The organism is Methylobacterium sp. Leaf361, assembly GCF_001424445.1.
In the GTDB taxonomy this organism is placed as follows: domain Bacteria; phylum Pseudomonadota; class Alphaproteobacteria; order Rhizobiales; family Beijerinckiaceae; genus Methylobacterium.
Genome location: NZ_LMPY01000045.1, coordinates 222,007 through 276,249, shown reverse-complemented (window position 1 = coordinate 276,249; position 54,243 = coordinate 222,007). Strand labels below are relative to the sequence as shown.

Here is a 54,243-nt window from a genome sequence, read left to right as displayed (position 1 = left end):
TGCGGCGACGAGGGCCGGAACCGCCCGGCACGGCGATCCGGGCGCACCATCCTCCACCCCCCAGTGATGGCAGGCGCCGGTTCGACGGCGGGGCGGCCCGGCCCTCGTCCCGGCCCGAACGCTACCGCGCCCCGATTTGTCTGACAAGTGGCACGCGACGGCCAGGCCGCCGCGAAGGGCCGATCCCGGAAGCGTCGGCGCGCACCGCGCCGCGCCTTGCGGGGGAACGGCGGAACCGCTACGGCATTGAGGCCGTGTGGCAGTCGGGGTGTGGCGCAGTCTGGTAGCGCACCTGGTTTGGGACCAGGGGGTCGTAGGTTCGAATCCTATCGCCCCGACCATTCGATCAGGAGCTTGTCGAGTCAGATGCCGAGCGCCCGCATCTTCCGTCCGTCTCGGGACGCCACGCAGTCGGGCCTCGCCCGGACCAAGCAGTGGATCCTGGAGTTCGACCGGACCAGCCCGCGCGAGATCGATCCGCTGATGGGGTGGAACGGGTCCTCGGACATGCTCCAGCAGGTGCGCCTGGAATTCGACACCGAGGAGGAGGCCGTGGCCTACGCGAAGCGCGAGGGGATCGCCTACCGCGTCGAGCAGCCGGCCAAGCCCGTCCAGCGCAAGGGCCTGTCCTACTCGGACAATTTCAAGTTCAACCGCACGGCGCCCTGGACCCATTGAGGCCGTCGCCGCCGCGTCAGGCCTCGCGGCGCGCCTTCCACGCCGGGTAGGGCGAATCGCCCGTCGGACGCAGCTGGGTGACGCGCATCGGCTGCGCGTCGAGGGGCTGGCAGAGCTCGGCGTAGATCGACGCACTGCCGGCGCCGTAGGTCTCGGCCTCCTCGGCCGAGAAGGCGAAGTAGCCCTCCTTGAAGCCGGCCAGGCGCATCGCGGCGTGGCACATCGGACACGGGCGGCCGCTCGCGTACATCACGCAGTCGCCGAGGTCGCGGCGGCCGAGGAGGCGGCTGGCCTCGCGCAGCGCCACCATCTCGGCATGGGCGCTGGGGTCGTTGGTCGCGTGCACGGTGTTGGCCGCGCGGACCAGCACGGTCCCCTCCCGCACGATGACCGCGCCGTAGGGCGCACCGCCCGCCTCGACATTGGCGGCGGCGAGGGCCACCGCCTCGCCGATATGGTCCTCGTGCGTCGACATGGATGGGCTCGACATGGACGGGCTCGGCATGGCTGAGCTTTCCTCCGCTGGCGCGCCAACGCCGCGCGCGGCCGGAAGTTCAGCGCTCCGCGCTCAGAACGCGTAGCGCACCGTGCAGTAGGGCATCGTCTCGGCGAGCAGGGCCTTGAAGCGGGCGAGCCAGCGGCCCTTCCAGCCGGCCCGGTAGCGCAGGTTGGTGCCCCCGCCCTCCGAGACCTTCGCCTCCTGGATGTCCGGCCGCCAGAGCAGGTCCTCGGCCTTCGGGTGCCAGCCGAGATTGACCGCGTGCAGATCCGCGTTGTGGGTCAGCATGATGATCTCGCACTTGAGCTGCGCCTTGGCGGCGTCGGACAGCGTCGCGTCGATCTCGGCGAACAGCGCCCGCCAGTCGGCCTCCCAGCCCTCGTAGAGGATCACGGGCGAGAAATTGGCGTGGACCTCGTAGCCGGCGGCCACGAACTCGTCGATGGCGGCGATCCGCTCGGCGATCGGGGCGGTGCGCACGTCCACGATCCGGGCGATCCGCGCCGGCATGAGCGAGAAGCGGACGCGCGTCTTGCCCTGCGGATCGTAGGCGAGGAGGTCGCGGTTGACGGCCTTGGTGGCGAAGGAGGCCTTGGCGTTGGGCAGGGTGCGGAACAGCGCGACCAGGGCGCGCACGCCGTCGCTGACCGCCGCGTCGACCGAGAGGTCGCCGTTCTCGCCGATATCGTAGACCCAGTGCTCCGGATCGATCGGGTCCGGCTCCGGCAGGCGCCCCTGGCGGCCGGCGTGGCGGGCGATCGCCGCGCAGGCCTGCTCGAGGTTCACGAACAGCGAGATCGGGTTGGAGAAGCCCTTGCGGCGCGGCACGTAGCAGTAGGCGCAGGCCATGGCGCAGCCGTTGGAGGTCGAGGGCGCGATGAAGTGGGCGCTGCGGCCGTTGGGGCGCATCGCCAGCCCTTTCTTCACGCCGAGGACCAGCGTCGAGCGCTTGATCCGCACCCAATCCTCCACCGAGCCGGCGTTGCCGTGGAGTTCCGGGATGTTCCAGTGCGACGGCACGACGATGCGCGCGGCGTCGGGAAAACGCGCCAGGATGTCCCGGCCCAGCGGGAAGTCGCCGACAGTGGGCTCGTGATAGATCGTCTGGATATCGAGCAGGTCGCGGGTCAGGGCCATGGACGATCCGGGGCCCGGAAGCGGCCCGCGACCCGATATGGTGCGCGGCGACGCGGCCGGAATGCCTTGCGACCCGGAGTCTCTCCTCGAGCGGCGCGCGAAAAGCTCGGGATCGGGCGCGGCGCGCGTTGATCGTTCAACGATATCTTACGATTCGGTGCCATGAGTCCCTCATCTTCGAGTGGACGTGCGATGATCGTTCGGGACCAGGAGAGATCCGAGCCGGGCTCACCCGGCTCCGGTGAATCTCTCGACCCTGCAGATCCGAGGTGGGGCGCGCTGATCCGGCGGGATCAGCTGGAGGCCATGCGCGGGAGCGTGCTGGCGGCCATCCCGGTCAACATGCTGCTCGGCGTGGCGAGCATGCTCGTCGCCTACAGGAGCGGGCACGGCACCGTGGGGGCCATCTGGTTCGCGGCGTCGACCAGCGTCAACCTCCTGCGAATCGCCCTCTGCCGGATCCCCTGCCTCGGCCTGGCGCTGACCGCCGACATGACGCCGAACCTCGCCGCGGCCGCCGCGCGCTCCGTCGACCGGCACCTGCGCGTCTTCACGGTCGCGGCGTTCCTCTCCGGACTGGTCTGGGCCTGTCAGCCTCTCTTGTGCGACGGCTACACGACCGCCGAGACCCTGTTCTACCTGACCATCACCTGCGGCGTGACCGCGGGGGCGGTGACGCACGGGATCGCGTACGCGCGCATCCCCCTCGCCTTCATCGCCCTGCCGCTGCTGTCCGTCGTGGCCTGCCTCGCCTATGCCGGCGACTTCGACCGGAACTGCCTCGCGGCCTGCGTGCTGCTCTACTTCCTCGCCCTGACGCACACGGCGTTCCGCAGCGAGTCCGTGTTTCGCGAGGCGAGCCGGCTCAAGAACGAGGCTCACGCCCTCGCTCGGTCCCGTGCCGAGGCCCATGCCAGCGCCAGCGCCCTCGTGGACGAGATGCGGTGGCGCGCCACGCACGACGATCTCACCGGCCTGCTGAACCGCGCGGGCTTCCTCCAGGCGACGGAGAACCGGCTCCGCACCGGGACCCTCAGCCTGCTGATGCTCGACCTCGACGGGTTCAAGTTCGTCAACGACGTCTACGGCCACAAGGCGGGCGATCGGGTGCTCGTCGAGGTGGCGCGCCGGCTGAAGGACGCGCTGCCGGAGAACGGTCTCGCGGCCCGGCTGGGCGGCGACGAGTTCGCGGTGCTGTACGATCCCGTGACGTCGGGCGTGCCCGACGACGTCATGGCGGCGAACCTCATCGCCGCGGTGTCCCAGCCGTTCGACGGCTTCGACGCGGGCCGCCTCGGTGTCAGCATCGGCGTCCACGCGAGCGCGGAGCCGAGCTTCACCGAGATGCTGAGCTGCGCCGACGAGGCGCTCTACGCCGCGAAGGCCGCCGGGCGGAACCGCTACCGGGTGTTCGATTCGGGCCTGCGCGAGGGGCTGCAGATGCGGCGGGACCTGGAGCGCGACCTGTCGCAGGCCCTGGTCGAGAACGCCCCGAAGGTCTGGTTCCAGCCGATCTACGCGGCCGATGGCCGGACCCTGGTCGGGCTGGAGGCCCTGATCCGCTGGGAGCATCCGCGGCTCGGCTGGATCGCGCCCCCGGACCTGATCGCCGCCGCCGCGATGGCCGGCCTGACCGAATCGCTGCTCCGCTACATCCTCGAGCAGGTCTGCGCGATGCTGGAGATCCTGCATCGCCGCGGCCTGAGCGGCGTGCGCGTGGCGATGAACGTCTCACCCCGGGAGATGGCGCAGGTCCCCGTGGACGAGATCGTCATCGGGCGCCTGAACCTCCTCGGCCTGCCGCCCACCATGCTGGAGATCGAGATCACCGAGGAGACGGCCCTCGACATCGGCGCGGTGCAGGGCAAGCTGCAGGCGCTGTCCCGCGCCGGCATCCGGGTTGCCCTGGACGATTTCGGCATCGGCTACTCGTCGCTCTCCTCGCTGCGCCAGCTCAAGGCGGACCGGATCAAGATCGACCGGAGCTTCGTGACCGGCCTCGGGGCGAGCGACGACAAGCGCGGGCTCGTCCTCGCCGTCCTCGGCCTCGGCCGGCTGCTCGGGCTCGACGTGGTGGCGGAAGGCGTCGAGTCGGCCGAGGACCTGAACATCCTGCAGGCGATGGGCTGCCCGTTCCTGCAGGGCTACCATCTCGGCCGCCCGATGCCGGTGGAAGATCTGGAAGCCACCCTGCTCAGCACGCGCATCGCCGCGGCCTGAGCCGGTGCCGGCGCGCGCGGCTCAGAACCGCCCGGCATCCGCCGGATCGCGGCGCATCAGCCGGCGCGCCGCCGCGTGCCACAGGCGGTCCGGAATCCCGTAGAGCCACACGAGCGCCGCGCACCCGGCGATCGCCAGCAGGAACAGCCAAGCCAGCGCCTCGAGGATGGGCCCCGGCGGCGTTCCGGACTCGGTCCGGTCGTACCAGAGCGGGTCCGTGTCCCAGGGCGGATCGTCGTTGTCCACGGCAGAACCCTCCACCGCGGGTCCGAATGCGGCCCGGGGCGCTCGCGCGGCGGTGACCGGTGAATCGGTCCGCGTCACTCCTCTGCCGGCCCGGTCCGCACACGCCTGACCGGGTCCAGCGCGGTCACGCTACAGGCCCCGCCGCGCGCCCTTCGAATACCCATTTCGGACTACGGCCTTCGACCGGCCGCGCTTTTCCACATCCAACTTTCTCCGCAATTTATTGCTTAGTTTGCGGGCTATGGCATTCTGACCGTCTAAAAGACTGCGTGACCTGCCATGAGATCTGCCAAACGCCTGTGGCGCGAGCGCTGGGCGCTGTGTTCGATGCTGGCCCTATCGGCCGCCTGCGGGCTGCCGGCGCGGGCGGCGGACATGCGCATCGAGGCCGCCAAGATCACCGGCGGTGATCTCTGGATCATCGGTTACGCCGACGATCCGGGGGTGGAGATCACGCTCGACGGCCAGTTCCCCCACCGGACCGACAGCCGCGGCTATTTCGAGTTTCGCGTCGTCTATCATCCGGCCACCTGCATCGCGACGCTGCGGACGCCGAAACAGACCCGCAGCATCGTGGTCGGCGAGTGCGGCCAGCAGGGGCCGCAGGCGCCCGGGCTCGCCGGCCCGCGCGGCGAGACGGGTCCGCGGGGCGAGGCCGGGCCTCCCGGCGAGCGGGGCGCGATGGGACCGCCCGGGCCGCCCGGACCCCAGGGGCCAGCCGGCGCGGAGGGCGTCGCCGGACCGCCGGGCCCGCCGGGCGAGCGCGGCCCCATCGGCATGGCCGGCGCACCGGGGCTGATGGGTGCCATGGGCCCGCCCGGCCCGCCCGGGCCGCCCGGCGGCACCCGCGGGCAGCCGGCTTCCCCGAGCGCCGCGCCGAAACCGAACCCGTCGGCCGCGCTGGCAGGGCCGGCGCCGAAACCGCGGCCGCCGGCGCGGGCGCGCCGCGCACCCGAGCCGGAATCCGCGCCCGAGGGACCGCTGGATCTGGAGCCCGACGCCGGCGGCGGCGGGATGGACCGCTACTAGGCGCGGACCGGTGTCGACCGCAGGGCCAGCCGCGGAACGGGCCACCCTGCCCGGCCGGGGGCGACGCGTCGGCTCCCAAGTCTCGCGTGGCTGCACGCCGGCAATAGTCTTTGGAAGAGCGTATTTATGCGACTTAACAACTCAATTCGCTCGTGTGCCGCGCTGTCCGCGCCGGGTGTGTCACCTTAATGCCCCAACGCCGCACATTCCGCCGCCAGACCCGCACCGAGGCGAGCCAAAGCGCCCGGTTTGCGCTAAGCGTGACGGTGGGGCGGGCTTGATCGGAGACGAGCGAAACGCCGTACCTTGGCCGTTTTCGTCTCGGACTTCCGGACCGAAAGAGACCGCAAGGGCTTGTTCATCGTGACACGACGTCCACCAGCGAGTTGCCCGACGTTCCGCCTGGCCGGGATGGTGTCCGGACTCGCGATGCTGGCTGCCATGCCGGCATCGGCCGAGACTCTGGAGAGCGCTCTCGCGAAGGCCTATCAGGGCAATCCGAGCCTGAACGCCAGCCGTGCGGGCGTGCGCGCTATCGACGAGAACGTGGCGATCGCGCAGTCGGGCTACCGGCCGACCGTCAACGTCAACGCCGCGATCGGCGTCCAGTACCTTCAGACGCGCTCGTCCAGCACGGTCGCGACGGCGGCCACCGGCGGCACGGCCGCGACCACCGCCGGATCGGCCCTCGGGACGACGGGCGGCGGCCTGGGCGGAACGGCGGGCGCCGGGACGACCGGGACCGGAACGACCACGGGGATCGGGTCCACGGGGATCGGGACCGCGGGCGGTACCACCGGCATCGGAACCTCAGGTGCCGGGGCGGCGGGATCCGCGACCGGCGGCGAGGGCCTGTCCGGCGGCGCGACCTCCGACATCGCGAGCCAGGTCATCACCTCCCGGCGGACGACGCGCACCACCTACCTGCCGAGCTCCGCCAGCCTCAACGTCACGCAGACGATCTTCAACGGCTTCCAGACCGACAACACGGTCCGGCGCGCGGAGTCGCAGGTCTACAGCCAGCGCGAGAGCCTGCGCTTCACCGAGCTGTCGGTTCTGTACAGCGCCGTCCAGGCGTACATGAACGTGCTCAGCAACACGGCAACGCTGGAGCTGAACCGGAACAACGTCGAGGTTCTGGAAGAGCAGCTCCGCCAGACCCGGGACCGCTTCAACGTCGGCGAGGTGACCCGGACCGACGTCGCGCAGGCAGAGGCCCGACTGGCCGGCGCGCGATCGCAGGTCGCCCAGGCCGAATCGACCCTCCGCACGAGCATCGGCGTCTACCGGCAGAACATCGGCGTCGAGCCGCGCCAGCTCGCGCCGGGTCGGCCGCTGGACCGGTTCGTGCCGCGCAGCCTCGATCAGGCGATCGCCGTCGGCCTGCGCGAGCACCCGCAGGTCGTCTCGGCCATCCACAACGTCGACGCGAGCGAGGCCCAGGTGAAAGTCCTGGAAGGCCAGCTCGCCCCGCAGCTCAGCCTGCAGGGCTCGCTCAGCCAGCTCTACGACCAGAACGGACCGAACCAGAGCTTCTTCGTCGGCTTCGTCGGCGGACGGCTCTCGATCCCGATCTACGAGGGCGGCCAGACCTACGCGCAGATCCGGCAGGCCAAGGAGTCGGTCGGCCAGGCCCGCATCCAGGTCGACCAGATCCGCGATCAGGTCCGCGCCCAGATCGTCGATTTCTGGGGCCGGCTCGAGGCCGCCAAGGCGCAGGTCATCGCCGCCCAGGCCCAGGTCCAGGCCAACGAGGTGGCGCTGAACGGCGTGCGCGAGGAAGCGCGCGTCGGCCAGCGCACGACCCTCGACGTGCTCAACGCGCAGCAGGAACTGCTGAACTCCCGGGTGAACCTCATCGTCGCCCAGCGTGACCGGGTCATCTTCTCCTACGGGGTGGTCCAGGCGATCGGACAGTTGACCGCGCGCTTCACGGCGCTCCCGGTCGAATACTACAGCGCCAAGGTTCACTACGATCAGGTCAAGGATCTCTGGTTCGGCCTGCGTACCCCGGACGGCCGCTGACGGCTTTTCCACGGGGAGTGTGTTGTGGGCGCGCTTGCCGTCACGAAACAGCATGGAATACTGATTGAACATCGATCCATTCGGGTCGCTTTCCAGTCTCCCATGCCCGAGTGCGCCTGCCGATGAGTGCAGCAAGCCCCAAGATCCCGGACCCGAAATTCCAGGACAAGGCTGCCGATAAGGCGCACGAGCCTTCGATGGAAGAGATCCTCGCGTCGATCCGGAGGATCATCGCCGACGATCAGGCCGCCAAGCCGGCCGAGGTCGCGGCGCCCGCTCCGGAGCCCGACGACGTGCTCGACCTCGCGGAGGTCGCCGAGCCGGTGATGCGCCCGCGCGTCGTCGAGCCGGAGCCGGAACCCGAGCCGGCCCCGGACCTGCTCGACTTCGACGCGATCGACTTCGAGGACCCGGTGACCGCCGCGCCCGAACCGGAGCCCGAGCCCGAGCCGGCCCCGGAGCCGCCGCCCCCACCGCCTCCGCCCCCGCAGCCCGTGCTCCAGGCCGCCCGCGCGCCCGAGCCGGAGCCCGAGGCCCTGGTCTCTCCGGCCACGGATGCCAGCGTCAGCGGCGCGTTCAACCTGCTGGCCCACACCGTGCTGACGCAGAACGCCCGGACCCTGGAGGATCTCGTCAAGGAGATGCTCCGGCCGATGCTGAAATCCTGGCTCGACGACAACCTCCCGGCCGTGGTCGAGCGACTCGTGCGCGCCGAGATCGAGCGGGTGTCGCGCGGCCGCTGAGCCGGCGGCCTGGGTACGGCGGCCGCGGGCCGCCGTCCGCGTGTTGACGGGAGCGGCGTGACGGTCGAAAGCGGGGCCACCCCCGTTTGGACAAGCGCCGGCCCGTACCCGCGATGATGGACAAGACCTTCGAGCCCACCTCCGTCGAGGCGCGGATCTCCGCCGCCTGGGCCGAGGCGGACGCCTTCCGTGCCGGCCGGCCCGAGCGCGCCGGGGCCCCGCCGTACTGCATCGTGATCCCGCCGCCGAACGTGACGGGCTCCCTGCACATGGGCCACGCCCTCAACAACACGCTGCAGGACATCCTCTGCCGCTTCGAGCGCATGCGCGGCAAGGACGTGCTCTGGCAGCCGGGGACGGACCATGCCGGCATCGCCACCCAGATGGTGGTCGAGCGGCGGATGATGGAGCGTCAGGAGCCCGGCCGCCGCGAGATCGGCCGCGCGGCCTTCGTCGAGAAGGTCTGGGCCTGGAAGGCGGAATCCGGCGGCGCGATCGTCAACCAGCTGAAGCGGCTCGGCGCCTCCTGCGACTGGTCCCGCGAGCGTTTCACCATGGACGAGGGGCTGAGCCGGGCCGTGCTCAAGACCTTCGTCGACCTGCACCGGCAGGGCCTGATCTATCGCGACAAGCGGCTGGTGAACTGGGACCCGAAATTTCAGACGGCGATCTCGGACTTGGAGGTCCAGCAGGTCGAGACCAGGGGCCATCTCTGGCACTTCGACTACCCGGTGGTGGACGAGGCCGGCAACGAGACCGGCGCCGTCATCACGGTGGCCACCACCCGCCCCGAGACGATGCTGGGCGACACCGGCATCGCGGTCCATCCCGAGGACGCGCGCTACACCGCGCTCGTCGGCCAGCGCGTGCGCCTGCCGCTGGTCGGGCGGCTGATCCCGATCGTGGCCGACACCTACTCGGATCCCGAGAAGGGCACGGGCGCGGTCAAGATCACGCCCGCCCACGACTTCAACGACTTCGACGTCGGCCGCCGCCACGGACTCGGCCTGATCAACGTCCTCGATCCCGAGGGCCGGATGCTGCTCGACGGCAACGCCGAGTTCCTCGACGGCGTCGCGCCCGAGCCGGAGGCCCTGGCGCTCCACGGCCTCGACCGGGCGCAGGCCCGCAAGGAGGTGGTGGCGCTGATGGAGGCGCGCGGTCGGCTGCGCGCGATCGAGCCGAACACCTACGCGGTCCCGCACGGCGACCGCTCGGGCGTGGTCATCGAGCCCTACCTGACCGACCAGTGGTACGTGAACGTCAAGCCGCTCGCGGAGCGCGCCCTCCAGGCGGTGCGCGACGGGCAGACCAAGTTCGTGCCCGAGAACTACGAGAAGATCTTCTTCCAGTGGCTCACCAACATCGAGCCGTGGTGCATCTCGCGCCAGCTCTGGTGGGGCCACCAGATCCCGGTCTGGTACGACGACGCCGGCGGCATCTTCGTCGCCGAGAGCGAGGCCGAGGCGCAGGCGGCGGCCGACGCGCAGCACGGCCGGCCGGTCGCGCTCACCCGCGACGCGGACGTCCTCGACACGTGGTTCTCCTCGGCGCTCTGGCCGTTCTCGACGCTGGGCTGGCCGGACACGACCCCGGAACTCGCGCGCTTCTACCCGACCAACACCCTGGTGACCGGCAAGGACATCCTGTTCTTCTGGGTCGCCCGGATGATGATGATGGGCCTGCACCTCACCGACCGGGCGCCCTTCGACACGGTCTACCTGCACACGCTGGTGCGGGACGCGTCGGGCGCGAAGATGTCGAAGTCGAAGGGGAACGTCGTCGATCCGCTGGAACTGATCGATCAGGTCGGCGCCGACGTCCTGCGCTTCACCCTCTGCGCGCTGGCCGTCCAGGGCCGCGACATCAAGCTGTCCACCGACCGGGTCCAGGGCTACCGCAACTTCGCGACCAAGCTCTGGAACGCCGCCCGCTTCGCCGAGCTGAACGGCTGCCGCCTCGACCCGGCCTTCGACCCGCGCTCCGCCACCGGCGCGATCAACCGCTGGGCGCTCACCGAGGCGGCCCGCGCGGTCGACGAGGTCGCGGGCGCCCTCGAGGCCTTCCGCTTCAACGACGCGGCGGCGGTGGCCTACCGCTTCGTCTGGAACATCTTCTGCGACTGGTATCTCGAGCTCGCCAAGCCGGTGCTCCAGGGCGAGGGCGTCGATCCGGCGATCCGGGCCGAGACGCAGGCGAGCGTGGCGTTCCTGATCGATCAGGTCGCCAAGCTGCTGCACCCGTTCATGCCGTTCCTCACGGAGGAGCTGTGGGCGATCAAGGGCGCCGACCTGCCGGAGCGCGGCCTGCTGACCCTGGCCGCCTGGCCGGACCTCGGCGGCCTCGCCGACGCGGCCGCGGAGGCCGAGGTCGGGTTCGTGGTCGATCTCGTCAGCCAGATCCGCTCGGCGCGGTCCGAGACCAATGTCCCAGCCGGCGCGCAGATCCCGCTGGTGATGGTCGGCGCCGCCCCGGAGGTGAGAGCGCGGGTTGAGGCGTGGCGCGACACGCTCCTGCGCCTCGCCCGACTGTCGGAGATCACCTTCGCGGAGACGCCGCCGAGGAACTCGGTCCAGCTCCTGGTGCGCGGCAGCGTCGCCGCGCTACCGCTGGAAGGCGTGGTCGACCTCGCGGCCGAGGTCGCACGCCTGAAGAAGGAGCAGGGCAAGGCGCAGGGCGAGATCAAGAAGATCGACGCCAAGCTCGGCAACGCCGACTTCGTGGCCCGGGCGCCCGAGGAGATCATCGAGGAGAACCGGGAGCGCCGCGAGAGCGAGTCGGCGCGGCTGGCGAAGATCGAGGAAGCTCTGGTCCGGCTCAGCGGCGACTGAGCGCCCGTCCGGGACGCACCCCGAACCGTCAGGCCGCGTCCCGGACGGTCCTCGGCGCCCTGCGCCGGCGCGTCAGCGGCGGGTGCCGAGCGTGCCGGTGAACGCCCGCGGCCCGCCCCAACTGGCGGCGGACGCGTCGTTCGGGGTCCAGAAGCCGTCCTGCGACGCGCCTCGCGGATGCAGGGAATAGTCCGGTGGAACGTAGCCGCCCGACTGGTTCCAGTAGCCGGGCCGGAAGTTGGCCGCCGATTTCGCAACGCGCTCATCTCCGGGGCGGCGCGTATCGACGCTGTACGTTCTCTCGGAAACGCTTCGCAGCGCGCGACTTGCGACGACGGGCTTCGCGTCGAAGTAATCACGGTAATCCGCGTACGACTCGACCGCCAGCGCGCCGACAGTCGACCCGAAGAACATGGCGGCCGCCAACAGCACCTTCATTGCCAATTCCTCTGCCTACACATTCAAATCTGGCGGCACCGAGATTGCGCCGGCCCGCCGAACTGAGCGGTATTTAAGATCGACTCCCGGAAACGGCGGTGCCGGACAGCACGAGCCTGGATCCGGCTTAACCCGCGCCGGGTCGTCGGACCTCCGGTCTCGGTCACGCGCCGCGATCGCGCTGGGGCTCCGCGCGCGCTCGGCTACCTGTCCAAACGGTAATTTGATCGCCACGCCCGGGTCAGGCGCCGCCCCTTAGACAGATCCCATCGACGGCCGCGACCGCCGGCGTCGTCCCGATCAGTCCCGAGAGGTTGAGACCCCCCATGACCGAGACCCGTCCCACTGGCCGCACCTCGCGCCGCGCCCTCGCCTCCGTGGCGGCCGCAGCGCTGATCGCCGGCGGTGCCATCGGCAGCGGCTATCTGCCGGCTGCGACCCCGGCCTACGCGCAGGCTCTGCCCAAGTCGCCGATCGAGGCGCCCGAGCACCCGCCGGGCTCGTTCGCCGGCATCGTCAACAAGGTGAAGCCGGGCGTGGTCTCGGTGAAGGTGAAGCTCGACGACTCGGCGAGCAGCGACGACGACGATGGCCCGAGCCAGGGGCGCAACCTCCAGAACGTGCCGCCGCAGCTGCGCGAGTTCTTCAAGCGATTCGGCCAGAACGGTCCCGGCGGCATGCAGCCCCAGCATCAGGGCCCGCGCGGCGCGGTGGGATCCGGCTTCATCATCTCGGCCGACGGCTACGTGGTCACCAACAACCACGTGGTCGACCATGCCAAGACCGTGCAGGTGACGCTGGACGACGGGCGCACTCTCGACGCCAAGGTCATCGGCAAGGATTCCAAGACGGACGTCGCCCTGCTGAAGATCACCGAGGGCTCGAACTTCCCGTACGTTCAGTTCGGCAAGTCGGCCCCCCAGGTCGGCGACTGGGTGGTGGCGATCGGCAACCCGTTCGGCCTCGGCGGCACCGTGACCGCCGGCATCGTCTCGGCCCGCGGCCGCGATATCGGCGCCGGCCCGTACGACGACTTCCTGCAAATCGACGCCCCGATCAACAAGGGCAACTCGGGCGGCCCGACCTTCAACGTCAACGGCGAGGTGGTCGGCATGAACACCGCCATCGCGTCCCCGTCGGGCGGCAGCGTCGGCCTCGCCTTCGCGATCCCCGCCGAGACCGTTCAGGCGGTGGTCGACCAGCTCCGGACCGACGGCAAGGTCGCCCGCGGCTACCTGGGCGTCCAGATCCAGCCCGTGACGCAGGACATCGCCGAGGGTCTGGGCCTCGACAAGGCCAAGGGCGCCCTGGTCGACCACGCCGAGAACGGTACCCCGGCGGCCAAGGCCGGCCTGAAGGCGGGCGACGTGATCGAGAAGGTCAACGGCGACACGGTGGACAGCGCCCGCGAGCTGTCGCGCAAGATCGCCGGTCTGAAGCCGGGCGCCAAGGTCGAGCTGAGCTACCTGCGCGGCGGCAAGACCGACACCGCCACGGTGACGCTGGGCACGATGCCGACCGACGGCACCAAGATGGCGAGCCGCGACGACGATTCGGGCAACGGCCAGCCGCGGCTCGGCCTGCAGCTCGCCCCGGCCGGCGATGTCGGCCTGTCGGATCAGGGCGTCGCGGTGGTCCAGGTCGATCCCGACGGCCCGGCGGCCGCCAAGGGTATCGAGGCGGGCGACGTGATCCTCGACGTCGGCGGCCAGAGCGTGGCCCGTCCGTCGGACGTGGCGACGCAGATCCGGGCGGCCGAGTCGAGCGGGCGCAAGGCCGTGCTGATGCGGGTGAAGAGCGGCAAGGGCCAGACCCGGTTCGTGGCGGTCTCGCTCAACAAGAAGGCCGGCTGAGGCCGGATTCTCCCGGCGCGGGGTCCGCCCCGCGCCGTCTCGTGGTGACCTCCGACTCGCGCCGGCCGTACAGGCCGGCGCTTTTTCGTGGCTCGCCTGACCGCGTTCGCGGGTCTCAGCGACCCGGGACCGGTATGCCCAGTCCCGGCCCGAGCCGCGTCCGGCACCGTCCCAGCGCCGCGAAGGCGGCGTTCGAGTCCCGGGCGAGGCGCATGAGGTCTCCCAGGCGTGCCCGGCCGCGCGCGAAGGCGAAGAACACCGCGGCGATGTCGGGCTCGCCGTCCGGCGTGAGGGCCGAGGCCGCGAAGGCCGGCAAGGCCTGATCGGCCGGATCGCAGATCACGCGGACGGCCGCGAAGGGCAGGCCGTGCCGGCCCGCGAAGGACGCGGCCACGTGCGATTCCATGTCGACGGCCGCGGCGCCGGTGGTGGTCCGCAGGTCCGTCTTGCCGTCGACCGCGAGCACCGCCGTGTCGACGCCCGCCAGATCCGCCGGGATCACCCGCGGCCCGACGCCGGACAGGAGGTTGAGCAGCGTGGCCGACAGGTCGAGATCGGCGGCGCGCCGCCCCTCCTCGCTCACCACGCCGGTGCCGACCACGACGTCGCCGGGCCGGAGCGAGGGATCGAGGCCGCCCGCGATGCCGAAGCTGACAACCGCCCGGCAGCCGGGCTGGCCGCGGGCCTCTAGGAGTTGGCGGAGCCGCTGGGGATTGCCGCCGGCACCCACGGCCTCGACCCCCTCCCCCGCCGCCATGCGGCGCTCGCGGGCGAGGCCGGTGACGGCCAGGACGGGTGCGGCGGGATCGATCATGGCGCGCTCGTGGACGAGTCCGGCGAGGTCCGCAAGAAGGCGCGAGCGCCGAGGCGGTGTCCGGGCCGGATCCGGCGCGGGGGGCGGTTCGTCCGGTCCCGCGGGATCGCTGTCTGAGGAGGCCACGTGTCTCGTACCGGGGCTCGCGGATCGGCTGTCGGGACGGTCGAGCGCGCTGCGATCCGGCGGAGCGGAGCCGGCCCGCCGGGCCGGCCCCAGGACGTCGGCGGACGTCACATGCCGAACTGGACGCGCCGGCTGTTGCCACGCTTGAGGTTGCGGAAGCGAGCCATCGCCCAGAGCGGGAAGAACTTCGGGTAACCATGGTACCGCAGGTAGAAGACCCGCGGGAAGCCCGTGGCGGTGTAGCGCTCCTCCTTCCAGAACCCGTCCGCGCCCTGCGTGCGGGTCAGGAAGTTGATGCCCCGGGTCACGGCCGGGTCGTCGACCGCGCCGGCCGCCATCAGGGCGAGGAGCGCCCAGGCGGTCTGCGAGGCGGTGGACGAGCCGGGCTCGAAGGCCGGGTCGATCTTGTACGAGGAGGCGTCCTCGCCCCAGCCGCCATCCGGGTTCTGGATCCGGATCAGCCAGGACACGGCCTTCTGGATGCGCGGATCGGCGGAGTCGACCCCGGCGGCGTTGAGGGCGCAGAGCACCGACCACGTGCCGTAGATGAAGTTCATGCCCCAGCGGCCGTACCACGAGCCGTCCTCCTCCTGATCATTCAGGAGGTAGTTCACGCCGCGGTCGAGGGCGCGGGAGGTCTCCCGGGTCTCGCCGAGCTGGGACAGCATCCCGACCACGCGCGCGGTCACGTCCGCGGTCGGCGGGTCGAGCAGCGCGCCGTGATCCGAGAACGGGATGTGGTTGAGATACATGTGGTTGTTGTCGGCGTCGAACGCCGCCCAGCCACCGTCCTCGGATTGCAGCCCCTCGACCCATTCCCGGGCGCGGGCGATCGACGCCTTGTAGTCCGGCATGCCGGCGACGAGGCCGTGCTGGTGCATGGCCCGGTCCATCGCCATCACCACAACGGCGGTGTCGTCGAGGTCGGGATAATGCGCGTTGGCGTACTGGAAGGCCCAGCCGCCCGGCCGGACCTTTGGCTTGCGCGCCGCCCAGTCGCCGACGATGTCGAGCACCTGCCGAGGCTTCAGCCAGTCCAGACCGGCGCGGGCCTGGGCCTCGGCCTCGGGGCCGCCGGCCTCGAGCAGCGCGTGGCTCGCGAGCGCCGTGTCCCAGACCGGCGAGACGCAGGGCTGGACGTAGGCCTCGTCGGCCTTCTCGACGACGAGCTTCTCGATGGCGTCGCAGGCGACGCGGACCTGCGGGTGATCGGGCCGGTAGCCCATCACCTCGTACATCAGCACCGAGTTGACCATGGCGGGGAAGATGGCGCCCAGGCCGTCCTCGCCGTTGAGGCGCTCGCTCACCCAGGCGCGGGCCATCTCCATGGCGCGCTGCCGGCTCTTGCGCGGCAGGTGGTTCTCGACCCGCTGCAGCACCCGGTCGATGAAGCCGAAGATCGGCGTCCAGGGCCACGTGGCGTGGGGCGAGCCCGGCCAGGAGCGGACGCTCTCCGGCGGGGTGACGAACAGCTCCTGCACGCTGATGCCGCGGGGATTGCGCGCCCGGGGCTTGGTCGCCTGCAGCACGAACAGCGGCACCACGGTGGTGCGGGCCCAGTAGCTGATCTTGTCGAGGTGGAACGGGAACCACTTCGGCAGGAACATCACCTCGACGGGCATCACCGGCACGGCGCGCCACGGCACCTCGCCGTAGAGGGCCAGCATGAAGCGGGTGAACACGTTGGCGTTGGCCGCGCCGCCGCGGGACAGGATGCCCTCGCGCGCCCGGCGCATGTGCGGCGCCTCGATGTCGTCGCCGATCATCTTGAGGGCGAAATACGCCTTGACCGTGCAGCTCATGTCGAACGGCCCCTCGTGGACGAGGGCCCATCCGCCGTGCCGCCCCTGGGTGCGGCGGAGGTAGCTGCCGATCTTGGCCTCAAGGTCGCCGGGGACTCGCGTGCCGCGGAAATGGTGGAACAGGATGTACTCGGACGGGATCGTGGCATCCGCCTCGAGCTCGAAGCAGATGTGCCCGTCGTCGTGCGCCAGGGCGGTCAGCGCGCGCGTCGCCTGCGCCACGCCGCGCTCGACGTCCTCGAGCGAGATCCCCTGAGTCTTCGAGCGCTGCAGCGCCTCGACTTTGCTAACGGCCTCTCTCATAGTCCTCGCCTCGAACGACCGCCTCGCGGCGGACGCCATGCCTCAAGCTGCGCCGCGCACCTGGGTTCCAGCACGCGCGGCAGATCCCGCACGCAAGGAACGTGCGGCCGTCTGGCCAGAGCGGATCGCTCCCTCGATCGTCGACGGCAGGCCGGTGGCGGTCCAATCGCCTGCCAGGACGAGATTGTCGTAGGCGGTTTCGGCCTTCGGGCGCCGCGCGGCTTCCGCCGGCGTCGCCGCAAAGGTCGCACGCTTCTCCTTTACGATCTGCCAGCTGGGCAGGTCGGGTGCAAGGTTGCACAGCTGTGCGATCTCGGCCCAGATCTGCCGCGCGAGGTCTTCGCGGGGCACGTCGAGGAGCCGGTCGGCACCGCTGATCGTGACCGAATACCGGTCGGGATAGGCGAAAAGCCACTCCGTGAGGCTGTTGACCACGCCGAGGACGAGCGGGCTGCCGGGCTTCGGCACCAGCGCGAAATGCGCGTTCACGATGGAGCGGAATTCCACCGGTGCGAGGAGACCGGGCAACACCTCCCGGGCGACCCACGGCGGCAGCGCCAGCACGACGCCGTCCTCCGGACCGAGGGTCTCGGCACCGTCCGAGAACACGAGCTGCCCGACCCGGCCGTCCGCGATCTCCAGCGCGCGCAGGCGCCGGCCGAGGCGGATCTCGCAGCCGCGGCTCGTGAGGTAGCGGATCGCCGGATCCACGAAGGCGTAGGACAGCCCTTCGACGGCCACCAGCGGGCGGCAGGCCTTGCCGCCCGCCCCCAGGGTCTCGCGCAGGATCCGCGCCGCCAGCCCGACGTCGCTGTCGCGGGGCTCGGTGTTGAGGGCCGCGAGCAGCACCGGGTGCCAGAGGCGCCGGTAGAGCGTGCCCTCGCAGGCCATGTGCGCGCCGATGGTCCCGCCCGCGCCCTCCGCCTTGCCGGAGGCCGCGCGCAGGATCCCGAGGGGCGCGAGGTAGTCCCGGGCTCGGGTGCCGGGGACGCGGCGGGCCGGGCTCATCACCCACCAGGGCAGCCGCCCGGCGTTGGGCCGCAGCCGCCAGCGCTCGCCGGTCTTCAGGTCGGCGAAGTCGAACTCCGCCACGTCCGGCCCCACCAGGGCGTCGGCCGGCGCGCCGATCGTCCGGAGGAACCCGAGGGAATCGGCGTTGCCGGACAGGAGCAGGTGGTTGCCGTTGTCGATGGTCAGGCCGAGGGCCGGGTCGTAGTACGAGCGGCAGCGGCCGCCGGCCTGCTTGGCGGCCTCGTGCAGGACCACCCGGGCGCCGGATTCGGCGAGCGTGACGGAAGCGGCGAGGCCGGCGAGGCCGGCGCCGACGACGTGGACGGTGCCCATCAGATCAGGCCGTGCCGGACGACGACGCCCAGCAGCGCGAGCTTGCCGGGCTTCACCCGGGCGCGGGGCATCGCCCAGCCGCGCGCGAGGACCGCCTTGAGGTAGAGGTGATAGGCGGCGGCCATCAGCCGGGCGGCCTTGGTCGCCTTGCGGGGGCTGCGCCGGATGATCTCCCAGGTCGCCTGGTAATGGTCCTCGGCCTCGCGGGCGAGGGAGATGCAGACCTCGCCGATGCGGGGATGGCCGATCGCCTCTGCCGGCGTCGGGTCGGTGAGGCCGATCGCCCGGAGCTTCTCGCGCGGCAGGTAGAGGCGGCCGCGCTCGGCATCCTCGTCGATGTCGCGCAGGATGTTGGTGAGCTGGAGCGCGCGGCCTTGGTGCCACGCCAGCCGGATGCCGTCCGCCTCCGGCATGCCGAAGATCCGCACCGACAGCCGGCCGACCGCGCTGGCGACCCGGTCGCAGTAGAGGTCGAGGGTCTCGGCGTCGGGGGCGACGATGTCCGCGACGGCGTCCATCGCCATGCCGTCGATGACCGCCTGGAAATCCTCGCGCTTCAGGCCGAATCGGCGCACGGGCTCCACGAGGTCGCGCACCCGCGGGGCCGGGCGGCCGGCGTAGAGCGCGTCGATATCGGCCCGCCAGCGGTCGAGCTCGACTTGCCGGACGGCCCGGGTGCCGCCGTCGTCGGCGACGTCGTCGACGGCGCGGCAGAAGGCGTAGACGGCGTACATCGCCTCCCGCCGCTCCTTCGGCAGCAGGCGCATCGCCGTGTAGAAGGAGGAGCCGGCGGCGGGCAGCGCCGGGGCGGCGCTCGCGTGGTCCTGGGCGGGCGTGGCGGTGGCGGTCACGAGCGGATTCCCTGAGCCGCGGCCCGGACGGTCCGGCCGCGGAAGGGCCGGCGCGCCAGGGTGGCGGCGACGCCGCCCAGCGCCGTCAGCGCGAAGGCGGCCTTGCCGTGATGGACTTTCTCCGAGAGCGGGTCGCGCTCCAGCAGGCCCCGGCTCAGCACGACGGCGAGCCGGTGGATGGCGGCGATCTCCAGAGACAGGCGCAGGTCGTCGATCAGGTCCGGCAGGACCGCGCCCTCGTCGAGGAGGTCGAGGCAGCGCTGCGCCAGCTCGCGGATCGCGGCCCGGAGCTGCGGCGGCGCCTCGGCCTCGCCGAGCATCGCCACGGTGGCGCCGTGGCGGTCGAGGCAATCCTGCGGGAGGTAGACCCGGTCGAGCGCCGCGAAGTCCTTGCCGCAATCCTGGAGGTGGTTGATCACCTGGAGCGCCGCGCAGATGGCGTCGGACGCCCGGTAGACCCGGGCCGGGTCTTCGCCGTGCACGTCGAGGACGTAGCGGCCCACCGGCATCGCCGAGTAGCGGCAGTAGTGGATCAGCTCGTCCCAGTCCGCGTAGCGGTTCTTGCGCGCGTCCATGCGGAACGCGTCGAGGAGTTCCAGGGCGTGCCGGGGCGGCAGGCCGCGGGCCGCGAGCTCGCGCTTCAGCGGCTCGGCCTCGGGATCGGACGGCCCGGCGCCGGTGAGCGCGTCGGCGAGGCGATCGAGCAACTCGATCTTGCGCTCGGGCGACAGGGCGGCGTGATCGGCCACGTCGTCGCCGGCGCGGACGAAGTTGTAGAACGCCAGGATCGCGCCCCGGTGGCGGGGATGGATCAGGTGCGAGGCGACGGGGAAGTTCTCGTCGCGGTGCCCCTTGCCGGAGCGCGTCGCGGTGGCGGAATCGAGGGTGCTCATGCGAGGTAGCCCGCCTCCCGGAACCACGTGATCGCGTCCGACAGGCCCTCGCGGTACGGCCGGGCCGTGTAGCCGAGTTCGGCGCGCGCCTTCCTGTCCGAGAAGAACATCCGGTAGCGCGACATGCGGATCCCGTCGATCGTCGCGAAGGGCTGCCTGCCGGTGACCCGCGCGGCGAGCTGCGCGAAGAACGCCACCGGGTAGACGGCGGCCCGGGGCAGATTCACGGTCGGCGGCTTGCGCCCGACCATGCCGGCGATGTCGGCGAGCATCTGCGAGAGGAACACGTCCTCGCCGCCGAGGATGTAGCGCTCGCCGATGCGGCCTTTGCGCAGCGCCAGGAGGTGCCCCTGGGCCACGTCGTCCACGTGGGCGAGGTTGAGCCCGGTATCGACGAAGGCCGGCATCTTGCCGAGCGCCGCCTCCTGGATGATCCGGCCGGTCGGCGTCGGCTTGACGTCGCGGGGGCCGATCGGCGTCGACGGGTTGACGATCACCGCCCGCAGGCCGTCCCGGGCGACCATCTCCTCGACCACCCGCTCGGCCACGACCTTGCTGCGCTTGTAGGCGCCGATCGCGGTCTCGGGCGTCAGCGGCATGGTCTCGTCGGAGGGCGTGACGCCGTCGGCCGGCGGTTTGATCGTCGCGACGCTCGACGTGTAGACGACACGCTCCACGCCGGCCTCGAGCGCCGCGCGCATCATCAGGCGCGTGCCGTCGCGGTTGGTGCGGACGATCTCCTCCATGTCCGGCGCCCAGAGCCGGTAATCGGCCGCGGCGTGGATCAGGTAGCGCTGGCCGCGCATCGCCGCCGCCACGGCGGCCGGGTCGCGCATGTCGCCCTCGGCGATCTCCACGTCGGTCCAGGTGAGGTTGCGGCGGGGGCTCGACGCGCGCACGAGGATGCGCACCGGGAAGCCGGCCCGGCGGAACACGTCGACCAGGGCTGAGCCGAGGAAGCCGCTCGCGCCGGTGATCAGCACGGGACCGACCTCGGACGGGCCGGAAGCTGGGGCCTCTGCCATCGCGGATCTGGAGGATTACCGAAAACCAGTGCGGCCGGGGATCCCCAGCCGCGCCGCGCTTGTGTCATCGAACCGCCCGAGCGGCAAGCTTGAGCGGTGCCGGACAGGGTCGCGCCGCGGCGCGGCACGCGCCCGTGGGCGTGTTACGCACAACAGGCGGGGCCGTCCCGGCAGGGCCCGGCACGGGACGCGCGGCCCGATCCCCGCGGCCGCGGGGAGTTCGGGCCCGCCACCCAAGCCGCGACCCACGACGCGACCTTGCCACGACCTTGCCAGGTCGCGAAAAACCGACTATGCGCCGCCCCTCGCGTTCGCTCCGGCCGGGGGCTGAACGGACGGTGCCGCTCGCGGCACAGGGCTCTCCCAGATCCCGTCGTCCGGTGTCTCCGCCTTCGATCAACCGCTCGGGCCTGAAAATCGGCTCGAAGGGCTTGGCGCCGAGCGTAGCGCGAGATGAACCGGCCCGAATCAGCCGCCTTCCGGCGGCCGGGCTCCTTTTGACGATGAAAGGCCCGACAATGCCTCTCTACGAGCATGTGCTCTTGGCCCGCCAGGACGTGACGTCCCAGCAGGTCGAGACGATGATCGACACCTACAAGGGTGTGATCGAGCAGAACGGTGGCCGTCTCGAGAAGATCGAGATGTGGGGCGTGAAGTCCCTCGCCTACCGGATCAAGAAGAACCGCAAGGCGCACTTCGCCCTCCTCAACATCGACGCCCCGCCGGCCGCCATCGCCGAGATGGAGCGCCAGATGCAGATCTCCGAGGACGTGCTGCGCTTCATGACCATCCGGGTCGAGGAACTCGATTCCGAGCCGTCCGCCATGATGCAGAAGCGCGACCGCGACGACCGCAAGGATCGCGAGCGCGGCCGTCGTCGCGATGACGAGGGCTTCGGCGGTGGCGGCTTCGGCGGCGACCGTGGTGACCGCGGCGATCGCGGTGACCGCGGCGAGCGCAGCTTCGGCGGGGAGGGCTAACCCATGGCATTCGGTGCTGGTGCGGGCGGCGGACGCCGTCCCTTCTTCCGTCGTCGCAAGACCTGCCCGTTCTCCGGCGCGAACGCGCCGAAGATCGACTACAAGGACGTCAAGCTCCTGTCCCGCTACGTGTCCGAGCGCGGCAAGATCGTGCCGTCGCGGATCACCGCGGTCTCGGCCAAGAAGCAGCGCGAGCTCGCTCAGGCGATCAAGCGCGCCCGCTTCCTCGGCCTGCTGCCCTACGTGATCAAGTAGGCCATCAGAACCCGCCGGCCCGGCATCTGCCCGGGCCGGCCCTCCCAGAGGGCGGCTCGCGCCGCCCGATCGTTGGGGCGCGTAGCCGCCTCTAACCCTGCCGTACCGGCAGCGGGACAGCGGAATTCATGGCACAGCACATCGGCATCGGTATCGGCGCGGGCCTCGTCTCCGCACTCCTGTTCGGGGTGCTGCTGAAGGCGACGCCGCTCGCGATCCTGCTCTACCTCGTGGCGCCGCTTCCGATCCTGATCGTCGGCCTGGGCTGGAGCCACAAGGCCGCGCTCGCCGCGGCCGCCGCCGGCAGCCTCGCGCTGATCCTGGTGATCGCGCCCTTCCTGGGACTGGCCTTCGCGGCCTACATCGCCCTGCCCGCCTGGTGGCTCGCCTACCTCGCGCTCCTCGGGCGCGAGACGCCCGCCGGCCTCGAATGGTACCCGACCGGCCGCCTGCTCGGCTGGATTGCCGCCACGGCCGCCCTCGCCTTCATCGCCATCGCGGTCCTGTCGTCGCCGAACCACGCCGCCTTCGACGCGCAGCTGCGCGGGCTCGCCCAGACCCTGGTCCAGACGCGGCTGCCCTCCGCCCGCCCGTCCCCCGAGACCCCGCGCGCAGATGCCCCGCGCGCCGACGCGCCCTCGACCGGCGGCGAGGCGGGCGGCAAGGACGGGGCGGCGACGCCCGGTCCGGCCCCGCAGGCCGACGCCGACCCGGCGGACGTCACGCGGGCCGAGGTGGCGGACGCCCTCGCCCGCGTCGTGCCCGCCTTCGCGGCGAACGGCCTCGCCCTGCTGCTGGCCTTCTACCTCTGGGCGTCGGCCCGGATCGTGAAGATCTCCGGCCGCCTGCCGCGGCCCTGGCCCGACATCCCCTCGACCGCCATGCCGCGCAGCACGCTCGTGGCGGTCGCGGCGGCCGTCGGGATGTGCTTCGCGCCCGGCTATGTCGGCGTGTTCGGGGTCGCGCTGCTCGGCGCGTTCAGCGCCGCCTTCGCCCTCCAGGGGCTCGCCGCCTTCCACGACCGCTCCCGCGGCCGGCCGGGGCGCGGGCTCATGCTGTTCGGCATGTACCTGATCCTGTTCGTGACCCAGGGCATCGCCCTGGTCGCCCTGACCCTGTTCGGCCTCGCCGACACAGCCCTCGACCGCCGACGCCCCAAGGGCGATCCGGCGCCGTGAGACCCCGGCCCGCGTGGCCGAACACCTGAAGGAGAAAGACCATGGAAGTGATCCTGCTCGAGCGCGTGGCCAAGCTTGGCCAGATGGGCGAGACCGTGAATGTCCGTCCGGGCTTCGCCCGCAACTTCCTGCTCGCCCGCGGCAAGGCCCTGCGCGCGACGGAAGCCAACAAGAAGCACTTCGAGGCCCAGCGCGCCCAGCTCGAGGCCCGCAACCTCGACCGCAAGAAGGACGCCGAGGTCGTCGCCGAGAAGCTGAACGGCCAGAGCTTCGTCCTCATCCGTCAGTCCGGCGAGACCGGCGTTCTGTACGGCTCGGTCTCGACCCGCGACCTCGCCGAGGTCGTCGCGAAGGAGGGCTTCACGGTCGATCGCGGTCAGTTCACCCTGAACCAGCCGATCAAGACGCTGGGCCTTCACACGGTCCCGGTGGTGCTGCACCCCGAGGTCGAGGTGGAGATCACCGTCAACGTCGCCCGCAGCCCCGAGGAGGCCGAGCGTCAGGCCCGCGGCGAGTCGGTGACCGAGCGCGAGGCGTTCAACCTCGACGACCTCGGCCTCGAGGTCGGTCAGGCGCTGGCCGATGCCGGCGAGGGCGCCGACGACCGCGGCTGATTCCCGTTTGCAGGCCCGACCGGCCGGCCAACCGGCCGGTCAAGCCTGCGGCGGCGTGGCCGGGCAGCGAGGCCGACCCCGCCGTGTATACCGGTGAACACTGGGGATGATGGTCCCCGAGACTTGACACGTTCCAGTTTTGTTCCAGCATGGACGCCCGCCCCTCGCGAGAGTCGGCGGGCGTCCGCTTTTCCGCGCCCCGGCCCGGGAGAACCGGCCGTCGGCTAGGCTTCGGTAACCATACCGGCGCCAAGGTCGTGCGGTGTGATCCTGGCGCGCCCGCCGCGGCGCCTGATACGGAGTCGTCCGCCGATGGCCTTGCCCAATGCGCTCACGGCCAAGCTCGAAGCGGTCCAGGCCGAGTACCGCGTCGCCCCGCACAACATCGACGCGGAGCAGGCGCTGCTGGGCGCGATCCTGGTGAACAACGACGCCTATTACCGGGTTTCGGACTTCCTGCTGGCCGAGCACTTCATGGAGGATGCCCACCAGCAGATCTTCACGGTGGCGGCCTCCCTGATCAAGGCCGGCAAGCTCGCCACGCCCATCACCATGAAGACCTATCTGGGCGACGCCGATTTCGGCGGCCAGACGGTGATGCAGTACCTCGCGCGCCTCGCCGCCGACGCGACGACGGTGATCAACGCCGGCGAGTACGGCCGCACGATCTACGACCTCGCCATCCGCCGCCGGCTGATCACCATCGGCGAGGATCTGGTGAACGGCGCCTACGAGGCGCCGGTGGAGCAGGCGCCCCGGGACCAGATCGAGGAGACCGAGCGCCGGCTCTACGAGCTGGCCGAGGCCGGACGCTACGACGGCGGCTTCCAGAAATTCTCGGACGCGCTGACCGCCGCGGTCGACATGGCCGCCAAGGCCTACCAGCGCGACGGCAAGCTCTCGGGCATCGCCACGGGTCTGTCCGACCTCGACGCCAAGATGGGCGGCCTGCAGCCCTCCGATCTGATCATCCTCGCGGGCCGCCCGGCCATGGGCAAGACCTCGCTGGTGACCAACATCGCCTTCAACATCGCCAAGGCCTACCGCGGCGAGAAGCAGCCGGACGGCACGACCCGGACCGTGAACGGCGGCATCGTGGGCTTCTTCTCGCTGGAAATGTCGGCCGAGCAGCTCGCGACCCGCATCATCGCCGAGCAGTCGGGCGTGCCCTCCTACAAGATCCGCCGCGGCGACATCCGGCCCGAGGATTTCTACAAGATCACCGACGCCGCCCGGGACATGCAGACGATCCCGTTCTACATCGACCAGAGCGGCGGCATCTCGATCGCCCAGCTCGCCGCCCGGGCCCGGCGCCTGAAGCGCCAGAAGGGCCTCGACCTGCTGATCGTCGACTACCTCCAGCTCCTCTCGGGCTCGGGCAAGCGCAGCGACAACCGCGTGCAGGAGATGACCGAGATCACGACGGGCATGAAGGCGCTCGCCAAGGAGCTGGCCGTGCCGATCATCGGCCTGTCCCAGCTCTCCCGTCAGGTGGAGAACCGCGACGACAAGCGCCCGCAGCTCGCCGACCTGCGCGAATCGGGCTCGATCGAGCAGGACGCCGACGTCGTCATGTTCGTGTTCCGCGAGGAGTACTACGTCGGGAACAAGAAGCCCCGCGAAGGGACCGAGGAGTTCTTCGCCTGGGAGGCCGAGATGCAGCGCGTCCACGGCAAGGCCGAGGTGATCCTCGGCAAGCAGCGTCACGGCCCCACCGGCACCGTGGAGCTGCAGTTCGACGCGAACATCACCCGGTTCTCGAACCTCGCGCAGACGGACCGGATCCCCGAGCAGATGTGAGCGTCGCGCCGTCATCGCGAGCGCGGCGAGGCGAGCCGGGCCGGCGCGCGATCGCCGAGTGTGGCGCCGGCTGGATTGCTTCGCTGCGCTCGCAAGGACGGTGAGGAGCTTTGCTGACCGGGACTTGGAGCGATGTCCCGGTCGTTCTGGCCTTCGTCGGGAGCCGCGAACCATCGCCAAGCCCGGCCGTTGTGGGAGGGTGTGTCCCGCCGCGGCAGGAGCGACGATGAGCGAGCCGACCCCTCCGAAGATGCCGTACTGGCACGTCTACACCGATGCGGAGGGTGTGAGCCGCCAGGAGCTGTTCCACCTCGAGCGGTTCAAGTTCGAGGGGATCAATCCCGAGACCGCGCCGCAGTGGAACGACAAGATGGACCCGGCGCCGTCGGTCGTGACCTTCACGGTCCTGCCGGTCGGCTGGGTCGGCGAGTGGCACGAGAATCCGCGGCCGCAATGGATCGCCGTCCTGTCGGGCCGCTGGTTCGTCGAGACGATGGACGGCCACCGGGTCGAGATGGGCCCGGGCGAGCTGATGATGGGCGAGGACCAGAACACGAAGGCGCGCGACGACCGGAAGGGCCACCTGTCCGGGACGGTGGGCGACGAGCCCTGCACGATGATCGTGACCGGGCTCCAGGTCGAGCCGACCGTCAATCAGCCCGGCCGCTTCAAGTAGGAGCGGCTCCATGGACGGCTTCGAACTCACGCAGCCGCGCTTCAAGGCCTACATCCTGCCGAACGCGCCGCTGCAGAAGCTCGCGGACGGGTTCCGCTGGACCGAGGGCCCGGTCTGGTTCGGCGACCGCGACGAGCTCCTGTTCTCGGACCTCCCCAACAACCGGGTGATGCGCTGGTCGGAATCCGCCGGCCTGAGCGTCTACCGCGAGGCGAGCGACTTCGAGAACGGCCACGCCCGCGACCGCCAGGGGCGAATGCTGTCCTGCTCGCACCGCGGCCGGCGCATCCATCGGACCGAGCTCGACGGGCGGGTCACCGGCCTGGTCGAGCACTACCAGGGGCGACGCCTGAACTCGCCCAACGACATCGTCTGCAAGTCGGACGGGACGATCTGGTTCTCGGACCCGCCCTACGGCATCCAGACCGACTACGAGGGCGGCAAGCAGGAATCCGAGCTGCCCGCCGCCGTCTACCGCTTCGATCCGCGCGACGGCTCGCTGCGGGTGGTGGCCGACGATTTCCAGGGGCCGAACGGGCTCTGCTTCTCGCCCGACGAGCGCAGGCTCTACATCGTCGAGACCGGGCTGCAGTTCGACACCGATCCGCTCCAGCACGTGCGCGTCTTCGACGTGGCCGAGGACGGCAGCCTGTCGGGCGGCGACGTGTTCTGCCGGATCGCGCCCGGTAACGCCGACGGCATCCGGTGCGACGAGCACGGCAATGTCTGGTCGAGCGCCGGCGACGGGGTCCACTGCATCGACCCCGGCGGCGAGCTGGTCGGCAAGATTTTCGTGCCCGCGACGGTCGCCAACCTCACCTTCGGCGGACGCAACGACAGCCGCCTGTACCTGTGCGCCTCGCAGGCGCTCTACGCGATCTACGTGAACGTGCGGGGAGCGCCGCTCCTGTGAGCGGCACCGCTCCCGAGGGCGGCGTGCGGGCCCTCGCGGGGTTCAGCCGCACGGTCGCGGACCTCGCCGTCACGGAGGCCTTCTACCGGGACGGGCTCGGCTTCGCGCGGGCTGCCCCGCCGGAGCCGGTTCCCGCCGCGCAGGCGGAGGCGATGGGGCTCGCGGACCGGCGCGCCACCCAGCTGCGCATGCGTCTCGGGGGGCAGACCGTGACCTTCCTGGCGGTCGATCCGCCCGGCGCGCCCTACCCAACCGATCCCGCGGCGACCGACCCGTTCTTCCAGCACCTCGCGATCCCGGTCCGCGACATGGAAGCCGCGGCCGCGCGACTGGCACGGCTCGCCCCGACGCCGATCAGCCGCGGCGGGCCTCAGCGCCTGCCGGCGTCCACGGGGGGCGTGATCGCCTACAAGTTCCGCGACCCCGACGGGCATCCCCTGGAGCTGATCTTCTTCCCCGACGGCCCCGCGGCCGCCCGCTGGCGCGACCCACCGGGCCTGTTCCTGGGGATCGATCACTCGGCGATCACCGTCACCGACCTCGACGCCACCCTGGCCTTCCTGACCGGCCCCCTCGGGCTGGCGGTGACGGAGCGCGGCCTGAACCGCGGGCCGGAGCAGGCGCGCCTCGACGGCGTCGACGATCCGCAGGTCGACGTGATCGCCCTGGCGCCGCCGGACCCCGCGCCGCACGTGGAGCTCCTGCATTACCGCACGCCCGTGACCGAGCGGCGGCTCGTCGTCGAGCCCGCCGACCGGGCCGCCACCCGCTACCTGTTCACCGCAGCGGATCCGCGGGCCCTGTCGCGGCGCCTGCGCGAGAGCGGGCGAACGCCGCGGACCTCCGCCGACGGCACGGCAGCCTACTGCGCCGGCCCGGACGAACACGGCTTCTTGTTCGTGCGCGGCTGAGGCCTCCGTTCCGGGAGCGTGCCCCGGGCTTGACGCGTCGCCCCTCCGGCGTCCAATCCGGCCGCCCCGGAGGTGAGTTAGATGCCGCTCCTCGCCCTGCCCTTTCCGGCCATCGATCCGGTGGCGATCGCGATCGGGCCGATCACGATCAAATGGTACGCGCTCGCCTACATCGCCGGCCTGATCGGCGGCTGGTATTACGCGCGCCGCCTCGTCATGGCCGACAGCCTCTGGGGCGTGGTGAAGCGCCCGCAGGTCGTCGACATCGACGACCTCGTCGTCTGGGTGGCGCTCGGCGTCGTGCTCGGCGGGCGGATCGGCTACGTGCTGTTCTACAATCTGCCGATGTACATCGCCGATCCGTGGGAGATCCTGGCGATCCGCAACGGCGGCATGTCGTTCCACGGCGGTTTCATCGGGGCCATCCTGGCCTTCGTGCTGTTCGCCCGCGGCAAGGGTCTCAACGCCTACACGCTCCTCGATATCGGCGCCGTGGTGGTGCCGATCGGCCTGTTCTTCGGCCGGATCGCCAATTTCGTGAACGGCGAGCTCTGGGGCCGCGTGGCGCCGGACTTCCCCTACGCGATCGTGTTCCCGAGCGGCGGCCCGCTGCCGCGCCACCCGAGCCAGCTCTACGAGGCAGCCACCGAGGGCCTGCTGCTGTTCATCGTGATGGCGGTCAGCGTCCGCCGGTTCGGCTTCCGCAAGCCCGGGCTCCTCGGCGGCATCTTCGTCCTCGGCTACGCGCTGGCCCGGACCGTCTGCGAGTTCTTCCGAGAGCCGGATCGCCAGCTCGGCTTCCTGTTCGGCGACCATCTCGGTCCGATGGGCGGCGGCGTGACCATGGGCATGCTGCTGTGCGTGCCGATGATGATCGTCGGCCTGACCTACATCGTGCTGGCCGCGACCGGCCGGACACGGCCCCGCCATCCGGTGGAAGCGCCGGCCGCCGAGGCCGCCCGCAAGGCGGCCGTCGAGGCGTGACCCCCCTCGGAACCGAGATCGCGGCGCTGATCCGGCAGAACGGGCCGATCGGCGTCGACCGCTACATGGCCCTCTGCCTCGGCCACCCGGTCCACGGCTACTACCGCACCCGCGATCCCCTGGGCGCCCAGGGCGACTTCACCACCGCGCCCGAGATCAGCCAGATGTTCGGCGAACTGCTCGGTGCCTGGACAGCCTACGTCCGCGGCCCGATCGGGTCGCCGGATCCGCTCCTCCTGGTGGAGTTGGGGCCCGGCCGCGGCACTCTGATGGCGGACGCGCTGCGCGCGCTGCGGGCAGCGCTCCCGGGGGTGCGCGTGGCACCGCACCTCGTCGAGACGAGCCCGGTGCTGCGGGCCGCGCAGGCGCGCGCCCTCGCCGGGACCGGTGCCGCGTGGCACGACAGCGTCGAGACGCTGCCCGAGGGGCCGGCGATCATCCTGGCCAACGAGTTCTTCGACTGCCTGCCGGTGCGCCAGTTCGAGCGCCGGCCGTCGGGCTGGCACGAGCGGCAGATCGGTCTCGATCCGGCGGGCGGCCTCGCTTTCGGCCTGTCGCCGGAGCCGGTCCCGGGCCTCGCGGCGGACGGCCCGGACGGCGCGCTGATGAGCGTGCCGGCGGCCGGGCTCGCGCTGATCCGCGCGCTGGCGCGGCGGCTGTGTTCCGAAGGCGGCGCCCTGCTGGCCATCGATTACGGCCATGTGCGTCCGGGCTTCGGCGACACCCTCCAGGCGCTGGCGGGACATCGCTTCGCCGACCCGCTGGCGGAGCCCGGCGAGGCGGACCTGACGCATCACGTCGATTTCGCCGCCCTCGCCCAGGCGGCGCGGGCCGAGGGCGCCGCGATCCACGGCCCCGTCGATCAGGGCGACTTCCTGGCCGCCCTCGGACTCGGGGCCCGTGCCGAGCGTCTGAAGGCACGGGCGAGCCCCGCGCAGGCCGCCGCGATCGACGCTGCGGCCGCGCGCCTGACCGATCCGGCCCGGGGCGGGATGGGAAGCCTGTTCAAGGTGCTGGCGGTGAGCGGCCCGTCCGTCGGGCCGCTCCCGGGATTTCCGGGGCTCTGAGACGCCGGGACGATGCGCGGCCCCGTCCGGGCCGGCTACTCTCAGCCGAAGGAGCCGAAGCCGGAATCGGTCTGGCTGGCGGGCCGCGGAGTCGGCGGCGCGGGCGGGTTGAGGTCGGTCGGGTCGAAGGCGGCGGGCTCTCCCGTGACGGGGTGGGCAGGCGCGCTCGGAATCCGGGGCTCTTCGGCCTCGGGCGTCTCGGGCAGGGCGTCGGTCTCGATCCCTCGTGACATCGCGATCCTTCTCAAGGCGGGGCCGGATCGGCTCCGTACTGCAATGCAGCAAGAATCTGACGGTTGAACGACATCGTCAAGGGTCCGCCCTTGCGCTATCGGGGCGCGACAGGGGCAAGCGCGAGGCCGACCGTGACCGCAGGCATGTTCATCGAGGCGCCGGAACTCTCCGCCCATGCGGGCGTGCGCCACGCCTTCTTCACCCGCGTCGGCGGGGTCTCCGAGGGCCTGTACGCGTCGCTCAATGGCGGCCTCGGCTCCCAGGACGCGCCGGAGCGCGTCGCCGAGAACCGGGCGCGGATGTGCGCGCAGCTCGGCCTGCCGCGGGACCGGCTGGTGAGCCTGTATCAGGTCCACTCGGCCGACGTGGTCACCGTCGAGGCCCCCTTCGCGGCGGAGCGGCCGAAGGCCGATGCCATGGTGACGCGGGTTCCGGGCCTGGCGCTCGGCATCGCCACCGCGGATTGCGGGCCGATCCTGTTCGCGGATCCCGAGAACGGCGTCGTCGGCGCCGCCCATGCCGGCTGGAAGGGTGCGCTCACCGGCGTGATCGGCGCGACCGTGTCGGCGATGGAGGCGCTCGGGGCGCGGCGCAGCCGCATCGTCGCCGTCCTGGGACCGACGATCGGTCAGGCCTCCTACGAGGTCGGTCCGGACTTCGTCGCGCGCTTCGGGAGCGATGCCCCCGGCATGGAGCGCTTCCTCGGCCCCGGCACGCGGCCGGGGCACGCCCAGTTCGATCTTCCGGGCTTCATCCTGGCCCGGCTCGGCGAAGCCGAGATCGGCGAGGCCACCGCACTCAATCTCTGCACTTACGCCGATCCGGAGCGGTTCTACAGCTACCGGCGGACCACGCATCGCGGCGAGGCGGATTACGGCCGCCTGATCTCCGCGATCACGCTGGTGCCCTGACGAGCCAGTGCGGCCTCGGAAAGGGGCTGCGACACTTTGTCGATCCTCGGCCCGAAAAAAAGCGTAGCCGTAAATGAACCTTGGCCATTCGACCGCGTTTAGGGGTCAAGGTGCCGGGGAAAACGGCGGGTTGCCACAAGGGGCCGCGAGAGCGGTCGGCGACACCGCGGAGCGCAAAGCAACCCTGGAACCGCTGGAACGCAGCCAGATCCGGTTCCGCAACCGTCCGCCCGTGGGACGGCGCGGACCACCAGTGAGGACCAGATCATGAAATCCATGCTCCGTGTGACCACGGCCCTCGCGGGCGTCGCCTTCGCGGGTTCGGCCTTCGCCGCCGACCTGCCGCGCCGCGCGGCCCCGCCGCCGGTGTTCACGCCCGTCCCGGTCTTCACCTGGACCGGCGCCTACTTCGGTATCAACGCCGGCTACGCCTTCGACGCCAGCGACCGCAACACCGGCAACACCTTCGCCGTCCCCTTCCCCTACGCCGCCCCCGGCACCGTCGCCTCCTTCCGCAACCGCAGCCAGGACGGCTTCTCCGGCGGTGGYCAGATCGGCTACAACTACCAGTTCACCCCGGGCTCCGGTATCGTGATCGGCTTCGAGGCCGACGCCCAGTACCTCGACTTCGGCCGCAGCCGGAACAACGCCTTCATCTCCGGCGCCCTCGCCCCCGGCTATTACGTCACCGACCCGCGCGGCCTCTCCAGCCTCGACTTCTTCGGCACCGTGCGCGGTCGCCTCGGCTACGCCTTCGACCGCACCCTCGTGTACGGCACCGGCGGCTTCGCCTACGGCTCGGGCAGCGCCGACCGCTCCTTCGGTGGCTACGCCGGCAACGACAGCTTCCGCACCGGCTGGGCCGCCGGCGGCGGCATCGAGTACGCCCTGCCCACCGACTCGTTCCTGAACTTCTTCCGCTCCTCGGCCGTCACGCTCAAGGTCGAAGGCCTGTACGTCAACCTCGACCGCGGCACCCGCAACCAGGGCGCGTTCGTCATCAACGCCGCCAACAACTTCCCGGTCGTCTACAGCGGCGTCGGCCGCCGCGACGACCAGTTCGCCGTCGTCCGCGCCGGCCTGAACTACAAGTTCGGCACGTTCTAGGATCGCGTCGGCGCGGCCGCGGCCGCGCCCCACACTCGGCATGCAGGAAGCCCGGCCGGCAGGTCGGGCTTCTCGCGTTTCGGGGTAGGCGGATGAAGTTTTCGCAATCCCCCTGACAAAGCGTCGCCGCGCACCCATGTCCTAGCTGCCATGCGGCGCGTTCGGGCCCGCGGGTGAGATTCGAGGAGGACGACTCCATGAACAGCGAAGAACGCGACGTCATTTCGGGAATCTTCCAGCGGCTGGAGCAGGCTCAGACCCAGCCCCGCGACGCGGAGGCGGAGCGCTTCATCGCCGACAAGCTCCGCGCGCAGCCCTACGCGCCCTACGCCATGGCGCAGCTGATCTACGTGCAGGAAGAGGCGATCAAGAGCCTGAACCAGCAGCTGGAGCAGGCCCGCAGCCAGGCGGCCCCGGCCCAGTCCTCCGGGGGCGGCGGCTTCCTGTCGAGCATCTTCGGCGGCGGCAGCCAGCAGCGCCAGGAGCCCCAGCCCGGCTACGGCCAGCCGCGCCCGGGCGGCCAGCCCTGGGGCAATCAGGGCGGCCCGCCGCCGCAGGGTTATCCGCAGCAGGGCTACCCGCAGCAGGGCGGCTACCCGCAGCAGCAGGGCGGTCCGTGGGGCGGCCAGCCCCAGGCCCCGGCGCGCGGCGGCGGCTTCATGGCGACAGCCCTGCCCATGGCGGCCGGCGCGGCGGGCGGCATGCTCCTCGGCAGCGCCCTGTCGAACGCCTTCGCGGGCGGCCATTCCAGCCTCGGCAGCGCCGCGGCGGCGGGCCTGGGCGGCGGTAGCGGCGAGACCGTCGTCAACAACTACTACGGCGACGGCGGCGGCAACCAGGATCTCGGCTCGGCCCTCGACAACAGCGGCGGCGACATGGGTAGCTTCCAGGACGCCGGCTACAGCGATCCGGGCGGCGATTTCGGCGGCGACCTCGGCGGCGGCGACGACAGCGACTGGACCTGATCGTCCCTGAGACGCAGCGGAAGGCCCGGTCGCGTCAGGCGCGGCCGGGCCTTTCTCGTATCCGGAAGGTCCGATCCGCGACCGGGGCCGCGTCGGCCGCTCAGAGGACCTCGACCCGCGTCCCCACCGGCACGCGCTCGTAGAGATCGATGACGTCGTCGTTCATCATGCGGATGCACCCCGACGAGACCGACTGCCCGATCGTGTTGGGCTCGTTCGTCCCGTGGATCCGGTAGAGCGACGATCCCAGGTAGAGGGCGCGGGCGCCCAGTGGGTTCTCCGGCCCGCCGGCCATGTGGCGCGGCAGGTCGGGACGGCGGGCCAGCATCTCGGCCGGCGGCGTCCAGTCCGGCCACTCCGCCTTGCGGCTGACCGTCTTCAGCCCGCTCCAGGCGAATCCGGGGCGGCCGACGCCGATCCCGTAGCGCAGGGCGCGCTGCCCGGCCTGCACCAGGTAGAGATGCTTTCCGGCGGTGTCGATCACGATCGTTCCGGGCTTCTGCCGCCCCGTGAAGGCCACTTCCTGGCGCTGGTACTCCGGCGAGACCGCGCGGCCGATCCGGCCCGGATCTCCCTGGGGCGCACCGTAGGGCTGAGGGGCGCCGGAAGCCTGGCCATAGGGTTGGCCGTAAGCCTGCCCGTACGCCTGCCCATAACCTTGCGCCGGCTCCGGCTCGACCGGCACCAGCTCGCCGGAATAGGCCGCGACGCGCTGCTGCGGCGCCGCGCGCTGCGGCCAGCCGCGCCCGGGCGCGCCGCCGGCGCTGCCGGTGACGAGATACTCGATCAGGCCGCCGCCGTAGCCGCCCTCGGCGTAGCGCGCCTGCTGCGCCCGGGCGGGGCCGCACAGCACGAACGCGGCCGCGGCCACCCCCATTCCCAGACGGACTGAACGCCGCATCGTCGCATGCTCCCGAGCCGGTGCCCGTGCTCCCGGCCCGCGAACGATCCCGTCGAATTTTACCGAATCCGGTGAACGAACGTGGTGAATCGCCGGGGCGGCCCGGCCCGTCCCCGGCCCGTCGCGACCAGCGTGAATCGGCGGTTAAGCCCCGACGGGGCCCTGGGCCCCCGGGCGAAGAGGGCCGGCGGTAAGAAGCTCGGCAGTCACAGTCCGCTAACCGTTATGGTAGACAGTCGCGGCGACGGAACCCGAACGCTCACGCCCGGACGATGACCCAGAAGCGCTATCGCATCGAAGACAGTCTCGGGCTTCCCGCGGCTCTCCCTCCCGGACCCGGGGCGTCCGCCTCGAGCGAGCGCCTGGAGGAGATCTTCAACGCCATCCAGGACTTGCGCCGCGTCACGCAGATGAGCGCGAGCGAGACCATCGAGTCGTGCCGCCGCGAGCTGCACGAGGCGCTGGCGATGCGCACCGAGCTCGACGTGATGAAGGAGGCGATCACCCGCACCAAGTCGGAGCTGGCGACGCTGCACCGGACCGAGAACACCGGCAAGGGCATGCGCCGGGCGGCCGACGAGCTCGACGCGGTGGTCGACTCGACGGAGCGCGCCACCACGCAGCTCCTCGGCGCGATCGAGGAGATCGAGAGCCACGCCGGCATGCTCAACGCCGCGACGCTGCCGCCCGGCACGAAGCAGCACGTCGACGTGATCCTCGAGCGCGTGATCACCGCCTACGAGGCCTGCAACTTCCAGGACCTGACCGGCCAGCGGATCACCAAGATCGTCAGCGTGATGAAGTTCATCGAGGAGCATCTCGACCGGCTCATCGCCACGTGGTCGGAACTCGACAGCTTCAAGGAGCTCATCACCGTCATGCCGGTGCCGACCTCCCTGGACGACGAGAGCTCGCTGCTCAACGGGCCCAAGCTCGACCACGACATCGGCCACGTCGACCAGAGCGACATCGACTCGCTGTTCGACTGATCGAGCCGACCGGGCGCGCGATTTTTGTCGCCGCCCCGGTCCCCCTGGCGGTCCGGAACGCTTAGATCTGCGGTATGAGCCGCAGAGCCCTCTCAGACCTGCCCCCCGACACCTTCGACGACGGCCGCGACGCCGAGCGGGACGAGACCGCCGACGAGCCGGAAGCCGGCCTCCCCGACACGGAGGCGCCGGAGATCGACTTCGACTTCGAGCCGGGCGCCGTCCAGGCCGGAACCGAGGTGATCCGCCGGTTCTGGTCGACACTGCCGTCCTCGCCCGGCGTCTACCGGATGTTCGACCATCGCGGCGACGTCCTCTACGTCGGCAAGGCCAAGAACCTGAAGGCGCGGGTCGGCTCCTACGCGCGGGGCCAGGCGCACTCGAACCGCATCGCCCGGATGATCTCGCAGACGGCGGCGATGGAGTTCGTCACCACGGCGACCGAGACCGAGGCGCTCCTCCTCGAGGCCAACCTGATCAAGCAGCTGAAGCCGCGCTTCAACGTGCTGATGCGGGACGACAAGTCGTTCCCCTACATCCTGGTCACCGACGACGGCCCCGCCCCGCAGATCGTCAAGCACCGGGGCGCCCGGCGCCGGAAGGGCAATTATTACGGCCCGTTCGCCAGCGTGTGGGCGGTGAACCGGACGGTGAACGCCCTGCAGCGCGCCTTCCTGCTGCGCACCTGCACAGACAGCTACTACGAGAACCGCACCCGGCCCTGCCTGCTCTACCAGATCAAGCGCTGCTCCGGCCCCTGCACGGGTGAGATCGCCAAGGACGACTACGCGGCCATGGCGGATTCTGCCCGGGCGTTCCTCGCCGGCAAGTCGAACGCCGTGAAGGACCGGATGCGCGCCGAGATGCAGGAGGCGTCCGAGGCGATGGAGTTCGAGCGCGCCGCCCGGTTCCGCGACCGCATCGCCGCCCTGTCGGCGATCCAGGGCGTGCAGGGGGTCAACACCCAGGGCGTCGAGGAGGCGGACGTGTTCGCCCTCGACGAGCAGGCCGGCCAGTTCTGCATCGAGGTGTTCTTCTTCCGGAACTTCCAGAACTGGGGCAACCGCGCCTATTTCCCGAAGGCCGACCGGACGATGACGCCCGACGAGGTGCTGGGCTCGTTCATCGGCCAGTTCTACGACGACAAGCCCGCCCCCCGGACCGTGCTGACGAGCCACGCGATCGAGGACGCGGAGCTGGTCGCGGCGGCCCTGTCGAGCCGGGTGGAGTACCGCGTCGAGATTCACAGGCCGAGCCGCGGCGAGCGGAAGAACCTCGTCGACTACGCCCAGCGCAACGCCAAGGAGGCGCTGGCGCGGCGCCTCGCCGACACGGCCTCGCAGGGCAAGCTCCTCGCCGCCCTCGGCCAGGCCTTCGGGCTCGACGGGGCGCCCCGCCGGATCGAGGTGTACGACAACTCGCACATCATGGGCACGAACGCGGTCGGCGGCATGATCGTCGCCGGCCCGACGGGCTTCATGAAGGCGCATTACCGCACGTTCAACATCAAGTCCGAGGACCTGACCCCCGGAGACGATTACGGCATGATGCGCGAGGTGCTGCAGCGGCGCTTCAAGCGGCTCGTGAAGGAGGCGCCGCGCACGGAGCGCGAGGCGGCCGTGGCCGCCGCCGAGGGCGGCGTGCCGGAGCCGGTGCAGGCCCCGGCGGAGGAGAGCGAGGCGTTCCCGGCCTGGCCGGACCTGGTGCTGATCGACGGCGGCAAGGGCCAGCTCGACGCCGCGCGGGCGGCGCTGGATGAGGTCGGCGTGGCGGGCGTGCCGCTCGTCGGCGTCGCCAAGGGCCGCGACCGGGATGCGGGCCGGGAGACGTTTTTCGTGCCCGGCCGGCCACCCTTCAAGCTTCCGCCGCGCGACCCGACGCTCTACTTCGTGCAGCGGCTCCGCGACGAGGCGCACCGCTTCGCCATCGGCAGCCATCGGGCCAAGCGGAAGCGTGAGATGGTGAAGAATCCGTTGGACGAGATCGCCGGCATCGGTCCGAGCCGCAAGCGCGCGCTGCTGCACCACTTCGGGACCGTGAAGGCGATCGAGCGCGCCGCCTTCGAGGATCTGGCCAAGACCCCGGGCGTGAACGCCGCTACCGCGCGGGCGGTCTACGACTTCTTTCATGCCGGCGCCTGAGAACCCGGCCGCGATGGCCGCGGCGGAATCTGAGGCGTTGACGCCCGGGCCCCGCTCTGATTTCACCCCTCCGATGAACGCCGTCCTTCCCCGACGACGGTCGCCGGCCTGGACGCTCGCGAATTGCCTGACCTACGGGCGCCTCGTTGCCGTGCCGGTGATGGTCGCGCTGCTGTTCTGGCCCGAATCCCACACGGCGCGGTGGACGGCGCTGGGGGTGTTCGTCGCGGCCGCGATCACCGACTACCTCGACGGGTACGTCGCCCGCACCTACCACCAGAGCTCGGCGCTCGGCCGGATGCTCGATCCGATCGCCGACAAGCTCCTGGTCTCGGCGTGCCTGCTGATGCTGGCGGCGGACCACACCATCGTCGGCTCGAATATCTGGGCGGCCATCGTGATCCTGTGCCGCGAGGTGCTGGTCTCCGGCCTGCGCGAGTATCTGGCGGAGCTGAAGGTCGGCGTGCCGGTCAGCCGGATCGCGAAGTGGAAGACCACCGTGCAGCTCCTGGCCCTCGGCTTCCTGGTGGCCGGTCCGGCGGGCGAGACGGTGCTCCCGGGAACCGAGCCGATCGGCCTGACGCTCCTGTGGCTCGCCGCCGCGCTCACGCTCTGGACCGGGTGGGACTACATGCGGGCCGGGATCAAGCACGTCATCGACGATCCGCGCTGAGGGATCCGTCTCCGGGACGCGCGGTCCCTGCCCTGTCTCCGGTACGGTGATGCGATGAAGCTCGTCTATTTCGCCTGGGTCCGCGAGCGGATCGGCCGCTCCGAGGAGGAGCTGGCGCCGCCGCCGGAGGTCGCCACCGTCGCCGATCTCGTCGGTTGGCTCCGGGGCCGGGGCGAGGAATACGCCTACGCCTTCGAGGATGCCGGCGTCGTCCGCGCCGCGATCGACCGGGCCCACGCCAAGCCGGACGCGCCGATCGCGGGAGCCCGCGAGATCGCCTTCTTCCCGCCGATGACCGGCGGCTGAGACCCGGCCGCGCCGCGCACGTAGTTCGCCGGGGTTGCAACGGGTCGGCTTCCGCGGTCATTGGCGCCGTCGCTCCGGCTGCACCTCATGCCGAACGGCGCGCGGGCCGAGCCAAGTTCTCTACGGGTTCGGCCCGCCTCAGGACGCGACACGCCGCGGAACGCCCAAGCTGGCATTGCCGTTATCCGCTACCGAAATCGGTACTGGAGTTTCAGCATGCGCATGACCTTGCTCGCGACCGCCGCCCTGTTGAGCCTCGGCGCCGCCGCGCAGGCCCAGACCACGGTGATCGAGCGCGACCGCCCGGCCGTCGTCGTCGACCGCCCGGCCTCCGAGTCGAAGTCCGTGACCGTCCACGACCACGGCGACGGCTGCGTCACCAAGACGGTGCGCAAGGAGAACGACATGGGCGACTCGAAGACCGTCAAGAAGGAGACCTGCGACTGAGGCAGGGAAGCGGGCCGGGCCGGAGCGCCGTCGACGCCTCCGCCCGGCCGATCCTTTGCCCGGCCGCTTGGTTGCCCGGCGCCGGTCCTAGCGCCAGCCCGCGTCGATGAAGTACGCGTGGGCCGTACACATCCGGGCATCGTCCGAGGCCAGGAACAGGACCAGCGCGGCGACGTCGGCCGGCTGGATCCGACCGTCCAGGCACTGCGCGGCGACGATCTCCGCCTCGCCCTCCGGCGAGTACCATCGCTCCTGGCGGGGCGTCTGAACGTTGCCCGGCACGATCGCCGCCACCCGGATGTTGTCGCGGCCGAGGTCGCGGGCGAGCGCCCGGGTCATGCCCTCGATCGCCGCCTTGGCGGTCTGGTAGAGCGGCATCTCCGTCAGCCCGAGATGCCAGCTGATCGATCCGAAATTGAGGATCACGCCACCGCCGGCGCGGCGCATGGGTGGGACCGCCGCCTGGGCCGCGAAGAACAGGTGGCGCAGGTTCACCGCCATCCGGTCGTCCCAGTAGGCGGGCGTTACGTCCGCGAGAGCGTGGCGGTCGTCGTTGCCGGCATTGTTGATCAGGACGTCGAGCCCGCCGAGGGCCGTGTCGGCCTCGGCCACCAGCGCGCGGACCGCCTCGATATCGGTCAGGTCGCAGCGCCGGTAGAGCGGGGCGTGCGCGGCGCCGGGCGCGAGGCGCGCCACCACGGCGCGGGCCGCGTCGTCCGCGATATCGCAGAACAGGACGCGGGCGCCCTGCCCGACGAAGGCCTCCACCAGCCCCTCGCCGATGCCCGAGGCACCGCCGGTCACGAGGACGCGCTTGCCGGCGAGGCTGGGATACCGCGCGCGCTGATCGCCCTTCGCCGTCATCGATCCTCCTCGACGTGGCTCGCCCGGCCGGAATTTGTCCGAGTTTATCACCGTGGCCACCCGCGGCAACGGCGGCGCGGCCGTCCGAAATTCGCGAAACGTTAACGGTTCGCGAATGAGATCGCCGGGTCTTCTAGAAAGGAACACCCGATGCCCCTGCGCCTGGAACTCAAGCCGTTCGAGCGGCTGATCATCAACGGCGCGCTGCTCCGCAACGGCGACCGTCGCTCGACCTTCCTGATCGAGACGCAGTGCAAGTTCCTGCGCGAGAGCGAGATCATCACGGAGAGCGAGGCCGACACGGCCTGCAAGCGTCTCCACCTGACGCTGACGGTCATCTACCTCGCCGACGACCCGACGCAGGGCATCGACCTGTTCTTCCGGCAGGCCACGGATCTGCTGGGACTCGCGCCGGCCGCCGCCGGGCAGATCGCCGCGATCGCCCAGGCGGTGGAGGCCGGCGAGTATTACCGGTCGCTCAAGTTGAGCCGCAAGCTCGTCGAGTGGGAGGCGGCCGGCGCCGAATCGCCGGCCGAGGTGCCGGACGCCGCGGCGGCTCGCTGATCGGTACGCGGCGTCAGCCGGGATTGCCCTGCAGGCCGGCGGCGATGTGATTGTTGATCGACACGAGCGTGGCGATCTTCTCCGGCGTGGGAGCGATCATCGTGTCGATGCAGCTCTGGAGCACGAACACGCCCAGGCGTCCGACGCCCTGCTTCACGTCGGCGGGGAGCGGGTTCTCCGCGGACGTCGCCTCGGAGGTCAGCAGCGTCCAGACCCGCTGGTTGAACGACAGGGCCTCGTTGATGGGCCCGGCGTCGCCGCTGGCGAGCCCCTGGCTCGCGCCGATCAGCTTCTGCGCCGCCTTGAGCAGCACGGCGGATTCGGCTTCGCGGGGCGACAGCGCGCTGTGGGAGGTCTTGGCGTAGGCGTTGGCGGCGTAGTTCATCGGCGGTCCAGCCCCGTCGTCGGGCCTGCCACTGAGGCAAGCTAGCGCGTAGCTGTCGCAGATCAGGAGTTAAAAGCGCGTGAGCGCCGCATCCGCCATGATGCCGCCGGGTTGGTTATCGACGACGCTGTGCGGCCGAAAGGAACCGGCCCCCGGACCCCAACCCCGATGTTGAATTTCGTTCTCGGAACTGTTGCCGGCGGCCTGATCGCCTGCGTGCTGACCATCGCGGCGGCACGGCAACCCGAAGTGCAGTCCCGACTGGGCCTCGTGCCGGCGGCGCCGGCGACCCTGGCGGCGGTCACGAAACCGGCCGAACCCGATTGCGGCCGGAGGACGGAGCCGACCCCGAAGATCGGCTCCCAGGAGATGCTGTTCAACCGCCAGAGATTCTGGTCGGTCGCACCCTAATCAGAACGTGCCGATCAGCATGAGCAGCATCGTCGTGGCGACGGTGGTGCTGACGAAACCGCACAGGGCGGCCGCGAAGGACGGACCGGTGCGGGTGACGGTGGGCTCGATGTCGTTCGAGAGCGTGGCGGGGGTCATCGGCGCAGAACCTTCTCGGCGACCAGCGTCGCGCGTATCGGGGTGATGCTTCAGGAACGGGACGGCCGAGGTGCGATCGCGCACCCGGTCAGTCGCAGCGGTTGATTTTCTTGGCGATCCGCAGACCCCGCAGCTCGCTGCGGAGATCGATGGCCACGACGCCCTCTCCGCATCGCTCGAACGCGTCGCGGGCATCGTCGTAGCGGTCGCCCACCTCGTCGAGCGTGTCGCAGACGCGGTCATGGTTGCCCAGGCGGGCTTCCTGACGCGCCTGGAAGCGCAGGGCGTTCGCCTCGTCGACCTTGCGCTGGGCTTCGATGCAGGACGGCAGGGCCGACGCGGCGGAAGTCAGGGCGAGGCCTGCCAGGAGGCTGGCGAGGCAGCGGGTCAGAGTGACCGACTTGGCACTCACGGGAACACTCACACACGGTTTGTGATGGCAGATCCGCGGGCGGTCCTGCCGGGCTTCTCGGAGCGGCTCAGGTCCACTCCTTCTCTGTCCGCTGAAACAGTGAAGCTGACGTGAAAGTTCCGCCCCGAATCACCGCTTCCGGCGCAGTCGGGAGGTCAGGATTGCGGAGAGTGGCACAGGGGCCGCACCCATCGGATCGACGCCGACATCGTACTGCTTCGGCATCGGCTTGAGCTTCCCGTGGCTGTGGCCGTGGAGGTTCAGCGCGCCCCGGCTCATGCCGTTCCAGGTACGGAACGCGTAGTGGCAGAGCACCACCATCCGCCCCTCGACGGCGAGTTCCGCGTAGTGCCGGACCGACGCCCAGCCGGGCGCCGTGAGCGTGTCCGGCCCGTCGTTGTTGCCGGCGATCAGGTGCTTCTCGCCGTTCAGTCCGGCGAGGATCGCGCGGATCCGGTCACCGCTCGGGCCGAGGGCGAAATCGCCGAGGTGCCAGACCGTGTCGCCGGGCGCGACCGTCGCGTTCCAGGCCGCGATCAGGCCGGCATCGTGGGCCTCGAGATCCGGGTAGGGCCGGTGGTCGAAGCGCAGCGCCCGCGGATCGCCGAAATGCGTGTCGCCCGTGAAGAAGATGGTCACCGGTCCGCTCCGCCTCGCCTCAGCGCCTTCCTGTGCGCCTTCCTCGGCGCCTCGCCCGGCGACGCCGCCGGACTGCCGCCGAAAGCGGCGCGCGGCCGCGTTGTTCCCGCCGGCCCGCGTCTGCCTGGCGCGTTGACGGCCCGCGCGCCAGGGTCGAAGCCTCGTCGGGCGAGGCGCCAGCGGGAGGGCACGGGGCATGCTGGGAACGGTGGGGTTCGCGTTCCTGGCCGGCCTGCTCTCGGTGCTCTCGCCCTGCGTGCTGCCGCTGATCCCCATCGTGCTCGGCACGGCGGCGGCCGAGCATCGCCTGGGTCCGGTGGCTCTGGCGGCCGGCCTCGCCATCGCCTTCACGGCCATCGGGCTGTTCGTCGCGACGATCGGCTTCACCATCGGGCTCGACGGCGACGTGTTCCGGCGCGCCGGCGCGGTGCTCCTGGTGCTCCTGGGCGTCGTGCTGATGCTGCCGCGGCTCCAGGCACGGGTCGCGACGGCGGCCGGCCCGGTCGGCGCCTGGGCGGAGGATCGCTTCGGCGGCGTCGGTTCCGGGGGATTGCCCGGCCAGTTCGCCGTGGGCCTGCTGCTCGGCGCGGCCTGGAGCCCCTGCGTGGGACCGACCCTGGGGGCGGCCTCGCTCATGGCGGCGCGGGGCGAGCATCTCGGGGGCGTCGCCCTGACCATGCTGGCCTTCGGGATCGGCGCCGCGGCCCCGCTGATGCTCCTGGGCCTCGTCTCCCGCGAGGCGCTGCTGCGCTGGCGCGGCGGCCTCGCCGCGGCCGGCCGGGCCGCGAAGGCCGCGCTCGGCGCCGTGATGGTCGTGCTCGGCCTGCTGGTGCTGACGGGCCTCGACAAGCGGGTCGAGGCCGCGGCCGTCGCGGCCTCGCCGGACTGGCTCAACGCGGTGACGACGCGCTACTGACTCCGCGAAGACCCGGCGAAGACCCGGCGAAGACCCCGCGAAGACCCCGCGAAGACCCCAGGTTATCCGGAACGGAGTTCGGCCATGAGCGATGCCCCCCGCCTGACCAGTCTCGCCCACGGCGGCGGCTGCGGCTGCAAGCTCGACCCGGCCACCCTGCGCCAGCTCCTCGCCCAGCAGCCAGCGGCGGGCCCGTTCGAGCGGCTCCTCGTCGGCAACGAGACCGCGGACGACGCGGCGGTGTGGGAGCTGGAGGACGGCACCTGCCTCATCGCCACCACGGACTTCTTCACCCCGATGGTGGACGACCCCGTCGATTTCGGCCGGATCGCCGCGACGAACGCCATCTCGGACGTCTACGCCATGGGCGGCCGGCCGCTGTTCGCGCTGGCGATCCTCGGGATGCCGCTCGGCAAGATCGACCCCGAGGTGGTCGCGCGGATCCTGCGCGGCGGCGCGGAGCAATGCGCCGCGGCCGGCATCCCGGTGGCGGGCGGCCACTCGATCGACGCGCCGGAGCCGATCTACGGTCTGGCGGTGATCGGGACCTGCCGCCGCGAGGCGGTGCGGCGCAACGCCGACGCGGTGGCCGGGGACGCCGTCCTGCTCACCAAGGCTCTCGGGGTCGGGGTCTACTCGGCGGCGATCAAGCGGGCGACCCTCGACGAGGCCGGCTACCGCGACTTCATCGCGACCACGACGCTGCTCAACCGGATCGGGACCGATCTCGCCGCCGAGCCCGCCGTGCACGCCCTGACCGACGTGACCGGATTCGGCATCCTGGGGCACGGCCTGGAGATCGCCCGCGGCGCCGGCCTCACGCTCACCCTCGAGGCCGATGCCCTTCCCCTGCTGCCGCAGGCGGAGGCGCTGGCGCGCGCGGGCGCGGTCACCGGCGCCTCGCACCGCAACTGGGCGGCGTTCGGCGAGGCCGTGGACCTGCCGGCCGACTTCCCCGAGTGGCGCCGCCACCTCCTGACCGATCCGCAGACCTCGGGCGGGCTGCTGGTGACCTGCTCGGCCGACCGGGCCGACGCGATCCTGGCGCGCATCCGGGCGGCCGGCTACCCGGCGGCGGCCCGGATCGGCCGGATCGAGGCCGGCCCGGCGCGGATCCGCGTGGCGGCCTGACGGGCCGCCCGCCCCGAGAGGCAATCTTCAACCTTCCCGTCCACTCTGCCGCCCCGCACGAGACCCGAGCCGCCGCCAGAGCCGCCGTGACCGACGCCGCAGACATGTCACCGCCCGCCCACGGCGTCGCCGGCTGGCCGTTCGGGCGCAGCGCCGGCGCGCCGGCCCGTCCCGCGTCGCTCCCCGACGGGCGTCCGTGGCCGCGGGTCCGCGTCGTCACGGTGGCCGGCGCGGATGCCGCGCTCGCCGAGACCGTCGCGTCGGTCCTGCGCCAGGGCTACCCGGAACTGCGGCACGACCTGCTCGACCCGGCGGTCGGCCGCGCCGCGGCGGCGCGCATCCTGTCGGTTCCCGATCCGGAGCACCTGTTCTGGCTCCGCGCCGGCGACCTGCTCGCGCCCGGTGCGCTGACCGCCCTGGCGCTGGAGGCCGCGCTCACCGGCGCCGACGCGGTGGCGGGGCTGCGCGTCCTGTTCGACGACGCCGTCCGCGGCCTCGACGGCCCCGGGGCCGCGGACGGCGGGATCCTCTGGCGGCGGGACGCCCTCGCGCACGCGATCATCGACGCCGACGGGACGCTCGACGCCGCCTCCGCCTGGTCGGCGATCCCCGCCGATCGGCGGAGCCTGATCGGCCGCCCGATCCTGCTCCACAGGCTCGACGCGCCGCCGCCCCCGCCCGCCGCCGGCCTGTCGATCGTGTCGCTGACCGGGACCGGAACCCGTGGGGGCGCGGGCGTGGCCCAGCGCCGCCTCGCCGAGGCGCTGACGCTCGCGGGCCACCGGGTCGCGGAGGTGACGCTGAGCGGACGCCCGGAGGCCGCCGAGTGGCGCGACGACTTCCCGCAGGCGGAGGCCGCGGTCGCGGGGGCCGCCCCCGATCTCGTCCTCGCCGGCAACCTGCACGGCGCCACCCGCAGCCTCGACGTCGTCGGCCGCCTGGCGCGGCGCGGTCCGGTCGGCCTCGTGCTGCACGACCTCTTCCCCCTGACGGGCCGGTGCGCCCACCCCCGCGACTGCGGGCGCGCCGCCTCCGGCTGCGACGCCGCCTGCCCCGGCCCGGACGAGTACCCGGAGCTGGCGCCCGGCCGGATCGCCGGGATGCACGAGCGCAAGCGCGCGGTGCTCGCCGGCGCCGCGCCCGGATCCCCGACGCGACCCTCCGCGCCCTGGCTGCTGGCCAATTCCGACTGGACGCTGGCGCGGGCGCGCGAACTCGCCCCGCCCGGCAGCGTGATCGAGCCCGTGCGGCTGGCCTTCCCGACCGCCGTGTTCCGGCCCGGCGATCGCGCGGCGTTGCGCGGCACGCTCGGCCTGCCGGCCGACGACGTCCTGATCCTCGTCTCCTCGGTCATCGTCGACGGGCCCGACAAGGGCTTCGCCGATCTCCGGGCCGCGCTCCAGGCCGTGGCGGGCCCGGGCGTCGGCGTGGTGGCGGTCGGCCGGCTCGACGACCCGGCCCGGCTCGGCGTCGCGAACCTGTACGCGCCCGGCCTCATCGCCGACGAGGCGCTCCTGGCCGCGTGGTACGGGGCCTGCGACCTCCACGTCACCGCCAGCCGTCACGAGACCCTCGGGCAGACGCCGATCGAGGCCGGCCTGTGCGGGGTGCCGACGCTCGCCTACCGCACCTCCGGCCTGACCTCGGCCGTGATCGACGGCGTGTCGGGCCGCCTCGTACCGGTGCGGCCGGGCGCCCTCGCCGAGGCGCTGGGGGCGCTGGTCGGCGACAGCGAGGCGCGCGCGCGGCTCGGCGCCTTCGCGCGCATCGCCCTGGAGAGCCGCTACAGCCCGGCCGCCTCCGCGCTGTCGCTGGACGCGGTCTTCCGGCGTCACGGGCTGCCGAGCGCGCCGACGGGCCCGCGCTTCGCCCCCGGGATGCTCGGGCACTTCCCCTTCGCGGCGGACCTGCGGGCGGGCGCGGCCGGCACCGTCCCGGCGGTCTCGCGCCCGCTCGTGCGCCGGCTGCGGCGGGCCAAGCAGATGGTCTTCGGGCGTCGGATGCCGCTCCTCGTGCGCCGGTGCCTCTACCTCGCCGGCGCGCTGCGCCGGAGCCAGACGTGACGGCCCGCGGCGACAGGGCCGGCGAAACGGCGGGCGGCGTGGCCGGCGACGTGGCCGGCGACAATGCGGGCGGCGCGCGGGCGGCGCCGACTCGGCGGCGGATCTACCTCGATCAGACCCATCTGCGCGCCCACGTGACGGGGATCGAGCGAGTCACCCTCGACCTGTTCGCCCCGGACCGGCTCGCCCCGCACGCGGTGCGGCCGGTGACCGCGGGCTCCCTGCCCGGCATGGTCGCCGCGCAGCAGCTCGGCCTGCCGGCGCGGGCGCTGATGGATCGGGACGCCCTGTTCCTGTTCCCGGGCTTCCCGCCCGGGCCGCTCTGCGCCGTCGCGGCGTCGCGCTGCCTGCTCTACGTCCACGACACCTTCCTGCTCACGCGGACGGAGGATCTGAGCCTGCGCAGCCGGCTCTACATGAGCCCCAGCTTCGCCCTGGCCCTGCGCTGGTGCCCGAACCTGTTCGTCAACAGCCGCACCACCGGGGCGGACGTGCGCGCGCTCTGCGCCCCGCGCGCCCGCGTCGCCCTGCTGCGCCCCCCCGTCCGCGACGCCTTCGGGCTCGCGCACCTGCCGGGACCGGCTGCCTACGCGCCGGGCCGGCCGCTGCGCATCCTGGCCATCGGCACCATCGAGCCGCGCAAGAACTATCCGGCGACCCTCGCGCTGACGGCGGCGCTCATCCGTGCCGGTATCCCGGCGGAGCTCCACCTCGTCGGCCGGGTCGGCTGGGGACAGCACGCCTTCCTGGACGCACCGCCGCCGTTCCTGCACCGCCACGGGTACCTCGCCGACGCCGAGCTGCGCGCCCTCGCGGGGTCGTGCCACCTGCTGGTCTCCACCTCCAAGGCGGAGGGGCTCGGCCTGCCGCTGCTGGAGGTGCAGCACGGCGGCCTTCCGGTGGTGGCGCCCGACGACCCGGTGTTCCGGGAGGTCCTGGGGGCGTCGGCCCTGCTGATCCGGCCGGAGGAGCCCGACGCGGCCGCGGGCGCCCTCGCCGGCTGGATCCGCGACGGCGCCCTGCCCCGCGCCGCCGGAATGAGTCGGGCCAACGTCGCGCGCTGGAACGCGATCGCGGCCGAGGACGGCGCGCGCTTCCAGCGCTTCCTGGCCGGCGATCCCGCGGCTTACGATGCGCTGGAGTCAATTGTCGCACACGCGGGCACCGCCTGAGGCGGCCTGCGTAGTCCCCAACAAATCGGGAACTTTTCATGCTCGATTGTCGTGACAGTCAGGACTGCATCTGTAAGCGATTTCTGCCACCTTCCTGAAGCAAGTGCCGCATCGGGGCGACACTACTGGTCCGGTATGTTGATTGCTGGGCTCCCGAAGAAGGCAGCGCCTCGGGCGGGCACCTGTTCCAGATCGGCACGGAGCTGGTCACAAAGGGAACGGGCGACGGGGCGGGTGACGAGCGGCGGTCTCCGCCGAGGCAGGTCAGGGAGCGAGGCGTATGTTCGACTTCTCGACGCGGATGAGCGGCGAACGGCCCGTGCGGATGGTGCTGCCGCAGGTCGCACCGCCGACGGACGGCCGCGTGATCCTGCGGCGGCTGTGGCGCGGCAGCGGCTTCATCGTGCTGGGCGGCCTGTTCATGGTCGCCGTCGCGGTGGCGCTCCTCGGCCTGATCCCGCCCCGCTACACGTCGAGCATCCAGATCCTGGTGGATCCGAGCGACCTGCGCGTCGTCGAGAACGACGTGAACGCGCGCCAGCCCCAGGCCGACAGCGGCGTGTCGATCGCCGAGAGCCAGGTGCGGGTGATCCAGTCCGACAGCGTCCTGCGCCGGGTGATCGCCAAGCTCCACCTCGACCAGGACGACGAGTTCGTGCTGCCGGACGGCAACAACCCGACCCTCACCTGGATCAAGGGCGCGCTGGGCATGCTGCCCCCGCCGGCGAGCCGCGACCCGGTCTTCACGGCCCTCGACACGCTGCAGAACCGGCTCACTGTCCGGCGGGCCGAGCGGACCTTCGTGATCGACGTCTCCGTTCAGTCGCGCGATCCCGAGAAGGCCGCCCGCATCGCCAACGCCGTCGGCGACGCCTACTTCGCCGAGGAGGCCGCGGCCCGGACCGAGACCGCGCGGCGCGCCTCCGACGCCCTGGCGGGGCGGCTCAACAGCCTCAAGCGCGACGTCGAGCAGGCCGAGAGCGCCGTGGTGCGCTACCGCGAGGATCACAAGCTCGTGGCCGCCAGCGGCCGCCTGCTCACCGACCAGCAGCTCGGCGACCTGAACCAGCAGCTCGTCACCGCCTCCATCAAGACCGCGGAGGCCAAGTCGCGCCTCGATCAGGCGCGCCGGATGCGCTCGTCGGATCCCAGCACCGCCCTTCCCGAAATGCTGCAGAGCCTGGAGATGCAGGCCCTGCGGCAGCAATACGCCACGCTGTCCCGCAACACCGCGGAGCTCGCCACCCGCCTCGGCGAGCGCCACCCGGCCATGGCCGAGCAGTACGCCCAGCAGCGCGACCTGCAGCGCCTGATCCAGCGCGAGAAGGAGCGGATCATCGAGACGACCCAGAAGGATTACGACCGCGCCGCCGCGAGCGAGGCCGCGATCCGGGCCAATCTCGACCGGGTGAAGAACGAGACCGCGTCCAGCGACCGGGCCTATGTCGGCCTGCGCGAGCTGGAGCGGACCCTCGACGCCCGCCGCGGCATCTACGAGGCCTATCTGAAGCGCGCCCGCGAGGCGAGCGAGCAGGAGCGGCTCAACACCACCAACGTCCGGATCATCTCGGCCGCGGTCCCGGCGCGCCAGCGGACCTTCCCGCCCTCCCCCAAGATCGTCCTGCCGGTGGCGCTCGTCCTCGGCCTGCTGCTCGGCGGCGGCATCGCCCTGCTGCTCGGCGCCGACAGCGACCGTCGCCGCAGCCTGCGCGCCGCCACCCGGCCGGCCGCGAGCTTCCGGGCCGCCGATGCGTGACATCGGCGAGATCAGCCTCTACCTGGGCGCTAGGGATCCGGTCCTCGGGGAGGCACACACGGTGAGCGCCCCGGCCCCCGCGGCGTCCGGATCGCCGCAGACGGGCGCGACCGTCGAACTCTTCGGCTACCGGTTTCACACCGGTCCCGCCGCGACCCTCGTGGCCGACGTCGCGGCCCGGCGTGACGGCCGCCCGCGCATGATCGTGACGGCGAACGTCGATCACATCGTCCAGCTCAGCGAGAACGCGCCGTTCCGCGAGGCCTACGCGCGCGCCGCGGCCCGGACCCTCGACGGGATGCCGCTGGTCTGGCTGGCCCGGAAGGCGTGCGGCCAGCCCGTTCACCGGATAACCGGCCACGACCTCCTGGGCTGCGTCCTGGCCGACCCGCCGGCCTTCGCGCGGCGGGTCTTCTTCGTCTCCGCCCGACAGGACGCGGCGGACGCGCTGGCGACCCGGCTGCAGGCGGCGGGCCTTCCGCCCGGCGCCGTGACGAGCGCCGTGCCACCCTTCGGCTTCGAGCACGACGCGGCCTACAGCCGCGCCCTGGCGGAGCGGATCCGCGCCCACGGGACGACGCTGCTCGTGATGGGCGTCGGCGCGCCCAAATCCGAGATCTGGGTGGATCGCCACGGCCAGACGCTCGGCGAGCCGGTGGTCTTCTGCGTCGGCGACGCCCTCAACGTCGCTGCCGGGTTCCTGCCGCGCGCCCCGCGGCTGATGCAGCGCCTCGGGCTCGAGTGGATCTACCGGTTCCTGCAGGCGCCGCGCCGGCTGTTCCGGCGCTACTTCATCAAGTCGTGGCGCTTCATCGGCCTCGCCGCGCGCGACCAGTTCCGGCGGCGCGCCGGCTGACCTCAGCGCCGTTCCGCGAACAGGTCCGGCCGTCGCAATTGGAGCGCGAAGAGCAGCGTCAGCGACTTCATGTCGGTGATCGCGCCGCGGCGGCCCATGGCGGCCAGCTCCGGCAGCGGGATCTCGTGGACCGCGACGGCCTCGCCCTCGGCGGCGAGACCGCCGCCGGTGCCGGTCCGGTCGGCCTCGCCGTAGGCGGCGAGGAACAGGTCCATCCGCTCCGTGGAGATCCCCGGCATCGACCAGGCGCTGGCGACGAAGTCGAGGGCGCTGAGGCGCAGGCCCGTCTCCTCCATCGCCTCGCGCCGCGCCTCGTCCTCGGAGGCGCCCTCGTCGAGGAGGCCGGCCGGCACCTCGATGTGGCTCGGCGGCCCGCCCGAGTAGAGGACCGGCGCCCGGAATTGCGAGACGAGCGTGGCGACCCGCCGCTCCGGATCGTAGGGGAGCACCGCGACCGCCCGGCCGTGATCCTCCATCTCCCGGGTGATGCGGCTCCCGTCCTCCTGCATCACCTCGGCGACGAGGTAGCGCGCCCAGCCGTCATGTACGAGGCGCACGCCCCCGATCCGTGGTGCCATTCCGATCTCGCCCTGCTCCTGGCGCCCGACGGATCGTTCAGGAATGCGGCGGCCTTGCGGACACGGTGATGCGGAAGCGCAAGCGCCCCGCGGGCGGCCCCTCCAGGCGCTCGGCGGCGTCGAGGCGGGCGCCCTCCTCGCGCACGAGGTTCGGGATGTCGAGGGCGGCCAGGGGGTCGGTGCAGGTCACCACCAGCGTCCGGCCGGCGGCGAGGCCGCGCAGCGCCTTGCGGGTGCGCAGGACCGGGAGCGGGCATTTCAGGCCGCTCAGGTCGAGGTCGACGCAGTCCGGATCCTCGTCCCGCACGCCGGAAGCTCCCGAACCGGCGCGGATGCCGGCCCGGCGGTCTTAGGCACCGCGGCGGCCCGGCGCCAGCGGCGTCCTCACCACACGTGATAGCCGAAGGCGGGTCCGGAATAGCTGTCCGGCGCCGTCCAGACATAGCGGGGACCGTTGTAGCCGTACTCGAAGCCGCGGCTCGGGACCGGCGCGTAGGCGTAACCGTAGCCGAACGGCGCGGGATAGCCGTACTCGCCGTAGTAGCTGTACTGCGGCCGCCCCCGCGCCGCCACGGTGCCGGCGATCCGGCCGGCCCCGTGATGCCAGCGCCCCAGGGCCGGCCCAGCGCCCTCCAACCGCGCCAGGTCGGCCGCTCGCGCCGTGCTCAAGGCCACCGGAACGGAAGCCATACCGGCGAGGATGACGGCGATGATGCGGATCATGATGCAGCCTCTCCCCGGGCGTCGCGCCCTGTCGGAACGTTCCATTAGCACGTTCCAACGGCGATTCGCGCGGGCTGCGTGAGCCGCTCAGCCGGGTGCTAGAAGACGCATTCCGTGAAGGCCGGACGCACGCAGGCGCCCCAGCGACCCTCGTAGTCGGCGAGGAGATCCTCGGCCCGCGTGCGCCCGGCCGCGACGACGGCCTCGAGCGGCTGCAGGTAGATCACCTCGTCCCGGCCCTCGGCGTCGCGGCGGCCCCGGGCCCGGAGGCCCGCGCGGGCGATCGCCAGGGCCTCGGCGGCGACGGCCCCGAGCGTGGTATTGGCCACCGGCGTCGCGAGCCCCAGGCGCGGCGCCGTGGCGCGCGCGGCCTCGCGGTTGGCGAGGCTCCACCCCTTCACGAGGTCGAGGGCCGCGTCGAGGGCCGAGTCGTCGTAGAGGAGACCGGTCCAGAAGGCGGCCTGGGCGGCGATCATGCCGGGGCCGCCGACATCGGCGCCGCGCATCTCCAGGAAGCGCTTGAGCCGCACCTCGGGGAAGGCCGTGGAGGCGTGGTTGGCCCAGTCCGAGACCGTGGCGAACTCGCCCGGCAGCTGGGGGAGCTTGCCGGCCATCAGGTCGCGGAACGAGGCGCCCGACACGTCGTGGTAGGTGTCGCCCCGCTTGACGAAGTACATCGGCATGTCGAGCAGCCAGTCGACGTAGGCCTCGTAGCCGAACCCCGCGTCGAAGGCGAAGGGCAGCATCCCGGTCCGGTGGGCATCCGTGTCGCGCCAGATCTCGGACCGGCGCGACAGGAAGCCGTTCGGCCGGCCGTCGGTGAAGGGCGAGTTGGCGAAGAGCGCGGTCGCGACCGGCTGCAGCGCCAGGGACGCGCGCATCTTGCGCACCATGTCGGCCTCGGAGGCGAAGTCGAGGTTCACCTGCACGGTGGCGGTGCGCAGCATCATGTCGAGACCGAGGGACCCGACCTTCGGCATGTAGCCGGCCATGATCCGGTAGCGGCTCTTGGGCATGACCGGGGTCTCGTCCCGGCGCCATTTCGGGCTCATGCCCAGCGTCAGGAAGCCGATGCCCAGGGGATCGGCCACCCGCTTCGCCGCGGCGAGGTGCGTGGCGAGTTCCGCCGCCGTGGCGTGCACGTCTGGAAGCGCCGCACCGGACAGCTCGAACTGGCCGCCGGGCTCGATCGAGATCGCGCCGCCCGCCTCCGCCGACAGGCCGATGATGTTGCCGAGATCGAGGATCGGCTCCCAGCCGGTCTCGCGGGCGAGTCCCTCCAGGAGCGCCCGGATGCCGCGGTCCCCCTCGTAGGGGACCGGCGCCCGGGTCTCCCGATAGAACGGGATCTTCTCGTGCTCGGTGCCGATCGCGAAGCGCGCGCGCGGCTTCTCGCCCGCCGCGAACCATTCGATCAGTTCGGCGCGCGTGGTGAGCGGCGTGGTGTCGTTGCTGTCGCGCGCCATGCGCTGCCTGCCCGTGCGTCTGACGTGTGCCTGGGAACGGGCGCACCGGACTGCTCCGGCGGATCCACCCGGTACGAACCCGCTCTCGCGAGCGCGAGCGGGATCCGGGCGGACACCCGCCCCCGACCCCGATGAGCACGCGGCGCAGGCGGCGTCCGATCCGGGACATAATCGAGCCGCCGTGAACCCACAACGCGGCGGTCTCGACCGGCGCGCCGCTTCACGTCTGATCCGGGGAAACAATCGACCGGCGCGGTCCTTCCATGTGCGCGGGCACACATGGATCGGGGCGGCGCGCGTCAGCGCGCGTCGCCGAGCACCGCCTGCACCAGCGTCAGCACGGCGACGGCGGCGGTGTCGGCCCGCAGGATGCGCGGCCCCAGGGAGAGCGCCACGGTGTTCGGCCGCGCCCGGATCAGCGCCCGCTCCTCCTCGGAGAAGCCGCCTTCGGGACCGACCAGCACGGCGAGCGGAGGGGGCGCCAGCGGGTCGCCGGCCGCCCGCAGGGCCGCCACCGGGTCGCGCACGGGCGCGTCCTCGTCGCAGAACACGAGGAGCCGCCCGGGCGCGAGGCCCGCGAGCGCGGCCGGCAGGCGCTCGGGCTCCGGACAATCGGGAATCGCCAGGATCCCGCACTGCTCGGCGGCCTCGACCGCGTTGGCCCGCAGCCGGTCCATGTTCACGCGATCGCCCTGCGTGAACCGGGTGATGACCGGTCGGATCGTACCGGCCCCCATCTCCACCGCCTTCTGCGCGAGATAGTCGAGGCGCGCGCTCTTCAGCGGGGCGAACAGGTAGTGAAGGTCGGCGCCCGCGGGCTGCGGACGCGTCTGCGCGGCGACGTGCAGGTCGGCGCCCTTGCGCCCGGTCTGGACCAGATGGGCGCGCCACTCGCCGTGGCGGCCGTTGAAGACCAGGACCGGATCGTCCGGCCCCCGGCGCAGCACGTTGAGCAGGTAGTTCGCCTGAGCCCGGTCGAGAGGCAGAATCACCCCCGCCGCGAGATCGGCCGCGACGTGGAGGCGCGGAGCGGTGAAGTCATAGGCCGGCATGGCGGCGTGGTCGCGCGGGCCGGCGGGCCTGTCAACGCGGGGACCACGACCGAAAGTGTTGCCGAATGGTTACGAGCCCCGGTTTTCGGCAGCCAGTCCACCGGTGCATGGCGCAGCCGGTTTGCCGCTCGAATGACGCCACAATCCTATGGCGAACCCAACGGAACGGAAGAGAGCCGGCCGCTCGCGGATTCGGCAGGGGCGTCGA

Annotated in this window: 55 protein-coding genes and 1 tRNA gene; 34 read left to right on the top strand and 22 right to left on the bottom strand. The window is 71.8% G+C overall.

The genetic code is table 11. The features are described 5' to 3' along the window. Window positions 1-264 precede the first annotated feature (264 nt). Both ASG32_RS25075 and ASG32_RS25070 read left to right on the top strand, forming a co-directional pair. A tRNA-Pro gene (locus ASG32_RS25075) sits at window positions 265-341 on the top strand. Window positions 342-366: 25 nt separating this feature from the next. Continuing rightward, the gene (locus ASG32_RS25070; RefSeq protein ID WP_020090615.1) at window positions 367-678 is read left to right on the top strand and encodes an ETC complex I subunit; all 312 of its coding nucleotides are present in this window, start codon (window positions 367-369) and stop codon (window positions 676-678) included. A 16-nt stretch (window positions 679-694) separates the two neighbouring features. Here ASG32_RS25070 and ASG32_RS25065 read toward each other — a convergent pair whose 3' ends face one another. Both ASG32_RS25065 and ASG32_RS25060 read right to left on the bottom strand, forming a co-directional pair. Beyond that, complete coding sequence (locus ASG32_RS25065; protein ID WP_056531769.1) at window positions 695-1,153, bottom strand: nucleoside deaminase; 459 nt, start codon at window positions 1,151-1,153, stop codon at window positions 695-697. Window positions 1,154-1,246: 93 nt separating this feature from the next. Beyond that, the gene (locus ASG32_RS25060; RefSeq protein WP_056531767.1) at window positions 1,247-2,314 is read right to left on the bottom strand and encodes a spore photoproduct lyase family protein; all 1,068 of its coding nucleotides are present in this window, start codon (window positions 2,312-2,314) and stop codon (window positions 1,247-1,249) included. Window positions 2,315-2,620: 306 nt separating this feature from the next. On the opposite strand from ASG32_RS25060, the gene ASG32_RS25055 reads away from it, so the two are divergent. Further along, window positions 2,621-4,534, top strand: coding sequence for an EAL domain-containing protein (locus ASG32_RS25055; protein WP_244492177.1), 1,914 nt, complete (start codon window positions 2,621-2,623; stop codon window positions 4,532-4,534). Between the two features lie 21 nt (window positions 4,535-4,555). Here the strand turns inward: ASG32_RS25055 and ASG32_RS25050 are convergent, their stop codons facing one another. Next, the gene (locus ASG32_RS25050; protein WP_056531763.1) at window positions 4,556-4,780 is read right to left on the bottom strand and encodes a hypothetical protein; all 225 of its coding nucleotides are present in this window, start codon (window positions 4,778-4,780) and stop codon (window positions 4,556-4,558) included. A 279-nt stretch (window positions 4,781-5,059) separates the two neighbouring features. On the opposite strand from ASG32_RS25050, the gene ASG32_RS25045 reads away from it, so the two are divergent. From ASG32_RS25045 to ASG32_RS25030, 4 genes are all read left to right on the top strand, one after another. Next, window positions 5,060-5,809, top strand: a complete 750-nt coding sequence (locus ASG32_RS25045; RefSeq protein ID WP_244492175.1) for a collagen-like protein — start codon at window positions 5,060-5,062, stop codon at window positions 5,807-5,809. 411 nt (window positions 5,810-6,220) lie between these two features. Further along, a complete protein-coding gene (locus ASG32_RS25040; RefSeq protein ID WP_056531760.1) occupies window positions 6,221-7,834 on the top strand; it encodes a TolC family outer membrane protein in 1,614 nt (537 codons plus the stop codon). Between the two features lie 197 nt (window positions 7,835-8,031). After that, window positions 8,032-8,577, top strand: a complete 546-nt coding sequence (locus tag ASG32_RS25035) for a DUF2497 domain-containing protein (RefSeq protein WP_056531758.1) — start codon at window positions 8,032-8,034, stop codon at window positions 8,575-8,577. Between the two features lie 113 nt (window positions 8,578-8,690). After that, window positions 8,691-11,408 (top strand): valine--tRNA ligase, encoded by a 2,718-nt coding sequence (locus ASG32_RS25030; protein ID WP_056531757.1) that lies wholly within the window; start codon window positions 8,691-8,693, stop codon window positions 11,406-11,408. 72 nt (window positions 11,409-11,480) lie between these two features. Here the strand turns inward: ASG32_RS25030 and ASG32_RS25025 are convergent, their stop codons facing one another. Next, window positions 11,481-11,846, bottom strand: coding sequence for a hypothetical protein (locus tag ASG32_RS25025; RefSeq protein WP_056531754.1), 366 nt, complete (start codon window positions 11,844-11,846; stop codon window positions 11,481-11,483). Between the two features lie 326 nt (window positions 11,847-12,172). Between ASG32_RS25025 and ASG32_RS25020 the strand changes: the two genes are divergently transcribed. Beyond that, window positions 12,173-13,699, top strand: coding sequence for a Do family serine endopeptidase (locus tag ASG32_RS25020; RefSeq protein ID WP_056531752.1), 1,527 nt, complete (start codon window positions 12,173-12,175; stop codon window positions 13,697-13,699). Window positions 13,700-13,814: 115 nt separating this feature from the next. Here the strand turns inward: ASG32_RS25020 and ASG32_RS25015 are convergent, their stop codons facing one another. From ASG32_RS25015 to hpnA, 6 genes are all read right to left on the bottom strand, one after another. Further along, window positions 13,815-14,513: a phosphorylase gene (locus tag ASG32_RS25015; protein WP_056531750.1), complete on the bottom strand. Its 699-nt coding sequence runs from the start codon at window positions 14,511-14,513 to the stop codon at window positions 13,815-13,817. A 233-nt stretch (window positions 14,514-14,746) separates the two neighbouring features. Then, on the bottom strand, window positions 14,747-16,744 hold the full coding sequence (gene shc / locus ASG32_RS25010) for a squalene--hopene cyclase (RefSeq protein WP_056531748.1): 1,998 nt from the start codon (window positions 16,742-16,744) through the stop codon (window positions 14,747-14,749). 42 nt (window positions 16,745-16,786) lie between these two features. Then, a complete protein-coding gene (hpnE, locus tag ASG32_RS25005; protein ID WP_082558040.1) occupies window positions 16,787-18,088 on the bottom strand; it encodes a hydroxysqualene dehydroxylase HpnE in 1,302 nt (433 codons plus the stop codon). Further along, window positions 18,088-18,939: a presqualene diphosphate synthase HpnD gene (gene hpnD, locus ASG32_RS25000; RefSeq protein ID WP_056531746.1), complete on the bottom strand. Its 852-nt coding sequence runs from the start codon at window positions 18,937-18,939 to the stop codon at window positions 18,088-18,090. The genes hpnE and hpnD overlap by 1 nt, the downstream gene beginning before the upstream one ends. Then, complete coding sequence (gene hpnC / locus ASG32_RS24995) at window positions 18,936-19,832, bottom strand: squalene synthase HpnC (protein ID WP_056531744.1); 897 nt, start codon at window positions 19,830-19,832, stop codon at window positions 18,936-18,938. Before hpnC ends, hpnD begins: the two co-directional genes overlap by 4 nt. Further along, window positions 19,829-20,857 carry a hopanoid-associated sugar epimerase gene (gene hpnA / locus ASG32_RS24990; protein ID WP_026604540.1) on the bottom strand — a complete coding sequence of 343 codons (1,029 nt, stop codon included), beginning with the start codon at window positions 20,855-20,857 and terminating at the stop codon, window positions 19,829-19,831. Before hpnA ends, hpnC begins: the two co-directional genes overlap by 4 nt. A 518-nt stretch (window positions 20,858-21,375) precedes the next feature. On the opposite strand from hpnA, the gene rpsF reads away from it, so the two are divergent. The 10 genes from rpsF (at window position 21,376) to ASG32_RS24940 (ending at window position 30,235) form a co-directional block, all read left to right on the top strand. After that, a complete protein-coding gene (gene rpsF, locus ASG32_RS24985; protein ID WP_020090632.1) occupies window positions 21,376-21,837 on the top strand; it encodes a 30S ribosomal protein S6 in 462 nt (153 codons plus the stop codon). Between the two features lie 3 nt (window positions 21,838-21,840). Continuing rightward, complete coding sequence (gene rpsR, locus ASG32_RS24980; RefSeq protein ID WP_007561044.1) at window positions 21,841-22,092, top strand: 30S ribosomal protein S18; 252 nt, start codon at window positions 21,841-21,843, stop codon at window positions 22,090-22,092. 128 nt (window positions 22,093-22,220) lie between these two features. Continuing rightward, window positions 22,221-23,270, top strand: coding sequence for a DUF2232 domain-containing protein (locus ASG32_RS24975; RefSeq protein WP_056531742.1), 1,050 nt, complete (start codon window positions 22,221-22,223; stop codon window positions 23,268-23,270). A gap of 41 nt (window positions 23,271-23,311) precedes the next feature. Next, window positions 23,312-23,884 carry a 50S ribosomal protein L9 gene (rplI, locus tag ASG32_RS24970; RefSeq protein WP_020090634.1) on the top strand — a complete coding sequence of 191 codons (573 nt, stop codon included), beginning with the start codon at window positions 23,312-23,314 and terminating at the stop codon, window positions 23,882-23,884. A gap of 312 nt (window positions 23,885-24,196) precedes the next feature. Beyond that, on the top strand, window positions 24,197-25,684 hold the full coding sequence (locus ASG32_RS24965) for a replicative DNA helicase (protein WP_020090635.1): 1,488 nt from the start codon (window positions 24,197-24,199) through the stop codon (window positions 25,682-25,684). A 226-nt stretch (window positions 25,685-25,910) separates the two neighbouring features. Beyond that, window positions 25,911-26,360, top strand: coding sequence for a cupin domain-containing protein (locus ASG32_RS24960; RefSeq protein ID WP_056531740.1), 450 nt, complete (start codon window positions 25,911-25,913; stop codon window positions 26,358-26,360). Window positions 26,361-26,370: 10 nt separating this feature from the next. Further along, a complete protein-coding gene (locus ASG32_RS24955) occupies window positions 26,371-27,273 on the top strand; it encodes an SMP-30/gluconolactonase/LRE family protein (protein ID WP_056531738.1) in 903 nt (300 codons plus the stop codon). Beyond that, a complete protein-coding gene (locus ASG32_RS24950; protein WP_056531736.1) occupies window positions 27,270-28,184 on the top strand; it encodes a VOC family protein in 915 nt (304 codons plus the stop codon). The genes ASG32_RS24955 and ASG32_RS24950 overlap by 4 nt, the downstream gene beginning before the upstream one ends. Before the next feature lie 81 nt (window positions 28,185-28,265). Continuing rightward, a complete protein-coding gene (gene lgt / locus ASG32_RS24945) occupies window positions 28,266-29,168 on the top strand; it encodes a prolipoprotein diacylglyceryl transferase (RefSeq protein WP_056531735.1) in 903 nt (300 codons plus the stop codon). Then, entirely contained in the window at window positions 29,165-30,235 is a 1,071-nt protein-coding gene (locus ASG32_RS24940) for an SAM-dependent methyltransferase (RefSeq protein WP_056531733.1), read from the top strand. Before lgt ends, ASG32_RS24940 begins: the two co-directional genes overlap by 4 nt. Window positions 30,236-30,276: 41 nt before the next feature. On the opposite strand, the gene ASG32_RS24935 is transcribed toward ASG32_RS24940, so the two are convergent. Continuing rightward, window positions 30,277-30,468 (bottom strand): hypothetical protein, encoded by a 192-nt coding sequence (locus tag ASG32_RS24935; RefSeq protein WP_012322302.1) that lies wholly within the window; start codon window positions 30,466-30,468, stop codon window positions 30,277-30,279. A 144-nt stretch (window positions 30,469-30,612) separates the two neighbouring features. Here ASG32_RS24935 and pgeF point away from each other — a divergent pair, with 144 nt between their 5' ends. The 3 genes from pgeF to ASG32_RS24920 all read left to right on the top strand — a co-directional run bounded on the left by pgeF (window position 30,613) and on the right by ASG32_RS24920 (window position 33,452). Beyond that, the gene (gene pgeF, locus ASG32_RS24930) at window positions 30,613-31,380 is read left to right on the top strand and encodes a peptidoglycan editing factor PgeF (RefSeq protein WP_056531731.1); all 768 of its coding nucleotides are present in this window, start codon (window positions 30,613-30,615) and stop codon (window positions 31,378-31,380) included. 267 nt (window positions 31,381-31,647) lie between these two features. Then, window positions 31,648-32,487, top strand: a complete 840-nt coding sequence (locus tag ASG32_RS24925) for a porin family protein (RefSeq protein ID WP_056531729.1) — start codon at window positions 31,648-31,650, stop codon at window positions 32,485-32,487. 197 nt (window positions 32,488-32,684) lie between these two features. After that, window positions 32,685-33,452 (top strand): DUF2076 domain-containing protein, encoded by a 768-nt coding sequence (locus tag ASG32_RS24920; protein WP_056531727.1) that lies wholly within the window; start codon window positions 32,685-32,687, stop codon window positions 33,450-33,452. 100 nt (window positions 33,453-33,552) lie between these two features. Here ASG32_RS24920 and ASG32_RS24915 read toward each other — a convergent pair whose 3' ends face one another. After that, the gene (locus ASG32_RS24915) at window positions 33,553-34,353 is read right to left on the bottom strand and encodes a L,D-transpeptidase (RefSeq protein WP_026604541.1); all 801 of its coding nucleotides are present in this window, start codon (window positions 34,351-34,353) and stop codon (window positions 33,553-33,555) included. 272 nt (window positions 34,354-34,625) lie between these two features. On the opposite strand from ASG32_RS24915, the gene ASG32_RS24910 reads away from it, so the two are divergent. From ASG32_RS24910 to ASG32_RS24890, 5 genes are all read left to right on the top strand, one after another. Continuing rightward, window positions 34,626-35,342, top strand: a complete 717-nt coding sequence (locus ASG32_RS24910) for a protein phosphatase CheZ (RefSeq protein WP_056531725.1) — start codon at window positions 34,626-34,628, stop codon at window positions 35,340-35,342. A gap of 74 nt (window positions 35,343-35,416) precedes the next feature. After that, window positions 35,417-37,483 carry an excinuclease ABC subunit UvrC gene (uvrC, locus tag ASG32_RS24905; RefSeq protein ID WP_056531723.1) on the top strand — a complete coding sequence of 689 codons (2,067 nt, stop codon included), beginning with the start codon at window positions 35,417-35,419 and terminating at the stop codon, window positions 37,481-37,483. Window positions 37,484-37,556: 73 nt separating this feature from the next. Beyond that, the gene (pgsA, locus tag ASG32_RS24900; protein WP_020090647.1) at window positions 37,557-38,156 is read left to right on the top strand and encodes a CDP-diacylglycerol--glycerol-3-phosphate 3-phosphatidyltransferase; all 600 of its coding nucleotides are present in this window, start codon (window positions 37,557-37,559) and stop codon (window positions 38,154-38,156) included. Between the two features lie 54 nt (window positions 38,157-38,210). Continuing rightward, a complete protein-coding gene (gene moaD / locus ASG32_RS24895; protein ID WP_020090648.1) occupies window positions 38,211-38,462 on the top strand; it encodes a molybdopterin converting factor subunit 1 in 252 nt (83 codons plus the stop codon). Window positions 38,463-38,678: 216 nt separating this feature from the next. Further along, window positions 38,679-38,909, top strand: a complete 231-nt coding sequence (locus ASG32_RS24890) for a hypothetical protein (protein WP_020090649.1) — start codon at window positions 38,679-38,681, stop codon at window positions 38,907-38,909. A gap of 87 nt (window positions 38,910-38,996) precedes the next feature. On the opposite strand, the gene ASG32_RS24885 is transcribed toward ASG32_RS24890, so the two are convergent. Beyond that, entirely contained in the window at window positions 38,997-39,773 is a 777-nt protein-coding gene (locus tag ASG32_RS24885) for an SDR family oxidoreductase (RefSeq protein ID WP_056531719.1), read from the bottom strand. A gap of 150 nt (window positions 39,774-39,923) precedes the next feature. Between ASG32_RS24885 and ASG32_RS24880 the strand changes: the two genes are divergently transcribed. Further along, a complete protein-coding gene (locus ASG32_RS24880) occupies window positions 39,924-40,337 on the top strand; it encodes a flagellar biosynthesis repressor FlbT (RefSeq protein WP_056531717.1) in 414 nt (137 codons plus the stop codon). Between the two features lie 13 nt (window positions 40,338-40,350). Here ASG32_RS24880 and flaF read toward each other — a convergent pair whose 3' ends face one another. Next, window positions 40,351-40,722 (bottom strand): flagellar biosynthesis regulator FlaF, encoded by a 372-nt coding sequence (flaF, locus tag ASG32_RS24875; protein ID WP_056531715.1) that lies wholly within the window; start codon window positions 40,720-40,722, stop codon window positions 40,351-40,353. 168 nt (window positions 40,723-40,890) lie between these two features. On the opposite strand from flaF, the gene ASG32_RS24870 reads away from it, so the two are divergent. Further along, complete coding sequence (locus ASG32_RS24870) at window positions 40,891-41,133, top strand: hypothetical protein (RefSeq protein WP_056531713.1); 243 nt, start codon at window positions 40,891-40,893, stop codon at window positions 41,131-41,133. Here ASG32_RS24870 and ASG32_RS34600 read toward each other — a convergent pair whose 3' ends face one another. The 3 genes from ASG32_RS34600 to ASG32_RS24860 form a co-directional block, all read right to left on the bottom strand. Next, window positions 41,134-41,271 carry a hypothetical protein gene (locus ASG32_RS34600; protein ID WP_020090654.1) on the bottom strand — a complete coding sequence of 46 codons (138 nt, stop codon included), beginning with the start codon at window positions 41,269-41,271 and terminating at the stop codon, window positions 41,134-41,136. Window positions 41,272-41,359: 88 nt separating this feature from the next. Continuing rightward, complete coding sequence (locus ASG32_RS24865; protein ID WP_012322287.1) at window positions 41,360-41,683, bottom strand: hypothetical protein; 324 nt, start codon at window positions 41,681-41,683, stop codon at window positions 41,360-41,362. Between the two features lie 129 nt (window positions 41,684-41,812). Beyond that, window positions 41,813-42,322, bottom strand: a complete 510-nt coding sequence (locus tag ASG32_RS24860; RefSeq protein ID WP_056531711.1) for a hypothetical protein — start codon at window positions 42,320-42,322, stop codon at window positions 41,813-41,815. A gap of 196 nt (window positions 42,323-42,518) precedes the next feature. On the opposite strand from ASG32_RS24860, the gene ASG32_RS24855 reads away from it, so the two are divergent. The 6 genes from ASG32_RS24855 (at window position 42,519) to ASG32_RS24830 (ending at window position 50,216) form a co-directional block, all read left to right on the top strand. Further along, window positions 42,519-43,238: a cytochrome c biogenesis protein CcdA gene (locus ASG32_RS24855; RefSeq protein ID WP_056531709.1), complete on the top strand. Its 720-nt coding sequence runs from the start codon at window positions 42,519-42,521 to the stop codon at window positions 43,236-43,238. A gap of 84 nt (window positions 43,239-43,322) precedes the next feature. Next, the gene (gene selD / locus ASG32_RS24850; protein ID WP_020090658.1) at window positions 43,323-44,369 is read left to right on the top strand and encodes a selenide, water dikinase SelD; all 1,047 of its coding nucleotides are present in this window, start codon (window positions 43,323-43,325) and stop codon (window positions 44,367-44,369) included. Window positions 44,370-44,455: 86 nt separating this feature from the next. Continuing rightward, a complete protein-coding gene (locus tag ASG32_RS24845; protein ID WP_056531707.1) occupies window positions 44,456-46,432 on the top strand; it encodes a glycosyltransferase in 1,977 nt (658 codons plus the stop codon). Next, window positions 46,429-47,604, top strand: a complete 1,176-nt coding sequence (locus ASG32_RS24840) for a glycosyltransferase (RefSeq protein ID WP_244492173.1) — start codon at window positions 46,429-46,431, stop codon at window positions 47,602-47,604. The genes ASG32_RS24845 and ASG32_RS24840 overlap by 4 nt, the downstream gene beginning before the upstream one ends. A gap of 280 nt (window positions 47,605-47,884) precedes the next feature. After that, window positions 47,885-49,360, top strand: coding sequence for a GumC family protein (locus tag ASG32_RS24835; RefSeq protein ID WP_020090661.1), 1,476 nt, complete (start codon window positions 47,885-47,887; stop codon window positions 49,358-49,360). Then, window positions 49,353-50,216, top strand: a complete 864-nt coding sequence (locus ASG32_RS24830) for a WecB/TagA/CpsF family glycosyltransferase (RefSeq protein WP_056531705.1) — start codon at window positions 49,353-49,355, stop codon at window positions 50,214-50,216. The genes ASG32_RS24835 and ASG32_RS24830 overlap by 8 nt, the downstream gene beginning before the upstream one ends. A 2-nt stretch (window positions 50,217-50,218) precedes the next feature. Here ASG32_RS24830 and ASG32_RS24825 read toward each other — a convergent pair whose 3' ends face one another. The 5 genes from ASG32_RS24825 to ASG32_RS24805 form a co-directional block, all read right to left on the bottom strand. Beyond that, window positions 50,219-50,794 carry an NUDIX hydrolase gene (locus ASG32_RS24825; protein WP_026604542.1) on the bottom strand — a complete coding sequence of 192 codons (576 nt, stop codon included), beginning with the start codon at window positions 50,792-50,794 and terminating at the stop codon, window positions 50,219-50,221. 37 nt (window positions 50,795-50,831) lie between these two features. Then, window positions 50,832-51,101: a sulfurtransferase TusA family protein gene (locus ASG32_RS24820; RefSeq protein WP_020090664.1), complete on the bottom strand. Its 270-nt coding sequence runs from the start codon at window positions 51,099-51,101 to the stop codon at window positions 50,832-50,834. 77 nt (window positions 51,102-51,178) lie between these two features. Beyond that, window positions 51,179-51,517: a hypothetical protein gene (locus ASG32_RS24815; RefSeq protein WP_056531702.1), complete on the bottom strand. Its 339-nt coding sequence runs from the start codon at window positions 51,515-51,517 to the stop codon at window positions 51,179-51,181. Between the two features lie 98 nt (window positions 51,518-51,615). Then, window positions 51,616-52,983: a glutamate--cysteine ligase gene (locus ASG32_RS24810; protein WP_056531700.1), complete on the bottom strand. Its 1,368-nt coding sequence runs from the start codon at window positions 52,981-52,983 to the stop codon at window positions 51,616-51,618. Window positions 52,984-53,282: 299 nt separating this feature from the next. Then, window positions 53,283-54,035 carry a 16S rRNA (uracil(1498)-N(3))-methyltransferase gene (locus tag ASG32_RS24805; RefSeq protein WP_056531698.1) on the bottom strand — a complete coding sequence of 251 codons (753 nt, stop codon included), beginning with the start codon at window positions 54,033-54,035 and terminating at the stop codon, window positions 53,283-53,285. Between the last annotated feature and the right edge of the window lie 208 nt (window positions 54,036-54,243).

Excerpts from the sequence above, each read along its gene's own strand:
- ASG32_RS25070 (WP_020090615.1), top strand. The coding sequence starts at position 367 with ATGCCGAGCGCCCGCATCTTCCGTCCGTCTCGGGACGCCACGCAGTCG.
- ASG32_RS25065 (WP_056531769.1), bottom strand. The coding sequence starts at position 1,153 with ATGTCGACGCACGAGGACCATATCGGCGAGGCGGTGGCCCTCGCCGCC.
- ASG32_RS25060 (WP_056531767.1), bottom strand. The coding sequence starts at position 2,314 with ATGGCCCTGACCCGCGACCTGCTCGATATCCAGACGATCTATCACGAG.
- ASG32_RS25055 (WP_244492177.1), top strand. The coding sequence starts at position 2,621 with ATGCGCGGGAGCGTGCTGGCGGCCATCCCGGTCAACATGCTGCTCGGC.
- ASG32_RS25045 (WP_244492175.1), top strand. The coding sequence starts at position 5,060 with ATGAGATCTGCCAAACGCCTGTGGCGCGAGCGCTGGGCGCTGTGTTCG.
- ASG32_RS25040 (WP_056531760.1), top strand. The coding sequence starts at position 6,221 with ATGGTGTCCGGACTCGCGATGCTGGCTGCCATGCCGGCATCGGCCGAG.
- ASG32_RS25035 (WP_056531758.1), top strand. The coding sequence starts at position 8,032 with ATGGAAGAGATCCTCGCGTCGATCCGGAGGATCATCGCCGACGATCAG.
- ASG32_RS25030 (WP_056531757.1), top strand. The coding sequence starts at position 8,691 with ATGATGGACAAGACCTTCGAGCCCACCTCCGTCGAGGCGCGGATCTCC.
- ASG32_RS25025 (WP_056531754.1), bottom strand. The coding sequence starts at position 11,846 with ATGAAGGTGCTGTTGGCGGCCGCCATGTTCTTCGGGTCGACTGTCGGC.
- ASG32_RS25020 (WP_056531752.1), top strand. The coding sequence starts at position 12,173 with ATGACCGAGACCCGTCCCACTGGCCGCACCTCGCGCCGCGCCCTCGCC.
- ASG32_RS25015 (WP_056531750.1), bottom strand. The coding sequence starts at position 14,513 with ATGATCGATCCCGCCGCACCCGTCCTGGCCGTCACCGGCCTCGCCCGC.
- shc (WP_056531748.1), bottom strand. The coding sequence starts at position 16,744 with ATGAGAGAGGCCGTTAGCAAAGTCGAGGCGCTGCAGCGCTCGAAGACT.
- hpnE (WP_082558040.1), bottom strand. The coding sequence starts at position 18,088 with ATGGGCACCGTCCACGTCGTCGGCGCCGGCCTCGCCGGCCTCGCCGCT.
- hpnC (WP_056531744.1), bottom strand. The coding sequence starts at position 19,832 with ATGAGCACCCTCGATTCCGCCACCGCGACGCGCTCCGGCAAGGGGCAC.
- hpnA (WP_026604540.1), bottom strand. The coding sequence starts at position 20,857 with ATGGCAGAGGCCCCAGCTTCCGGCCCGTCCGAGGTCGGTCCCGTGCTG.
- rpsF (WP_020090632.1), top strand. The coding sequence starts at position 21,376 with ATGCCTCTCTACGAGCATGTGCTCTTGGCCCGCCAGGACGTGACGTCC.
- rpsR (WP_007561044.1), top strand. The coding sequence starts at position 21,841 with ATGGCATTCGGTGCTGGTGCGGGCGGCGGACGCCGTCCCTTCTTCCGT.
- ASG32_RS24975 (WP_056531742.1), top strand. The coding sequence starts at position 22,221 with ATGGCACAGCACATCGGCATCGGTATCGGCGCGGGCCTCGTCTCCGCA.
- rplI (WP_020090634.1), top strand. The coding sequence starts at position 23,312 with ATGGAAGTGATCCTGCTCGAGCGCGTGGCCAAGCTTGGCCAGATGGGC.
- ASG32_RS24965 (WP_020090635.1), top strand. The coding sequence starts at position 24,197 with ATGGCCTTGCCCAATGCGCTCACGGCCAAGCTCGAAGCGGTCCAGGCC.
- ASG32_RS24960 (WP_056531740.1), top strand. The coding sequence starts at position 25,911 with ATGAGCGAGCCGACCCCTCCGAAGATGCCGTACTGGCACGTCTACACC.
- ASG32_RS24955 (WP_056531738.1), top strand. The coding sequence starts at position 26,371 with ATGGACGGCTTCGAACTCACGCAGCCGCGCTTCAAGGCCTACATCCTG.
- lgt (WP_056531735.1), top strand. The coding sequence starts at position 28,266 with ATGCCGCTCCTCGCCCTGCCCTTTCCGGCCATCGATCCGGTGGCGATC.
- ASG32_RS24935 (WP_012322302.1), bottom strand. The coding sequence starts at position 30,468 with ATGTCACGAGGGATCGAGACCGACGCCCTGCCCGAGACGCCCGAGGCC.
- pgeF (WP_056531731.1), top strand. The coding sequence starts at position 30,613 with ATGTTCATCGAGGCGCCGGAACTCTCCGCCCATGCGGGCGTGCGCCAC.
- ASG32_RS24920 (WP_056531727.1), top strand. The coding sequence starts at position 32,685 with ATGAACAGCGAAGAACGCGACGTCATTTCGGGAATCTTCCAGCGGCTG.
- ASG32_RS24915 (WP_026604541.1), bottom strand. The coding sequence starts at position 34,353 with ATGCGGCGTTCAGTCCGTCTGGGAATGGGGGTGGCCGCGGCCGCGTTC.
- ASG32_RS24910 (WP_056531725.1), top strand. The coding sequence starts at position 34,626 with ATGACCCAGAAGCGCTATCGCATCGAAGACAGTCTCGGGCTTCCCGCG.
- uvrC (WP_056531723.1), top strand. The coding sequence starts at position 35,417 with ATGAGCCGCAGAGCCCTCTCAGACCTGCCCCCCGACACCTTCGACGAC.
- pgsA (WP_020090647.1), top strand. The coding sequence starts at position 37,557 with ATGAACGCCGTCCTTCCCCGACGACGGTCGCCGGCCTGGACGCTCGCG.
- moaD (WP_020090648.1), top strand. The coding sequence starts at position 38,211 with ATGAAGCTCGTCTATTTCGCCTGGGTCCGCGAGCGGATCGGCCGCTCC.
- ASG32_RS24890 (WP_020090649.1), top strand. The coding sequence starts at position 38,679 with ATGCGCATGACCTTGCTCGCGACCGCCGCCCTGTTGAGCCTCGGCGCC.
- ASG32_RS24885 (WP_056531719.1), bottom strand. The coding sequence starts at position 39,773 with ATGACGGCGAAGGGCGATCAGCGCGCGCGGTATCCCAGCCTCGCCGGC.
- ASG32_RS24880 (WP_056531717.1), top strand. The coding sequence starts at position 39,924 with ATGCCCCTGCGCCTGGAACTCAAGCCGTTCGAGCGGCTGATCATCAAC.
- flaF (WP_056531715.1), bottom strand. The coding sequence starts at position 40,722 with ATGAACTACGCCGCCAACGCCTACGCCAAGACCTCCCACAGCGCGCTG.
- ASG32_RS24870 (WP_056531713.1), top strand. The coding sequence starts at position 40,891 with ATGTTGAATTTCGTTCTCGGAACTGTTGCCGGCGGCCTGATCGCCTGC.
- ASG32_RS34600 (WP_020090654.1), bottom strand. The coding sequence starts at position 41,271 with ATGACCCCCGCCACGCTCTCGAACGACATCGAGCCCACCGTCACCCGC.
- ASG32_RS24855 (WP_056531709.1), top strand. The coding sequence starts at position 42,519 with ATGCTGGGAACGGTGGGGTTCGCGTTCCTGGCCGGCCTGCTCTCGGTG.
- selD (WP_020090658.1), top strand. The coding sequence starts at position 43,323 with ATGAGCGATGCCCCCCGCCTGACCAGTCTCGCCCACGGCGGCGGCTGC.
- ASG32_RS24835 (WP_020090661.1), top strand. The coding sequence starts at position 47,885 with ATGTTCGACTTCTCGACGCGGATGAGCGGCGAACGGCCCGTGCGGATG.
- ASG32_RS24830 (WP_056531705.1), top strand. The coding sequence starts at position 49,353 with ATGCGTGACATCGGCGAGATCAGCCTCTACCTGGGCGCTAGGGATCCG.
- ASG32_RS24825 (WP_026604542.1), bottom strand. The coding sequence starts at position 50,794 with ATGGCACCACGGATCGGGGGCGTGCGCCTCGTACATGACGGCTGGGCG.
- ASG32_RS24815 (WP_056531702.1), bottom strand. The coding sequence starts at position 51,517 with ATGATCCGCATCATCGCCGTCATCCTCGCCGGTATGGCTTCCGTTCCG.
- ASG32_RS24810 (WP_056531700.1), bottom strand. The coding sequence starts at position 52,983 with ATGGCGCGCGACAGCAACGACACCACGCCGCTCACCACGCGCGCCGAA.
- ASG32_RS24805 (WP_056531698.1), bottom strand. The coding sequence starts at position 54,035 with ATGCCGGCCTATGACTTCACCGCTCCGCGCCTCCACGTCGCGGCCGAT.